The organism is Pseudomonas sp. MF08831 (assembly GCF_059862645.1).
Genome location: NZ_JCBCUX010000018.1, coordinates 57,672 through 115,342 on the forward strand (window position 1 = coordinate 57,672; position 57,671 = coordinate 115,342).

General features: G+C 60.9%; 44 protein-coding genes and 1 pseudogene (2 of these 45 cut by a window edge). 27 read left to right on the forward strand and 18 right to left on the reverse strand.

The window, feature by feature from the left end; translation table 11 throughout:
• The 12 genes from arnC to AC19YS_RS28390 all read left to right on the forward strand — a co-directional run.
• Positions 1-328 carry the end of an undecaprenyl-phosphate 4-deoxy-4-formamido-L-arabinose transferase gene (gene arnC / locus AC19YS_RS28335; RefSeq protein WP_169366720.1) on the forward strand. It extends 713 nt beyond the left edge of the window, so only the last 328 of its 1,041 coding nucleotides appear in the window; the start codon falls outside the window, past its left edge; it ends in the stop codon at positions 326-328.
• A complete protein-coding gene (gene arnA / locus AC19YS_RS28340) occupies positions 325-2,316 on the forward strand; it encodes a bifunctional UDP-4-amino-4-deoxy-L-arabinose formyltransferase/UDP-glucuronic acid oxidase ArnA (RefSeq protein WP_119740370.1) in 1,992 nt (663 codons plus the stop codon). The genes arnC and arnA overlap by 4 nt, the downstream gene beginning before the upstream one ends.
• Positions 2,316-3,200 carry a 4-deoxy-4-formamido-L-arabinose-phosphoundecaprenol deformylase gene (arnD, locus tag AC19YS_RS28345; RefSeq protein WP_500603168.1) on the forward strand — a complete coding sequence of 295 codons (885 nt, stop codon included), beginning with the start codon at positions 2,316-2,318 and terminating at the stop codon, positions 3,198-3,200. The genes arnA and arnD overlap by 1 nt, the downstream gene beginning before the upstream one ends.
• Positions 3,197-4,852, forward strand: coding sequence for a lipid IV(A) 4-amino-4-deoxy-L-arabinosyltransferase (gene arnT, locus AC19YS_RS28350; protein WP_106579204.1), 1,656 nt, complete (start codon positions 3,197-3,199; stop codon positions 4,850-4,852). The genes arnD and arnT overlap by 4 nt, the downstream gene beginning before the upstream one ends.
• Positions 4,849-5,196: a 4-amino-4-deoxy-L-arabinose-phosphoundecaprenol flippase subunit ArnE gene (gene arnE / locus AC19YS_RS28355; RefSeq protein ID WP_106579203.1), complete on the forward strand. Its 348-nt coding sequence runs from the start codon at positions 4,849-4,851 to the stop codon at positions 5,194-5,196. Before arnT ends, arnE begins: the two co-directional genes overlap by 4 nt.
• Positions 5,193-5,606 (forward strand): 4-amino-4-deoxy-L-arabinose-phosphoundecaprenol flippase subunit ArnF, encoded by a 414-nt coding sequence (gene arnF / locus AC19YS_RS28360; RefSeq protein ID WP_169366723.1) that lies wholly within the window; start codon positions 5,193-5,195, stop codon positions 5,604-5,606. The genes arnE and arnF overlap by 4 nt, the downstream gene beginning before the upstream one ends.
• Complete coding sequence (locus AC19YS_RS28365; protein WP_106579201.1) at positions 5,603-6,982, forward strand: UDP-glucose dehydrogenase family protein; 1,380 nt, start codon at positions 5,603-5,605, stop codon at positions 6,980-6,982. The genes arnF and AC19YS_RS28365 overlap by 4 nt, the downstream gene beginning before the upstream one ends.
• Positions 6,983-6,985: 3 nt before the next feature.
• Positions 6,986-8,608 (forward strand): ArnT family glycosyltransferase, encoded by a 1,623-nt coding sequence (locus tag AC19YS_RS28370; protein WP_500603169.1) that lies wholly within the window; start codon positions 6,986-6,988, stop codon positions 8,606-8,608.
• A gap of 331 nt (positions 8,609-8,939) precedes the next feature.
• Entirely contained in the window at positions 8,940-9,116 is a 177-nt protein-coding gene (locus tag AC19YS_RS28375; RefSeq protein ID WP_237266725.1) for a hypothetical protein, read from the forward strand.
• Positions 9,117-9,298: 182 nt separating this feature from the next.
• Positions 9,299-10,009, forward strand: a complete 711-nt coding sequence (locus AC19YS_RS28380; RefSeq protein ID WP_500603170.1) for an HPP family protein — start codon at positions 9,299-9,301, stop codon at positions 10,007-10,009.
• 131 nt (positions 10,010-10,140) lie between these two features.
• Complete coding sequence (locus tag AC19YS_RS28385) at positions 10,141-11,244, forward strand: enoyl-CoA hydratase/isomerase family protein (RefSeq protein WP_500603171.1); 1,104 nt, start codon at positions 10,141-10,143, stop codon at positions 11,242-11,244.
• 3 nt (positions 11,245-11,247) lie between these two features.
• Complete coding sequence (locus AC19YS_RS28390) at positions 11,248-12,399, forward strand: acyl-CoA dehydrogenase family protein (protein WP_500603172.1); 1,152 nt, start codon at positions 11,248-11,250, stop codon at positions 12,397-12,399.
• A 315-nt stretch (positions 12,400-12,714) separates the two neighbouring features.
• Here the strand turns inward: AC19YS_RS28390 and AC19YS_RS28395 are convergent, their stop codons facing one another.
• The 5 genes from AC19YS_RS28395 to AC19YS_RS28415 are packed head-to-tail and all read right to left on the reverse strand — an operon-like array spanning position 12,715 to position 18,272.
• Complete coding sequence (locus tag AC19YS_RS28395; RefSeq protein ID WP_500603173.1) at positions 12,715-13,488, reverse strand: enoyl-CoA hydratase; 774 nt, start codon at positions 13,486-13,488, stop codon at positions 12,715-12,717.
• 11 nt (positions 13,489-13,499) lie between these two features.
• A complete protein-coding gene (locus tag AC19YS_RS28400; protein WP_500603174.1) occupies positions 13,500-14,627 on the reverse strand; it encodes an acyl-CoA dehydrogenase in 1,128 nt (375 codons plus the stop codon).
• A gap of 9 nt (positions 14,628-14,636) precedes the next feature.
• Entirely contained in the window at positions 14,637-15,821 is a 1,185-nt protein-coding gene (locus AC19YS_RS28405) for an acetyl-CoA C-acyltransferase (protein WP_500603175.1), read from the reverse strand.
• Between the two features lie 12 nt (positions 15,822-15,833).
• Complete coding sequence (locus AC19YS_RS28410) at positions 15,834-16,601, reverse strand: SDR family NAD(P)-dependent oxidoreductase (RefSeq protein ID WP_106579192.1); 768 nt, start codon at positions 16,599-16,601, stop codon at positions 15,834-15,836.
• 21 nt (positions 16,602-16,622) lie between these two features.
• Entirely contained in the window at positions 16,623-18,272 is a 1,650-nt protein-coding gene (locus AC19YS_RS28415; RefSeq protein ID WP_500603176.1) for an AMP-binding protein, read from the reverse strand.
• A 226-nt stretch (positions 18,273-18,498) separates the two neighbouring features.
• Between AC19YS_RS28415 and AC19YS_RS28420 the strand changes: the two genes are divergently transcribed.
• From AC19YS_RS28420 to AC19YS_RS28440, 5 genes and pseudogenes are all read left to right on the forward strand, one after another.
• A complete protein-coding gene (locus AC19YS_RS28420; RefSeq protein WP_200625233.1) occupies positions 18,499-19,392 on the forward strand; it encodes a bestrophin family protein in 894 nt (297 codons plus the stop codon).
• Between the two features lie 77 nt (positions 19,393-19,469).
• A complete protein-coding gene (locus AC19YS_RS28425) occupies positions 19,470-20,528 on the forward strand; it encodes a tetratricopeptide repeat protein (protein ID WP_119740345.1) in 1,059 nt (352 codons plus the stop codon).
• A 143-nt stretch (positions 20,529-20,671) separates the two neighbouring features.
• Positions 20,672-22,178 (forward strand): annotated as a pseudogene (locus AC19YS_RS28430) (ATPase domain-containing protein).
• A 44-nt stretch (positions 22,179-22,222) separates the two neighbouring features.
• Positions 22,223-23,845, forward strand: coding sequence for an ATP-binding protein (locus tag AC19YS_RS28435; protein WP_500603213.1), 1,623 nt, complete (start codon positions 22,223-22,225; stop codon positions 23,843-23,845).
• Between the two features lie 138 nt (positions 23,846-23,983).
• Positions 23,984-28,642 (forward strand): Mcf1 protease effector domain-containing protein, encoded by a 4,659-nt coding sequence (locus AC19YS_RS28440; RefSeq protein WP_500603177.1) that lies wholly within the window; start codon positions 23,984-23,986, stop codon positions 28,640-28,642.
• A gap of 52 nt (positions 28,643-28,694) precedes the next feature.
• On the opposite strand, the gene AC19YS_RS28445 is transcribed toward AC19YS_RS28440, so the two are convergent.
• The 5 genes from AC19YS_RS28445 to AC19YS_RS28465 all read right to left on the reverse strand — a co-directional run bounded on the left by AC19YS_RS28445 (position 28,695) and on the right by AC19YS_RS28465 (position 35,262).
• Positions 28,695-29,072, reverse strand: a complete 378-nt coding sequence (locus AC19YS_RS28445) for a response regulator (RefSeq protein ID WP_003217591.1) — start codon at positions 29,070-29,072, stop codon at positions 28,695-28,697.
• A 78-nt stretch (positions 29,073-29,150) separates the two neighbouring features.
• Positions 29,151-30,344 carry a hybrid sensor histidine kinase/response regulator gene (locus AC19YS_RS28450; RefSeq protein WP_106579185.1) on the reverse strand — a complete coding sequence of 398 codons (1,194 nt, stop codon included), beginning with the start codon at positions 30,342-30,344 and terminating at the stop codon, positions 29,151-29,153.
• Positions 30,338-30,937 (reverse strand): chemotaxis protein CheB, encoded by a 600-nt coding sequence (locus AC19YS_RS28455; RefSeq protein ID WP_106579184.1) that lies wholly within the window; start codon positions 30,935-30,937, stop codon positions 30,338-30,340. Before AC19YS_RS28455 ends, AC19YS_RS28450 begins: the two co-directional genes overlap by 7 nt.
• Positions 30,934-31,764: a CheR family methyltransferase gene (locus AC19YS_RS28460; protein ID WP_177410116.1), complete on the reverse strand. Its 831-nt coding sequence runs from the start codon at positions 31,762-31,764 to the stop codon at positions 30,934-30,936. The genes AC19YS_RS28455 and AC19YS_RS28460 overlap by 4 nt, the downstream gene beginning before the upstream one ends.
• Positions 31,765-35,262, reverse strand: a complete 3,498-nt coding sequence (locus AC19YS_RS28465; protein WP_500603178.1) for a response regulator — start codon at positions 35,260-35,262, stop codon at positions 31,765-31,767.
• Between the two features lie 276 nt (positions 35,263-35,538).
• Between AC19YS_RS28465 and AC19YS_RS28470 the strand changes: the two genes are divergently transcribed.
• The 5 genes from AC19YS_RS28470 to AC19YS_RS28490 all read left to right on the forward strand — a co-directional run bounded on the left by AC19YS_RS28470 (position 35,539) and on the right by AC19YS_RS28490 (position 44,717).
• On the forward strand, positions 35,539-39,666 hold the full coding sequence (locus AC19YS_RS28470; RefSeq protein WP_500603179.1) for an Mcf1 protease effector domain-containing protein: 4,128 nt from the start codon (positions 35,539-35,541) through the stop codon (positions 39,664-39,666).
• A 215-nt stretch (positions 39,667-39,881) separates the two neighbouring features.
• Positions 39,882-40,247 (forward strand): response regulator, encoded by a 366-nt coding sequence (locus AC19YS_RS28475; RefSeq protein WP_169366736.1) that lies wholly within the window; start codon positions 39,882-39,884, stop codon positions 40,245-40,247.
• Positions 40,248-40,574: 327 nt separating this feature from the next.
• Entirely contained in the window at positions 40,575-41,975 is a 1,401-nt protein-coding gene (locus AC19YS_RS28480) for a DUF1254 domain-containing protein (RefSeq protein ID WP_500603181.1), read from the forward strand.
• A gap of 178 nt (positions 41,976-42,153) precedes the next feature.
• Positions 42,154-43,722 carry a J domain-containing protein gene (locus AC19YS_RS28485; protein ID WP_500603182.1) on the forward strand — a complete coding sequence of 523 codons (1,569 nt, stop codon included), beginning with the start codon at positions 42,154-42,156 and terminating at the stop codon, positions 43,720-43,722.
• Entirely contained in the window at positions 43,719-44,717 is a 999-nt protein-coding gene (locus AC19YS_RS28490) for a DUF3829 domain-containing protein (protein ID WP_500603184.1), read from the forward strand. Before AC19YS_RS28485 ends, AC19YS_RS28490 begins: the two co-directional genes overlap by 4 nt.
• A 64-nt stretch (positions 44,718-44,781) precedes the next feature.
• On the opposite strand, the gene AC19YS_RS28495 is transcribed toward AC19YS_RS28490, so the two are convergent.
• On the reverse strand, positions 44,782-45,276 hold the full coding sequence (locus tag AC19YS_RS28495; RefSeq protein ID WP_106579177.1) for a hypothetical protein: 495 nt from the start codon (positions 45,274-45,276) through the stop codon (positions 44,782-44,784).
• Between the two features lie 161 nt (positions 45,277-45,437).
• Between AC19YS_RS28495 and AC19YS_RS28500 the strand changes: the two genes are divergently transcribed.
• Positions 45,438-46,130, forward strand: coding sequence for an aspartate/glutamate racemase family protein (locus AC19YS_RS28500; RefSeq protein WP_169366740.1), 693 nt, complete (start codon positions 45,438-45,440; stop codon positions 46,128-46,130).
• Here AC19YS_RS28500 and AC19YS_RS28505 read toward each other — a convergent pair.
• The 4 genes from AC19YS_RS28505 to AC19YS_RS28520 form a co-directional block, all read right to left on the reverse strand.
• On the reverse strand, positions 46,127-46,639 hold the full coding sequence (locus tag AC19YS_RS28505; protein WP_106579175.1) for a GNAT family N-acetyltransferase: 513 nt from the start codon (positions 46,637-46,639) through the stop codon (positions 46,127-46,129). The genes AC19YS_RS28500 and AC19YS_RS28505 overlap by 4 nt on opposite strands.
• Positions 46,640-46,700: 61 nt before the next feature.
• Positions 46,701-47,774 carry a DUF1176 domain-containing protein gene (locus tag AC19YS_RS28510; protein WP_500603185.1) on the reverse strand — a complete coding sequence of 358 codons (1,074 nt, stop codon included), beginning with the start codon at positions 47,772-47,774 and terminating at the stop codon, positions 46,701-46,703.
• Positions 47,775-47,829: 55 nt separating this feature from the next.
• Positions 47,830-48,969: a glycerate kinase gene (locus tag AC19YS_RS28515; protein ID WP_500603186.1), complete on the reverse strand. Its 1,140-nt coding sequence runs from the start codon at positions 48,967-48,969 to the stop codon at positions 47,830-47,832.
• Between the two features lie 91 nt (positions 48,970-49,060).
• Positions 49,061-50,167: a sugar diacid recognition domain-containing protein gene (locus tag AC19YS_RS28520; protein WP_500603187.1), complete on the reverse strand. Its 1,107-nt coding sequence runs from the start codon at positions 50,165-50,167 to the stop codon at positions 49,061-49,063.
• Between the two features lie 161 nt (positions 50,168-50,328).
• On the opposite strand from AC19YS_RS28520, the gene AC19YS_RS28525 reads away from it, so the two are divergent.
• Entirely contained in the window at positions 50,329-51,639 is a 1,311-nt protein-coding gene (locus AC19YS_RS28525; RefSeq protein ID WP_106579171.1) for an MFS transporter, read from the forward strand.
• A gap of 130 nt (positions 51,640-51,769) precedes the next feature.
• Here the strand turns inward: AC19YS_RS28525 and AC19YS_RS28530 are convergent, their stop codons facing one another.
• A complete protein-coding gene (locus AC19YS_RS28530) occupies positions 51,770-52,474 on the reverse strand; it encodes an SDR family oxidoreductase (RefSeq protein WP_169366744.1) in 705 nt (234 codons plus the stop codon).
• Between the two features lie 101 nt (positions 52,475-52,575).
• Between AC19YS_RS28530 and AC19YS_RS28535 the strand changes: the two genes are divergently transcribed.
• The 3 genes from AC19YS_RS28535 (at position 52,576) to rarD (ending at position 55,748) form a co-directional block, all read left to right on the forward strand.
• Complete coding sequence (locus AC19YS_RS28535) at positions 52,576-53,478, forward strand: LysR family transcriptional regulator (RefSeq protein WP_500603188.1); 903 nt, start codon at positions 52,576-52,578, stop codon at positions 53,476-53,478.
• Positions 53,479-53,559: 81 nt separating this feature from the next.
• Complete coding sequence (locus AC19YS_RS28540; protein ID WP_500603189.1) at positions 53,560-54,570, forward strand: aldo/keto reductase; 1,011 nt, start codon at positions 53,560-53,562, stop codon at positions 54,568-54,570.
• Positions 54,571-54,866: 296 nt separating this feature from the next.
• On the forward strand, positions 54,867-55,748 hold the full coding sequence (gene rarD, locus AC19YS_RS28545; RefSeq protein ID WP_106579167.1) for an EamA family transporter RarD: 882 nt from the start codon (positions 54,867-54,869) through the stop codon (positions 55,746-55,748).
• A gap of 55 nt (positions 55,749-55,803) precedes the next feature.
• On the opposite strand, the gene hppD is transcribed toward rarD, so the two are convergent.
• On the reverse strand, positions 55,804-56,880 hold the full coding sequence (gene hppD / locus AC19YS_RS28550; protein ID WP_106579166.1) for a 4-hydroxyphenylpyruvate dioxygenase: 1,077 nt from the start codon (positions 56,878-56,880) through the stop codon (positions 55,804-55,806).
• 245 nt (positions 56,881-57,125) lie between these two features.
• On the reverse strand, positions 57,126-57,671 hold the 3' portion of the coding sequence (locus tag AC19YS_RS28555) for a DMT family transporter (protein WP_500603190.1). Its footprint extends 378 nt past the window's final position; the window shows 546 of its 924 coding nt (coding positions 379-924); its start codon lies beyond the right edge, outside the window; its stop codon occupies positions 57,126-57,128.

Below are 57,671 nucleotides of genomic sequence, written 5' to 3' on the forward strand. Positions count from 1 at the left end.
CGGTTTCAGCCTGGCCGCCCTCGGCGTGCTGTTCGCCTTTGCGCTGGTCATCCTGCGCCTGGCCTTTGGTGCACAGTGGGCTGGCGATGGCATGTTCGTGCTGTTCGCGGTGCTGTTCGTGTTCACCGGTGGCCAGTTCATCGGCATGGGCCTGTTGGGTGAATACCTGGGTCGCATGTACAGCGATGTACGCGCCCGCCCCCGTTTCTTCATTGAAAAAGTGCTGCGCAACCAACCGGCAGCACCGGCTCCAGTGGTCGTTGTTGACGGCCTGGTGTCCTCCCATACCTCCACTTCTACTTCTCCTTCCGATCAGGTTTCGTCATGAATTCAAAAGCTGTTGTCTTCGCTTATCACGATATTGGCTGTGCAGGCATTGAAGCCCTGCTGACCGCCGGCTACGACATTGCTGCCGTGTTCACCCATGCCGACGACCCCAAGGAAAACAATTTCTACGGTTCCGTCGCCCAACTCTGCGCCCGCAACGGCATCCCGGTGCACGCACCGGAAGACGCCAACCACCCGCTGTGGATCGAGCGCATCGCCAAGCTGAACCCGGATTTCATCTTCTCGTTCTATTACCGCAACCTGCTGAGCGAAGCCTTGCTGGCCACCGCCAAAAAAGGCGCGTTCAACCTGCACGGCTCCCTGCTGCCGCAATACCGTGGCCGCGCACCGGCCAACTGGGTGCTGGTCAACGGCGAAACCGAAACCGGCGTGACCCTGCACCGTATGGTCAAGCGCGCCGATGCCGGCCCGATCCTGGCCCAGCAGAAAGTCGTCATCGACCGTACCGACACCGGCCTGACCCTGCACGCCAAGCTGCGTGACGCCGCCACCAGCCTGCTGCGCGACGCACTGCCGCAACTGGCCCAGGGCAAACTGGCTGAAACCGCACAGGACGAAACCAAGGCCACCTACTTTGGCCGCCGCACCGCTGCCGATGGCAAGCTGGACTGGAAAAAGCCGGCTGAAGAGCTGTTCAACCTGGTTCGCGCCGTCACCCAACCGTACCCGGGCGCCTTCTGCGCTGTGGGCGAGCACAAACTGATCGTTTGGCACGCTGAAGTGGTCAAGGGCAACGAAGGCCTGGCCCCAGGCCGCGTAATCAGCGTCAACCCGCTGCGCATTGCCTGCGGCGAAGACTCGCTGGTGGTCAAGTTCGGCCAGCGCAACGAAAACGGCCTGTACCTGGCCGGCCCTTCGCTGGCGGATGAATTGGGCCTGGTGGACGGTTCCGTGCTGCGCGGTGCCGAGTCCGGCCGCAAGCCACGCCGTACCCGCGTACTGATCCTGGGTGTGAACGGCTTTATCGGTAACCACCTGTCCGAGCGCCTGCTGCGTGACGACCGTTACGAAATCTACGGCCTGGACATCGGCTCCGACGCCATCGAGCGCCTGCGCAGCCACCCGAACTTCCATTACGTGGAAGGCGACATCAGCATTCACTCCGAGTGGATCGAGTACCACATCAAGAAGTGCGACGTGGTCCTGCCGCTGGTGGCCATCGCCACGCCAATCGAATACACCCGCAACCCGCTGCGCGTGTTCGAACTGGACTTCGAAGAGAACCTGAAACTGGTTCGCTACTGCGTCAAGTACAACAAGCGCGTGATCTTCCCGTCGACCTCCGAAGTCTATGGCATGTGCCAGGACCAGTATTTCGACGAAGACACCTCCAACCTGGTCGTCGGTCCGGTCAACAAGCAGCGCTGGATCTACTCGGTCTCCAAGCAACTGCTGGACCGCGTGATCTGGGCCTACGGCGACAAAGGCCTGAAGTTCACCCTGTTCCGTCCGTTCAACTGGATGGGCCCGCGCCTTGACCGTCTGGACTCTGCGCGTATCGGCAGCTCCCGCGCCATCACCCAGTTGATCCTGAACCTGGTGGAAGGCACGCCGATCCGTCTGTTCGACGGTGGCGAGCAGAAGCGCTGCTTCACTGACATCGCCGACGGCATCGAAGCCCTGGCGCGCATCATTGATAACGACAATGACAACTGCAACGGTCAGATCATCAACATCGGTAACCCGGAAAACGAAGCCAGCATCCGTCAGTTGGGCGAAGAACTGCTGCGTCAGTTCGAAGCTCACCCGCTGCGCAGCAACTTCCCGCCGTTCGCCGGTTTCCGCGACGTAGAGAGCAAGGCGTTCTACGGCACCGGTTACCAGGACGTGGCACACCGCAAGCCAAGCATCGAAAACGCCAAGCGCCTGCTGAACTGGGAGCCTACCGTTGAGATGAGCGAAACCATCGGCAACACCCTGGACTTCTTCCTCAAGGAAGCCATGCTCGAAATCGCGGACAAGAAGTAATGAAGGCAGGCTTGCGCATTGACGTCGACACCTACCGTGGCACCCGTGAAGGTGTGCCGCGGTTGCTCGAATCCCTGGATGAAGCCGGGGTTAAAGCGACGTTCTTCTTCAGCGTTGGGCCGGACAACATGGGGCGCCACTTGTGGCGCCTGATCCGCCCGCAATTTCTGTGGAAGATGCTGCGTTCCAATGCCGCCGGGCTGTATGGCTGGGATATCTTGCTGGCCGGGACCGCCTGGCCGGGCAAACCGATTGGCCGTGACCTGGGGCACTTGATGCGCCAGGCCAAGGCGGCCGGCCATGAAGTCGGCCTGCACGCGTGGGATCACCACGGCTGGCAGGCCAACACCGGGCGCTGGAGCGAGGCACAGCTCATCGAGCAGATCCGTCGTGGCGTAGACACCCTGAGCGACATTCTGGGTGAACGCATCGACTGTTCAGCGGCCGCCGGTTGGCGTGCCGATGAGCGCGTGGTGCAAGCCAAGCAAACGTTCAACTTTCGCTACAACAGCGATTGCCGGGGCACCAGCCTGTTTCGTCCGACCTTGGCCGATGGCAGTGCGGGCACCCCACAAATTCCGGTAGACCTGCCGACCTTCGACGAAGTGGTCGGGCCGGTAGTGGCTGCCAAAGACTTCAACAGCTTCATTCTTGACCGGTTTAACGCGTCGAAGCTGAACGTCTACACGATCCACGCAGAAGTAGAAGGGATTCTGATGGCTGATGTTTTTCGCCAGTTGCTGGCCCAGGCCGGGCAGCGCGGCATCGACTTTAAACCCCTGGGCGACCTGCTGCCCGCGGATGTGACCACCCTGCCCCAGCAACACCTGGTGCGCGGCGCGTTGAGCGGCCGTGAGGGTTGGCTCGGAGTGCAGCAGGCATGATCCGGCGCTGGGCACTGCCCCTGCTCCTGTTGGCGTTTGGCGTGTTTTACCTGTTACCGCTGGCCAGCCACGGCCTGTGGATTCCCGATGAGACCCGTTACGCGCAGATCAGCCAGGAAATGCTGTTGACCGGCAAATGGGCCTCGCCGCATTTCATGGGCATCCGCTACTTCGAGAAACCCGCTGCCGGCTACTGGATGATCGCGCTGGGCCAGGCGATCTTCGGTCAGAACCTGTTCGGTGTGCGCTTTGCTTCGGCCCTGAGCACCGGGCTGAGCATTCTGCTGGTTTACCTGGTGTCGCGCCGCTTGTGGAATGACCCGCAAAAAAGCCTGGTCAGCACCGTGCTGTACATGAGCTTTGTCAGCGTGGCATTGCTGGGTGGCTACGCCAACCTGGACCCGCAATTCACCTTCTGGGTCAACCTGACCGGCGTTGCGCTGTGGTTCTGCTTTGACAGCAGCACCCGCCAGGGCCGCTTGGGGTCCTGGGCGTTGCTGGGTTTTGCCTGCGGCATGGGTTTCATGACCAAGGGGTTTCTGGCCTGGTTGCTGCCGGTGTTGATCGCCCTGCCCTATGCAATCTGGCAGAAGCGTTTTCGTGAGTTGCTCGGGTACGGCGTGGTTGCCGTGGTCGTGGCCATTATCGTCAGCCTGCCCTGGGCGCTGGCCGTGCACCTGCAAGAGCCGGATTACTGGAACTTCTTCTTCTGGCACGAGCATATCCAGCGCTTTGCCGGTGATGACGCCCAGCACGCCGAGCCGTTCTGGTTCTACCTGCCGCTGATGGTCGCGTTCTCGCTGCCGTGGATTGCGCTGTTGCCGTCCACGCTCAAACAGGCGTGGCTGCAAAAACGCCTACCGCAGACCGCCTTCCTGTTGCTGTGGCTGCTGATGCCCCTGGCATTTTTCAGCCTGGCCAAAGGCAAGCTGCCGTCGTACATCATGCCGTGCCTGCTGCCGTTGGCCTTGTTGATGGGCTCGACCCTGAGCGACAAGCTCGCCCTGGGCCACGGCCGTGCCCTGCGCATCAACGGCTGGTTGAACCTGGCGCTGGGTGTTCTGGCGGTGCTGGCGCTCAGCTGGTTCCAATTGAAAAAGCCTGTGTATGACCACGGCGAAGAAACCCTCAGCCTGGTGCTGCTGTTCACCTTTCTGTTCGGCTGGATCGTGGTCAACCTGCTCCAGGCGGCGCGCCCGCTGAAACTGTGGGCCGCGCCGGTGATCGGCAGCTGGCTGCTGGTGGCATTGGTGCCCGCCGCTTTGCCGCATTCGGTGGTTTACAACAAGACCCCGGACCAGTTCATCATCGATCACCTGGACGAACTGCAACCCACTGCCTCCCTGCTCAGCAATGACCTTGGCGCGGCCTCGGCGCTGTCGTGGCGCATGGGGCGTCCGGACGTCAGCCTCTACAACACGGTCGGCGAAGTGAAATACGGCATCGCCTACCCGGACACCGCGCACCGCAGGATCGATACCCACGAAGTCCAGCAATGGATGAGCGAGGCGCGCAAGAAAGGTTCTGTCGGTGTGGTCATGCGGGTCAAGGGTGACGATGAAGTCGCCGAAGTCAACCTGCTGCCCAAGGACGGTAAACGCTATGAGCAAGGCAACATTGTGATCCTGATTTTCCCACAGGCCGCGCAATGATCACCCTGCTTCTATTGCTGGGCGCATGCCTGCTGACGTGCATGGGCCAGGTCTCGCAAAAGTTTGCCGTGGAAAGCTGGCGCGACCAGCCGGAGGGTTGGGCGCCCAAATTGCGCTCGCCGTGGCTGTGGTCGGCGCTGGTGTGCCTGGGCCTGGGCCTGCTGGTCTGGCTGCTGGTGTTGCAGCGCCTGGAAGTGGGCATCGCCTACCCGATGCTCAGCCTGAATTTTGTACTGGTCACGCTGATGGCGCGCTTTGTTTTTCATGAACACATCGACGGCCGGCACTGGCTGGGCGTGGCGCTGGTGATCGGCGGTGTGGTGTTGCTGGGGCGTCACGTATGAGCCGGGCTCAAGGCTTTGCCCTGGCCCTTGGCAGTGTCGGCCTGGTCAGCGCCGCCCAATTGGGCATGCGCTGGAGCATGACGCGCCTGCCGCTGCCAGCCGACTGGCTGAATGCGTTCAACAGCAATGCCATCGACCTCGGCGCCTTGGGCGTGGTGATCCTGGCGATCATCGCCTATGCGCTGTCGATGCTGTGCTGGCTTGGCGCACTCAAGCATTTGCCGCTGGGTCGCGCCTATTCGCTGCTCAGCATCAGCTACGCGTTGGTCTACCTGCTGGCCGCCAGCCTGCCGGTGTTCCACGAAGCTTTTTCGCTTTCAAAAACCCTGGGGGTGGCGTTGGTCATCCTCGGTGTTCTGGTTATTAACTCTCGTCGTGCTAGCGTTGCAAGCCCCAGGAATGTCCCATGAAAATCAGTGTATTTGGTAGCGGTTACGTCGGTCTGGTGCAGGCCACCGTATTGGCCGAAGTCGGTCACGATGTGATCTGCATGGACGTGGACAAGAGCAAGGTCGAGTCGCTCCAGAAAGGCCATGTGACCATCTTCGAGCCGGGGCTTGCGGCCATGGTCAAGGAAAACCTGGAAAGCGGGCGCCTGCACTTTACCTTCGATGAAAAGCTCGCGGTCGAACACGGTGAAGTACTGTTTATTGCCGTGGGCACGCCGTCGGATGAAGACGGCTCGGCCGACCTCAAATACGTGCTGTCGGTGGGTGATGCCGTGTCCCGCCACCGCGTGGAGCCGGTGATCCTGGTGGAAAAATCCACCGTTCCCGTCGGCACCGGCGACACCCTGCGTGCGCACATCGAAAAGAACCTGCGCACCGCCGGCCGGCAGCTGGAGTTCGATATCGTCTCCAACCCGGAATTTCTCAAGGAAGGCTCGGCCGTCGCCGACTGCCGCCGTCCGGACCGCATCATCATCGGCTGCGAGCGCGAGGAAGTGCGTGAAGTGATGCGCGACCTCTACGCGCCGTTCAACCGCAACCATGACCGCATCATCTTCATGGACCTGCGCAGCGCCGAACTGACCAAGTACGCCGCCAACTGCATGCTGGCGACCAAGATCAGCTTTATCAACCAGATCGCCGAGCTGGCCGAACACCTGGGCGCGGACATCGAAGCCGTGCGCCTGGGCATCGGTGCCGACTCGCGGATCGGTTACCACTTCATCTACCCCGGTTGCGGCTACGGCGGCTCCTGCTTCCCCAAGGACATGCGCGCCTTGATCCACAGCGCCAAGCAAGCCAACTGCTCCAGTGACTTGCTGGAAGCCGTGGAAGCGATCAACCAGCGCCAGAAGAGCAAGCTGTTCGAGCGTATCAACGCTTACTTCAAGGGCAACCTGCAGGGCAAGACTTTTGCCTTGTGGGGCCTGGCGTTCAAGCCCAACACCGATGACATGCGCGATGCACCGAGCCGTGTGCTGATGGAGGCCTTGTGGGCCGCGGGTGCCAATGTCCGTGCATTTGACCCGGAAGCCATGCAGGAAACTCAGCGCATCTACGGCGACGAGTCACGCCTGACGCTGTTGGGCACGCCGGAATCGGCCTTGAGCGGCGCCGATGCGCTGATCGTTTGCACCGAATGGCAGCAGTTCAAGGCACCGGATTTCGACCTGATCCACGCACGCCTGAAAAACCCGGTGATCTTCGACGGTCGCAACCTGTATGACGGCGAACGCCTGGCTCGCAAAGGCTTCAAGTACTTCCCGATGGGCCGTGGCGACTCCTGTGAACTGCCGATCCCTCAGCAAAACTGGGTACAGCAGGTCAAGGAAGCCTGATACGTGAACAAAGCTTATCCGCCCCTGCTCACTGCAACGATCCGTCACCAGTCGCTGGGGCTTGGGCTCCTGGCGCTGGTGCTGTTTATTGCCGGCAACTGGCACCAGGCGATTATCGGGTTTGACTCGCGCTTCGTGGTGTTTGCCCAGGAAATGCTGCGTCATGGGCCGAGCTTTTTCCCCACGACCTACGGGCAGCCCTACGCCGATTACCTGGCCACCTCGACCGTGTTGACGTGGTTGTTCTCGTTGCCCTTGGGCCAGGTCACCAGCTTGACCGCCTGGTTGCCCACGGCCATCGCTTCGGCGCTGATCGTGATGCTGGTGTATCGGCTGACGGCGCCCTACTCCGTGCGCTGGGGCCTGCTGAGTATTGCGATGTTGCTGCTCAGCAGCACTTTCATCAGTGAAACCCGGGCGGTGTCCCTCGACCAGATGCTCGCGGCAGTGGCCTTGGCGGTGTTTTACCTGGGGTATGCGCATGATCACTTCGCCAGCCCGAAACGCCTGCACTGGCTGTTCCTGTTGCTGATCGTCGGCTTCGCCATCCGTGGGCCGATCGGCCTGGTGATTCCAACCGGCGTGCTGTGCAGCTATTACCTGCTCAACCGGCAGTGGCGCCAACTGTTCACCTTCGGCCTGATTGCCCTGGCGTTGCTGGCGGCCTGTGTGGGCCTGTTGCTGCTGCTGGCCAAGCTCAGCGGTGGCGAGGACTTCATGCAGGACGTGATCCGTATGCAGTTCCTGGGGCGCATGGATGGCACCGAAGGTTCCAGCGGCGCGCTGTATTACTTCACCAGCTCGCTGGGCAATTATGCCCTGGCCTATCCACTGGCACTGTTGGTGCTGGTGGCGGTGGCCGTCGGCGGGCGCCGCACGCCAGACCCGGCCTTGCAGCTGGTGCTGTATTGCGCCGCCGCCGGGTTGCTGGTGATGCTGGGCTTGTCGGTGCCTCAGGCAAAAAAGGCGCGCTACATCCTGCCGATGTTGCCGATGGCGGCGATCCTTGCGGCCTACCCGTTCCAGGTCACCCAGGGGCGGCTGTTTGCAGGGCTGCGCGCCTTGATGCTGGGTATCTGGACGCTGATGCCGGCACTGCTGGCCGTCGGGCTGGTGGTGGCGCGCCGACGTTACGCCGAGCAACTGGGCAACCTGGGGGTGATATTCGGCGTACTGGGCGTGCTTCAGGTACTGGCGCTGCTGGCGGTCTTCAACGTGCGGATACGCGCGACGGGGCCAGCCTTCGCTGCGGTACTGGCGCTCTGGACGACTTACATCGTGGTGGTTGAACCCCTGGAGCGCGCGCTCTACGACACCCGCACCTTCACCCTGGCGGTCAAAGATCAGATCACGCAGCAGCCGGCGCCTGTGGTATTGCACGGGTTGGGCAAGGATGCGAAAGCCATCAAGTTCATGGTCAACTTCAACTGCGACAAGGTGCCGTTGTTCACCCATTCCTCCGCAGACCTGGCCCCGCTGCAAGGGCCTGCCTGGCTGGTGATGAGCGCGCAGGATTTCGAAAACCTGCAGGACCCGCGCTTGAAATCGGTTACGCCGACGCTTACCGGGGAGTTTGACAAAGACCCTTATGTGCTGCTGCATATGGGGAAAACCCCGGCGCCCTGATCGCGGTGCTGGCCGTGTGTACAAGACGACGCCCACTTCAACAAGAGTGGGCGTTTTCATTACCGCAACCGAGAAAGCACCTACACAGCTATGCGTAACGGCTGGTGCACTTTGTCTTCCGGCGCCTGGAACCCAAATGTAGACTCGTTTGCCAGGTGCGGTAACCCATTCCGGCCCCAACGTCTGGCTTATCTCACCAGCCCGAGGCTGGCGCACCCTGGATAACAAGAACGCAGTAGGCCTGCCCATACACACGGCGGTTTACGCATACGAGGGCAATGCCGTGGCGCAAGATCCGATGTCAATTCCCGTGCCGAGGCTGGATCGGTTGATGGCACTGCGCGACGCCCTGGTGGCGTTGAAGGGGCCACTGGCCAGCGACCTGACGCTGCAGGAAAACCTGCAAAGACAGCTATTCAATGAAGAGACCGACAGGCGCGTATTGGGCCATGTCAGCCCACCCTTTGCGCAGATGACGCGCCTGATTCCTTTCGGCGAAGTCATTTGAACGCGCTTAAAACAATTTGATTTCAATAAACTTGCACTCAACCCTCATTAATATGCAGTGGAGCCCTTGAGCAAAGATCGGCACACTGTGCAGGTTCCTCCCCCAAACGTTGGAACTTTCAAGGGCTTTTCCGGGCAACCAGACAAGCCTTTTTTTTCGCCCGCAATTTCAGGACCGCTTTAATGCTTACCCGTTGGTTACCTGCTGCAATCAATACCCGCCCTGCTGAATGGAGCCGTGCAGCGATCGGCATGGCCCTGGGCACGCTGTTCAGTGTTTGGGTGTGCGCCCAAGTGTTTGGCATGGAGGTCGCGCTGCACCTGCTCGGCCCGCTCGGTGCCTCGGCTGTGTTGCTGTTTGCGGTGTCTTCCGGCGCGCTGGCCCAACCCTGGTCGATCATCGGCAGCTATTTGTGCGCGGGTGTTGTTGCCCTGCTGGTTGCCCGCGTATTGGGGCGTACGCTGGGCAGCGCATGCCTGGCGGCGGGCATGACCGTTATCCTGATTTGCTGGCTGCGCTGCCTGCACCCGCCGGCCGGTGGCCTGGCAATGACGTTGGTACTGGCAGACCCGGCCTCCGTGGCCCTTGGGTGGCAGGTGCTGGCGCCGGTCATGCTGGGCGCGGGTGCGCTGCTGGCGTGTGCACTGGCGTATAACAACGCCACGCGCACGCGCTATCCCAGGGGTGCGGTCGAGTCACCGGCAGCGGTCATGGGCAATACGGCGTCCGCAACAGACCCGGCCATCACGGCGGCCGACTTGAAACGGGCGCTGGCCGAGATGGAGCAGTTTTACGATGTGCAACCGAGCGAACTCGAACAGTTGATCCATGCCGCAGAAGGCCATGCGCGACGCCGCAGCATCGGCGAAGTACTGGCCCGCCGCGCCGCCTGAGCCTGCGTGCATAAATGCAAAAACGACCTGCAGGATTCCGGGTTGTACTGGGCAAATTTGCACTGGTACGATCGCGAGAAGGTTCGTCCGCGAACATCTTGATAAAGAACAATAAAAGCAGGGAGTTACAGATGACTGCTCAGGTTTCATCCGAAGCAAGCCGCGCCGAAATTCTTCAGGACGAAGTGCTGGCCGACGTTCGCAACCACATCGGCCACCTCACCCTCAATCGTCCCGCTGGCTTGAACGCCATCACCCTGGACATGGTTCGCAGCCTGACGGCGCAGTTACAGGCCTGGGCGGATGACCCGCAGGTCTACGCCGTGGTGCTGCGCGGTGCTGGCGAAAAGGCCTTCTGCGCCGGGGGCGACATCCGTTCGCTGTACGACAGTTTCAAGAACGGCGACAGCCTGCACGCCGACTTTTTTGTCGAGGAGTACGCCCTCGATCTGGCCATCCACCATTACCGCAAACCCGTCCTGGCGCTGATGGACGGGTTCGTTCTCGGCGGCGGCATGGGCCTGGTGCAAGGCGCTGATCTGCGCGTGGTCACCGAGCGCAGCCGCCTGGCGATGCCGGAAACGGCCATTGGTTATTTCCCGGATGTGGGCGGAAGCTACTTCCTGCCGCGCATACCCGGCGAGTTGGGGATTTACCTGGGCGTCACCGGCGTACAGATTCGCGCGGCCGACGCGTTGTATTGCGGGCTGGCGGACTGGTACCTCGAAAGCTCCCGGCTCGCCGACCTGGACCAGAAACTCGACCGCCTGCAATGGCAGGACTCGCCGCTCAAAGACCTGCAAGGCGTACTCGCCAAACTGGCTGTGCAGCAATTGCCCGACGCGCCGCTGGCAGCATTGCGCCCGGCCATCGACCATTTCTTCGCCCTGCCGGACGTGCCAAGCATCGTCGAGCAGTTGCAGCAAGTCACCGTCGCCGACTCCCATGAGTGGGCGCTGAACACCGTCGCGCTGATGCAGACCCGTTCTCCGCTGGCGATGGCCGTCACCCTGCAAATGCTGCGCCTGGGCCGCCGCCTGCCGCTGGAACAGTGCTTCGCGCTGGAATTGCACCTGGATCGCCAGTGGTTCGAGCGCGGCGACCTGATCGAAGGGGTACGCGCGTTGATCATCGACAAGGACAAAACGCCGCGCTGGCGCCCAGCCACGATCCACGACCTGAACGCCACCCATGTGGAGAGCTTCTTCCACGACTTCAAGCAGTTTGGGAGATAAGCCATGCAAGATATTGAATACACTGAAGAACAAGTAATGATTCGTGACATGGCACACGACTTTGCCCGCGGTGAAATCGCGCCCCATGCCCAAGCGTGGGAGAAAGCCGGCTGGATCGATGATGCCCTGGTCGCCAAGATGGGCGAACTGGGCCTGCTGGGGATGGTGGTGCCCGAAGAATGGGGTGGCACCTATGTCGATTACGTCGCCTACGCCCTGGCGGTTGAAGAGATCTCGGCCGGCGACGGCGCCACCGGTGCGCTGATGAGTATCCACAATTCAGTCGGTTGCGGGCCAATCCTCAACTACGGCACACAAGCGCAGAAAGAAGCCTGGCTGCCCGACCTTGCCAGTGGCCAGGCCATCGGCTGTTTTTGCCTGACCGAACCCCAGGCAGGTTCCGAAGCCCATAACCTGCGCACACGTGCCGAACTGCGCGATGGCCAGTGGGTGATCAATGGCGCCAAGCAGTTTGTCAGCAACGGTAAACGCGCCAAGCTGGCCATTGTGTTTGCGGTGACGGATCCGGACTTGGGCAAAAAAGGCATTTCCGCGTTCCTGGTGCCCACCAATACGCCAGGGTTTGTGGTTGACCGCACAGAACACAAGATGGGCATTCGCGCGTCGGATACCTGCGCCGTCACCCTCAACCAATGCACGGTGCCTGAAGCCAATTTGCTCGGTGAGCGTGGCAAAGGCCTGGCTATCGCCCTGTCCAACCTCGAGGGCGGGCGCATCGGCATTGCTGCCCAGGCCCTGGGCATCGCCCGCGCGGCCTTTGAGGCGGCGCTGGCGTATGCGCGCGATCGCGTGCAGTTCAACCAGGCGATTATCGAGCACCAGAGTGTCGCTAACCTGCTGGCCGACATGCAAACCCGCCTGAATGCCGCACGGTTGCTGATCCTGCACGCCGCGCGCTTGCGCAGTGCCGGCAAACCGTGCCTGTCGGAAGCGTCCCAGGCCAAGCTGTTCGCCTCGGAAATGGCCGAGAAGGTCTGCTCCTCAGCGATGCAGATTCACGGTGGGTATGGGTATCTGGAAGATTATCCGGTGGAGCGTTACTACCGGGATGCGCGAATCACGCAGATTTACGAGGGCACGAGCGAGATTCAGCGGATGGTGATCGCGCGCGAGCTGAAGAACTACCAGCTCTAAGCTAAACAGGCTGTGCAGGCGCTCGCTTGCCAGCGATGCAGGCACCTCGGTTCACCTGCTGGACCGAAGTGCAGCTATTGCAGGCAAGCCAGCTCCCACAACTTGATCGGTGATGACGTTGCAATCGGCGAACGTGTTCGCCTGATTGCCAGCGTATTCAAGCGCTGCCCACGCTAACTAATACGCTGCAAAACCAATATGGGAGCGGGCTTGCCCGCGAATACGGCGTATCGGTCAGCGAATGTATCGACTGATCCAGCGCATTCGCGAGCAAGCCCGCTCCCACACGTTGCGTTCCAGCAGTCCTGAAGCCGGTTACTTATCGTTGAAATCGGGCGCACGCTTGGCCACAAACGCCGCCATCCCTTCCTTCTGATCCTGCGTTGCAAACGCCGCATGGAACACCCGGCGCTCAAAGCGCACGCCTTCGGAGAGGCTCACTTCAAACGCGCGGTTCACGCTTTCCTTGACCATCATGCTGATCGGCACGGATTTGCCGGCGATCAGCGTCGCCACCTTCAGTGCCTCTTCCAGCAGCTCATCCGCCGGCACGATACGCGCCACAATCCCGCAACGCTCGGCTTCCACCGCATCGATAAAACGCCCGGTCAGGCACATTTCCATGGCCTTGGCCTTGCCCACCGCGCGGGTCAGGCGCTGGGTGCCGCCCATGCCCGGCAGCACGCCGAGGTTGATTTCCGGCTGGCCGAACTTGGCGCCGTCGCCCGCGAGGATGAAGTCGCACATCAACGCCAGTTCACAGCCGCCGCCCAAGGCAAAGCCGTTGACGGCGGCAATGATCGGCTTGCGCCGGTTGGCTACGCGGTCGCTGTCGCTGAACAGGTCGTCCAGGTAAATCTGAGGGTAGGTCAGCTCGGCCATTTCCTTGATGTCGGCACCGGCGGCGAAGGCTTTTTTCGAGCCGGTCAGCACGATGCAGCCGATATGCGGGTTGGCCTCCAGGCTGTCCAGCGCCTGGTTCAACTCGCTGACCAGTTGCGCATTCAAGGCGTTAAGGGCTTGCGGGCGATTGAGGGTAATCAGCCCGACGCGGCCCTGGACCTCGAGCAAAATGGTTTCGTAACTCATGGAATGGCTCCTTAAAGATTGCGTGAGATGACCATGCGCTGGATATCGCTGGTGCCTTCGTAAATCTGGCAGACCCGCACATCGCGGTAGATCCGCTCCAAGGGAAAGTCGCTCAGGTAACCGTAACCGCCCAAGGTTTGCAAGGCGGCCGAGCAGACTTTTTCGGCCATTTCCGAGGCGAACAGCTTGGCCATCGAAGCCTCGACCAAGGCTGGCTTGCCGCTGTCGCGCAGGGCGGCGGCGTAATGCACCATCTGCCGAGCGACGGCAATTTGCGTGGCCATGTCTGCCAGGCGAAACGCCACGGCCTGGTGTTCGATCAAGGTTTTGCCGAAGCTTTCGCGCTCGCGTGCATAGTCACGTGCGGCTTCAAATGCCGCACGCGCCATGCCCACCGATTGCGAAGCGATGCCGACGCGGCCGCCTTCAAGGTTGGCCAGGGCGATCTTGTAGCCTTCACCCTCCTCGCCCAATCGGTTGGCGACCGGCACCTTCACGTCTTCAAACAGAATCTGGCAGGTGTCGGACGCATGCTGGCCGAGCTTGTCTTCGACCCGTGCGACGGTGTAACCCGGTGAGTCGGTGGGCACGATAAACGCGCTGATCCCGCGCTTGCCGGCGGCCGGGTCGGTGACCGCAAACACAATCACGATCCCGGCGTTTTGCCCGGAGGTGATGAACTGTTTGCAGCCATTGAGCACGTAGTGATCGCCGTCCAGGCGCGCGCGGGTTTTCAGGCTGCTGGCATCGGAACCGGCCTGCGGTTCGGTCAGCGCAAAGGCGCCGAGCATGGCACCGCTGGCCAGCGGCGTGAGGAACTGTTCTTTCTGCTGATCGTTGCCGAATTTCAGAATCGGCACGCAGCCCACCGAGTTGTGCACGCTCATGATGGTCGAGCACGCGCCGTCACCGGCGGCGATTTCCTCCAGGGCCATCGCATAGGCCAGGTAGCCGGTGTCGCAACCGCCCCACTGTTCGGGTACCAGCATGCCGAAAAAGCCCAGTTCGGCCATTTCGCCGATGGCTTGCCTGGGAAAGCGGTGCTCGCGGTCCCACTCGGCAGCGAACGGTTTCAAGCGCTCCTGGGCAAATTGCCGGGCCGCGTCGCTGATTTGCAGTTGTTCGTCATTGGGCAGCATAAAAAGTCCTTAATACACGCATTCGACGGCCATGGCCGTGGCTTCACCGCCGCCGATACAAATGGCCGCAACGCCGCGCTTGAGGCCTTTCTGGCGCAGCGCCGAGAGCAAGGTCACCAGAATGCGCGCGCCCGAAGCGCCGATCGGATGCCCCAGCGCGCAGGCGCCGCCGTGGATGTTGACCTTGCTGTGGGGGATTTCCAGCTTGCTCATGGTCACCAGGCTGACCACCGCAAAGGCTTCGTTGATCTCGAACAAATCCACTTCGCCAAGGTGCCAGCCGGTCTTGCTCATCAGCTTGCGAATCGCCCCCACCGGTGCCACCGGGAACAGCCCCGGCTCGTCGGCGAACGCCGCGTGCCCATGGATGATTGCCAGCGGTTTGAGCCCACGCTTTTGCGCGTCGGACTGACGCATCAGCAGCAGCGCCGCCGCGCCGTCGGAGATCGAACTGGAGTTGGCCGCCGTCACCGTACCGCCTTCGCGGAAAGCCGGTTTCAGGCTGGCGATCTTGTCCAGCTTGGCTTTGGGGGGCTGTTCGTCATGCAGGATGGTTTTTTGCTCTTTACCGACGGTGACCTGCACCGGGACGATTTCGGCGGCGAAGCTGCCGTGGGTGATCGACTCCTGGGCACGGTTCAGCGAGGCAATGGCGAAGGCGTCCTGGGCTTCACGGGTAAAGCCGTTGTGCTCAGCACAGTCTTCGGCAAAGGTGCCCATCAGGCGGCCCTTGTCGTAGGCGTCTTCAAGGCCGTCGAGAAACATGTGGTCGAGGACCTTGCCGTGGCCCATGCGGTAGCCACTGCGCGCGCGGTCCAGCAGGTACGGCGCGTTGGACATGCTCTCCATGCCACCGGCCACCACCACCTCGACACTGCCGGCCAGCAGCGAGTCGTGGGCAAGAATGGTCGCCTCCATGCCCGAACCACACATTTTGTTCAGCGTGGTGCAGCGCGTGGCCTTGTCCAGCCCGGCGCCCAGCGCCGCCTGACGCGCAGGCGCCTGGCCGAGGCCTGCGGGCAATACGCAGCCGAACAGCACTTCATCCACCGCGTCCGGGGCGATGCCGGCGCGTTCGACGGCGGCGCGAATCGCGGCGGCACCCAGTTGCGGCGCAGTCAGGCCCTTGAGGTCGCCCTGGAACCCGCCCATGGGCGTGCGGACGGCGCTGACGATAACAATCGGATCGTGCATGAAAAATTCTCCTTACTTGGCGGCCATGCGCAAGGCGCCGTCGAGACGGATGACCTCGCCATTGAGCATGCTGTTTTCAATGATGTGCCGCACCAGCGCGGCGTACTCGGCCGGTTTGCCCAGGCGTGGCGGGAATGGCACGCCGGCGGCCAGGGAATCGCGCACCTCTGGGGTCATGCCGGCCATCATCGGCGTTTCGAAAATGCCTGGGGCGATGGTCATGACCCGGATGCCAAAGCGCGCCAGTTCGCGGGCAGCCGGCAGCGTCAGGCTGGCGATGGCGCCTTTGGACGCGGCATACGCCGCCTGGCCGATCTGCCCGTCAAAGGCGGCCACCGACGCGGTATTGATGATCACGCCACGCTCGCCGTCGGCATTCGCCTCGGTTTCAGCGATGGCGGCGGCGGCCAGGCGCAGCAGGTTGAAGCTGCCGATCAGGTTGACGTTGATCACTTGGGCAAAGCTTGCCAGCGCATGCGGGCCGTTCTTGCCAAGGATTTTCTCGCCACGCACCACACCGGCGCAGTTCACCAGCCCATGCAAACCGCCGAACGCGGCGACGGTGGCTTGCACGGCCGCTTCGGCAGCGGCTTCCTGGCTGATGTCCGCCACGGCGCTGCGGGCGTTATCGCCCAACTGCCGGGCCTTGGCCGCGACGGCTTCGGCGTTGAGGTCCACCAGCATCACCTTGGCACCGGCGGCTACCAGCATCTCAGCGGTGGCCGCGCCGAGGCCCGAAGCGCCGCCGCTGACCAGGAATACCTTGTTTTCAATCTGCATCTTTAGTTCCTTTGAAAGGGATCACGCCAAGGCTGCTTGAGCCTTGGCGATTTCCTGATTACGCAAAATAAAACGTTGCAGCTTGCCGCTCGGGGTTTTCGGCAAGTCGCTGGCAAATTCGATTTCTCGCGGGTAGGCATGCGCGGCGAGGCGCTTGCGCACGTGCAGGCGCAGCTCTTCGGCCAGTTCAGGCGTAGCGCGGTATTGCTCGTTGAGCACCACAAAGGCTTTCACCAGCTCGGTGCGTTCCGGGCAGGGCTTGCCGACCACCGCGGCTTCGACCACGGCCGGGTGCTCGACCAGGGCACTTTCCACGTCGAAGGGGCCGACGCGGTAGCCAGAGGTGGTGATCACGTCATCACTGCGCCCGACAAAACTGATGCTGCCGTCCGGGTTCAGCTCCACGGTGTCGCCGCTGAGGTAGTACTTGCCGACAAAGGCCTTGGTCTTCACGCCGTCGTAACCAGCGAACCAGCACATCGGCGACTGTTCGCGGTCAATGGCGAGAATGCCCGGCTGACCGGCGGGCAGTTCCTGATGGTTGTCATCGAGCACCACGATGCGGTGCCCCGGCGAGGCAAAGCCGGCTGAGCCAACATGCACCGGATGCGCCAGGCCATGGTGGTTGCACAGCACCATGCCCAGTTCGGTCTGGCCATAGTGGTCGTGGATGGTCACGCCCAGGTTCTCGGCGAACCAGCGGATCACTTCCGGGTTCAGGGGTTCGCCGGCGCTGCTGACAATGCGCAGTTTGCCCTTGATCGCGCGGGCGAACTGCTCACCGCCGGCAATCAGCAGGCGGTACGCGGTCGGTGAGCCCGTCAGGTTGGTGATGCCGTACTTGTTGATCACCCGGCAGGTGCTCTCCAGGGTGAACGGCCCATCGTAAAAGGTGATCGGGTGGCCCATGGACAACGGCCCGGTCACGCCAAAATAGATGCCGTAAGCCCAACCCGGGTCGGCAACGTTCCAGAACGCGTCTTCGGGGCGAAGGTCTACTGCGTCGCGGGTGTAGCGCTCAAAGGCAACGATGGCCTTGAGCGGCACCGACAGGGCTTTCGACGGGCCGGTGGTGCCCGAGGTGAACATCAGCAAAAACGGCGCGTCACCGTCCAGCATCACCGGCTCGCAGGCGTTGGAATAATTCGGCAGTTCGGCCCAGAAGCTGTAGTCGCCGCGCACAATGCCTTCGCCCCTGGCCCCGGCGACAGTGACGATGGTCGGGCAACCTTCCACGTCCGCAAGCTTGGGCCGGTTCACCGCGTCGGTGACCACCAGTGCGGCGCCCGAACTGCTCAAGCGATGTTCAATGGCCTTGGGCCCGAAAGCGGTAAACAGCGGCTGATAGACCGCGCCGATGCGCCACGTGGCGAACACCACCACCAGCAATTCTGCGGTGCGCGGCAGCAGGCCGGCCACCTTGTCGCCGCGTTTGACGCCCTGGGCCAGGAGGAAATTGGCGAAGCGGGCGGCCTGGTCCTGCAAGTCTGTGAAGGTGGACGTGGCGCTGCGCCCGTCCTTGCCTTCCCAGAACAGCGCGATGCGGCCCGGCAGCGCATGCCGATCGCAGCATTCCACGCAGGCATTGAGCGCCTGCAGGTTGCCGGCAAGTGCGGCGTCGACGGTGTGCTGGTAATCAAACTCGGTAGTGGCAGCCAAATACTCACGCATCGTTTCAAATCCTTGTGGTTTTTATTTTCAGGACGCTTTTGAACACGTAAACCGTGGAAATAGTCGCTCTGCAGCGTTACAGCAGCAATGGTCAAAGCCTTCAACTTGGCTGACTGGTTTGGCCAATCATTGAGCGCGCTGATCAGCCGGTCAGTTCAAGTGACTGGACGCCCGCCACGGTTGCTTCTAACCTTGGGGCCTGCGCCACCAAAAAAGCCTCCCTGCAATGATCGTTCGTCCCAAACCCAACCTCCTGGGCATCCTGTTTTCCCTCAAGGGCTCGATTGCCAAGCGCATCGCGCTGCGCAGCCTGCTGGTGACCTTGCTGGCCTCGGTGATCGTGCTGGTTGAAACCTTGCACCCGGCGTATTTTTCCAAGGTCAACGCCACGCCGTTCACCTTGCTGGGCTTGTCGTTGTCGATCTTCATGAGCTTTCGCAACAACGCCTGCTATGACCGCTGGTGGGAAGGCCGCAAGCAGCTGGGGCAAATGATCATCGATGTGCGCTCACTGATCCGCGAAACCCAGGTGCTGACTGATCCGGCTGAGCGCAGTGGGCTACTGCGCGGTTTGTGCGGCTTTGCCCATGGCCTGATTGCGCGCCTGCGCCATGAAGACGAGGCAGGCGCCATCACGCCGTGGATCGGCGTTGATCGCGCGCACCCAAATCTTCCAGACGCTGTGCTGCAACAACTGGGCGCGCGCTTTTCCGGGCTGGCCGAGCAAGGCGTCATCAGCGAATGGCGCTACATCCAGCTGGAAACCCGACTGGTCAGCCTCAGCCAGGTGCAGGCGTCGTGCGAGCGGATCAAGCACACGCCGCTGCCCTTCCCTTACACGCTGCTGTTGCACCGCACCATCTACCTGTTCTGCATTCTGCTGCCGTTTGCCATGGCCGAGCCGCTGGGCTGGCTGACGCCGGTGTTCACCGCCATCGTCAGCTACACCTTCTTTGGCCTGGATGAAATCGGCGGCGACCTGGAAGACCCGTTCGGTTTTGATGAAAATGACCTGCCGTGCAATGCCATCGTGCGCACGTTGGAGCGCGAGATTCTTGCCGCTCTGGGCGAAAGCGACTTGCCGCCGGCCCTGGAACCCATTGAATACGTGCTGAGCTGATGCGGGTTTGACACTCGCCGTGGTCTGACCGAAGCTGATGGCTTTGCACTAGCTGCCACCAGCTTTTGGACGCCTGCATGTCAAAGTCACGCCGTTACTCCATCATCGGCCTGTGCGCCCTGTTGTTGATTGTGTTGCTCACCTGGTTTTTCTCCCGCCCTACCCCGGTGGCCGTGCCGCCGGCGATTGCCCATGGTTACGCCAAAGCCTTGAAGCAGGCGCATAACGGCGAACCCGGCGCCGCGCGCGTGCTGTACCAACAGCTCGGCCGGCCGGACCTGTCGCCTGAACGTCGCGCTGCCTTGCACGCCGAGTTGCCCAACTACCCAAGCCCGCAGGCACTGAAGCTCGCCGACAAAGACCTGGCCAATGATTCGCCAGTGGTGCGTGAGGCGGCGATCCACAGCATTGTCGGCCTGGTGCCCAGCGGTCAACGCGTCTTGTTGCTGGGGCCGGTGCTCGACGATTCCGAACAGGCGGTGCGCTTTGCTGCTGCCAATGCCTTGCTCGGTCTGTCGCCGGACACCCTGGGGCTGTACTTCGGGCCGTTGCAGCAAGTGCTCGATGAGTTCGTGAAGACTCTCAAAAGTGAGCCGGAAACGGCCGAAAGCTGGATTCAACTGGCGCGCCTCTACATCCATAGTGCGCTGCTGCCAGACGCCCAAAATGCCCTCGAACAGGCCATGCGCTTGCAACCGGACAACCTGCAGGCGGTGGTCGCGCAAATCGAACTGCTGGACAAACAAGGCAAGACCGATGAGTCGCGGCAACTGCTGGCACGTCAGTTGGCGGCTCACCCCGACTCGGCTTACCTGCAGCATGCGCTGGGCATGTGGCTGTTGCACCATGGCGAGCGCCCGTACGCCCTGCTCGGCCTGTCCAAAGCGGTAGAGCTTGAACCGGACAATCAGGATTACCGTTACGACCTCGCCACGACCCTGCACGCCCAGGAAGAGTTGGAAGCCGCCCAGCGTCAGCTGGAAGACATCATTCAGCGCCATCCGGCCAACCGCAAGGCGCGGGTGTTGCTGGTCAATTACTGGAAAGAAAGCGGCCAGCTGCAAAACGTGCAGGTATTGCTGGCGCAACTTGAGCAACAGAACCCGGATGACCCGGCGTTGCAGCAAGGCCTGTAGGGCATTGCAAAAAGTTGTAATCCATACCCAGGCTTGTACAATTTTCGCGAAACGTTGAACCGCCACGGGCCTCCACGGTCAAGTGAATATGGCGCGCCCGAGGCGGCGCGCTCCTCTATTTGTACGTGACCTGAGGGCACTTCTTGTCTACATCCAACGAGCTGTTCAGTGAAAAGGCGGCCACCGGCATCGAAGGTCTTGATGACATTCTTTCTTTCCGGGGGGTTATCGCGCAGCCACCTGTTCCTGCTGGAAGGCGAACCCGGCACGGGCAAAACCACCATTGCGCTGCATTTTTTGCAGGCCGGCGCGAAAAACGGTGAACGTTCGCTGTACATCACCCTCTCCGAAACCGAGCGCGAATTGCGCCAGGGCGCCAAGTCCCATGGCTGGGACCTGGATGACAATATCCACATCTTCGAGCTGACCCCGCCAGAGAGCCTGCTCGACGCCAACCATCAGCAAAGCCTGCTGTACTCCTCCGACCTGGAGCTGGGCGAAGCCACACGGCAAATTTTTGAAGTGGTGGAGCGGGTCAAACCGACCCGCGTGGTCATCGACAGCCTTTCGGAGATCCGTCTGCTCGCGCAAAGCTCCCTGCGTTATCGCCGGCAGATCCTGGCAATCAAGCATTACTTCGTGCGCTACGACGCCACCGTGCTGCTGCTGGACGACCTGACCACCGAATCGCTGGATAAAACCGTACACAGCGTGGCCCACGGCGTGATTCGCCTGGAAGAACTGACGCCCAATTACGGCGCCGAACGCCGCCGCGTGCGGGTGGTGAAATACCGCGGGCAAAAATACCGTGGCGGCTTTCATGACTTCACCATCATGGGCGACGGCGTGCATGTGTTCCCGCGGCTGGTCGCCGCCGAGCATCGCGGCGGGTATGTCCGCCAGACCCTGAGCAGCGGCATTGTCGAACTGGACAGGCTGATGGGCGGCGGCGTCGAAACCGGCTCCAGCAGCTTGATTCTTGGCCCTGCGGGCACCGGTAAATCCCTGATTTCCATGATCTTCGCCGCAGCGGCTGTAGCCCGTGGCGAGAAAGCTGCGCTGTTTATCTTCGACGAAGAACTGGGTTTGTTGTTCGAACGCATGAAAAACATGGGCATCGACCTCGCTGCCCTGCAGGACACCGGCAACCTGCTGATCGAACAGGTGGACGCGGCCGAGTTGTCGCCCGGCGAGTTCTCGCACCGAGTGCGCCGTTGTGTTGACGAGCGCGGGATCAAAACCGTGGTCATCGACAGCATCAACGGCTATCAGGCGGCGATGCCGGAAGAAAACGCACTGATCCTGCACATGCATGAGCTGTTGCTGTACCTCAATCGCCGGGGAGCTGCCACGTTCATGACCGTCGCCCAGCACGGGCTGGTCGGTGACATGCAAGCCCCTGTCGACATTACGTACCTGGCCGATACCGTGATTTTGCTGCGTTACTTCGAAGCACTGGGCAAGGTACGCCGGGCCATCTCGATCATCAAAAAGCGCACCGGTTCGCATGAGTCGACCATTCGCGAGTACCGCATTGGCAGCCGTGGCATGACGGTGGGCGAGCCGCTCGACAACTTCCAGGGCGTGCTGCGCGGCATCCCGACTTTCAACGGCAGCGGCTCACCCTTGCTCAAGGAAGAGGGATCGTGATCGGCGTTTCTCCTGCCTCCGAGCGCGCAATTATCCTCGCGCCGATGGGCCGCGACGGCTCATTGGCGCTGATGATGCTGAACGAAGCTGGCTACAGCGGCATTGTTGCCAGCAACCTGGCCGATTTGTGCGAATTGCTCGAAGACGGCGCCGGCTTATTGGTAATTGCGGCGGAGGCGTTGCGCGGGGTTGACCTGGAGCCATTGCTGAAGCATCTGCATCAGCAGCCGGCATGGTCGGACTTGCCGATTGTGCTGATGACTCATCACGGCGGCAGCGAGCAGAATGGTTCGTCGCACTTGAGCGGGCTGCTGGGCAACGTGACCTTCCTCGAACGCCCCTTCCATCCCATCACCTTGATCAGCCTTGTGAGCGCAGCCCTGCGTGGCCGGCGCCGGCAATATGACGCCCGCGACCGCTTGATTGACTTGAGTGAAAGCGAGCTGCGCCTGCAACGCACCATGGAAACCCTCGAGCAGCAAGTCGAGGAGCGCACGGCGCAACTGCGCAGCAATGAAGAAGCCTTGCGCCAATCGCAGAAAATGGAAGCCGTAGGTCAGTTGACCGGCGGCATCGCGCATGACTTCAACAACATGCTCACCGGGATTATCGGCAGCTTGGAGCTGCTGCGACGGCGCATTGCGCGCGGCAAGCTCGATGACCTGGACGGCCTTATCGACCTGGGCGTGACCTCGGCCAACCGCGCGGCCGGCCTGACCCATCGCCTGTTGGCGTTTTCCCGTCGCCAATCGCTGGATTCCAAGCCTGTGGAGATCAACCAACTGGTGACCTCCATGGGTGAGCTGCTGCAACGCAGCATCAATGAAAGCATTGCCCTCGACAAGCGCCTCCACAGTCAGCTCTGGACTGCCGAAGCTGATCCCAATCAGCTCGAAAGCGCCCTGCTCAACCTGGTAATCAACGCGCGGGACGCCATGCCGGGCGGCGGCAAGTTAGTGGTTGAAACCACCAACCGCCACCTGGACAACGTGTTCACTGCGGCCTACGGCACCTTGAAGCCCGGCGACTATGTCGAGCTGAGCGTCAGCGACACCGGCTGCGGCATTCCAGAACACCTGATGGGCCGCGTGTTCGATCCATTTTTTACCACCAAGCCGATTGGCCAGGGCACCGGCCTCGGCTTATCGATGATCTACGGCTTTGCCCGCCAGTCCCATGGCCACGTCACCCTCCACAGCGAAGTGGGCAAAGGCACCACGGTGAGCCTGTTCCTGCCGCGTTTTGTCGGTGAACTGCAGGCGCCAGAACACGTCAATCCCGCTTTGGCGCCCTATGCCAATGCGGGTGAAACGGTATTGATCGTCGAGGATGACCCGGCAGTACGCGTGTTGGTCAGCGCCGTGCTCAACGAGTTGGGCTATGCCTTCGTCGAGGCCGCTGATGCGGACACGGCGCTGCCGATCATCGAATCCGACCAGCGTATCGACTTGCTCATCAGCGACGTGGGCCTGCCGGGCATGAACGGCCGGCAAATGGCGGAAATTGGTCGGCAGATTCGCCCTCAGCTCAAGGTCCTGTTCATCACCGGTTATGCCGAACACGCGGCGGTGCGCGGCGGCTTCCTCGATCCTGGGATGCAGTTGATCACCAAGCCATTCACCTTTGATTTGTTGACGGCGAAGGTGCGGGAAATGATTCAGGCGTGAGGTAGTTGCTGCACGTTACCGCAATATCTGGTGGCTGACAGGCTGGAACCGGCGTTGAGGGATCGGACACGAAGTTTCAAATCGCGACGCATGAAAGGTGCCCGTCGTTAAACTGAAACTTACCTCACGAGTCCCATCATGATCGCTGCCCGCAACCTTATTCCACTGCATCAATGGCCGCTGAATGCTGCACCTGAGCCCCCCACAATACGCCGGCCACGCCTGGCGGATCGGGACGGCAACCCCGCGGGCCCGGACGCGGCTGAGCGTGCGCAAGTCGACGGCGACAGTCAGCTGGCCGGTTATCTGGCGCAAACGCTGCGCGCCGCGGCCAGTAGTGGACGACTGGGCGACATCGACACCATTGCGCCCGCCTCTGCCTTCGGCCAATGGTGGTCACACCTGCACGATTTGATGAAGAGCCCGTACTTTGTCAGTTGGGCAAAGCATCAGCAGATCGATCTGTCAAAGCCCATTGAGATCAATCCCCGAGACAACCTCATCAGCGCCTTCGTCGGCGGTCAGCGCAAACCCTTTTCAGGCTTTGAGCATGGCCACCTCTGGACCTCGATGATGGCGTCCATCATGCAAGCGGCAACAGCCCTGACTTCAAGCGCTGGTTATATTCTGAGCCCCTCCAGCCGCACATCGGCACCCTACCGGGCGGTCGCGGACTTTTATGGCGAAGCCATCACGGGGCAAACGCGGGAATCCGCTGAAGCCCGTGCAGTGCAGCTAGAGGCCGCTAAAGGCTTCGGCCTTCCCCGCCCCCGGCCAGACCGCGCTGCCGAGGTGCTGCAACACGAACGGGCCAAGCTGGCCAGTGCTCATGATCACAGCAACGTGGCCTTGAAACTGATCGCGGTCATTCAGCAGATCGACGATTTGTCCGAACAGTGGCTAGACCGCACCACCAAAGATCCCCTCGACAGCTTGTACCTCTCGCCCTCGTTTGTACAAAGCCGGGTTGAGCAACTTATTCGCGACAAAATGGGCAACACCCGCATCACGTTGCAGGCCGATTCGCCCCACAGGCTGTTGCAAGCGGACCCTACCGTCAGCCTGGACAAATACCTCAGTGACAATGGCTGGGACAGGCCCCGCAGCCGCGACGAGCTGTTAAATCTGGGACGGTTACTGACAACGCCAGCCCTTTCGCAGCTTCCCGACGGCAATCTCGGCGGAGCCTTGTCCTGGCCAACCCCATTGAGTGCTGACGATCGTTACAACCTGAGAAATTCCCTGCGTCAGAACACGCTGGGACTCAAGGGTCTGCAAAATTATCACCAGGCCACCGGTGCACTCGGTTACCTGACGCGCAATCGGCGTTTTGCGCCGTCCGAACTGCACGACCCGCGGCGGTTTATTCAACGCCTGCTCGCTACGCCTGAGGCCCAGGCGCTGGGGCTGGCGCTGCAGGAAAAATTCAATGGCGTCTCGACCCCGCAGAGCGTTAACGATTGGACGCTGGCAGCCCTTGGCGCGACCCTGGATGAAGCCGCAAACACCTCGGCGCCAGCCAGGACCGGCGTCGCTGGTTTTGATAGGGCCCGTCATCAACATTGGAGCCAGCATCCTTCAACGGTGGTCGCGGGGCTGGTGACGCATTTGGTTTCCTCGGGCCGTGTCAGCGCCGAATTGGCACCCGTTGCGGCCCACCTGTTGCTGTCACGCCGAGCCCCCGCTTTTTTGGTCAACGACATTCCCGCCAAGGTGACGTGTGACTCACACACCTGGGTCACCTTCAGCACGGCGGTAGCGCGCCTCGAGAGCCAGGCGCCCGGCTCAACGGCGCGTATGACCTTCGCACAGGTCATGCAACGAGCCGATCTGGCACCTGTCACCGACCAGGACCGGCAGGTAGAAGGCATGGCACAGCGCGATGCGCTCAAAGATTGGGGGGTTGCCCAAGGCTTGCTCCCGCTGAACACGCTGGATGACTACACCGACGAGCAGATGAACCGCGTCTTTGGCGCCTACAGCGCGCGGATTTCAGCATTGGGCCAAGCCTCGCAAGCCTACTCGACCCCAATGCCCGAGCGCCGGGCGATGGCGCTGGAGGAACTCAAGCGTGTGTATGGTGACCTGCCCTTCGAGAAAAAATGCATCACCCCATTTGATCAGAGCCGCGACTTCCCCGGGCCGTACTCGGTGCTGGACCTTTACCTGCACCGGCAACTCAAGGCAACGGCATGGACGTCATCCTCCGGTGACGTCGACACACGCACACTCGCGGGCCATGCAAACAAACTTTCCGACATCAATGCTGTGTTCAACACTGAACTTCAGCGGTACTTCCACGCGGCAGAACAGGCGACGAGCACGCAAATCAAACACCTGATCGCCACACTGCCCCTGGAAGATCGAAAAGCCATTGAGTATGGGAAAGTGACCCTGCTGACCGAGCACAGCATCTCTCATACCGCCTTCAACCAGAACCGTGTTGAAACCAAGGTACCCGATAGCCTGCTGCTGAAAACAGAGCTCGACGGCGTCGTCACTGTTTATCAAGTCAATTTAAGAGACAGCAACATCCGCCAGCGCGAAGAGCTCAAAGACCACCCGATCGGGCGCCAGACTGATGAAGCGGATAAGTGGCGCTACGCGAAAATGCTGCTGGAGGTTAAACCTTCCGGCCGTTATTCAGCGCGCATTGCTGAAGAAAAACCGCGAGCGGGCACACCCGACAGCTTTGCCAGCGAACGGTCCCGCTACATTGCCGACGCCTTGGTCGAAGACCTGAACATCCGGGCGCTGCAGAGTGAGGCGCGGGGTGTGACGACGTTTGATACCGAGGAGCCATTCTACAAAAGAGCCCGCGAATTCATGCTCAACCTGATTCCCCTGCGCTCGGCAATCCAGAACTTTCGAGCCGGCGCCGTGGGCGACGGCATCGTTGACTTGGCGTTCGACGCCTTCGGGTTTGTCGTCGGCGTAGGCTTCGCAGCCAAAGGCGCCAAGGCACTGCAAGCAGGTACCAGCGCGGCGGCCAGGCTGGCCCAGGGCGTGAAGATCGTGGGGCGTGCTGCGCTGAGCGCACTCAACCCGCTGGATGGCGTGGGCAGCCTGATTTCCCGTGCCGCGGGTGGGGTGCAAAAAGGCGGGCTGTATGCCTACAACACACTGCGCGGCAGTGCCGACAGTTACAGCCTGATCAAGGCGAGTCGACATTTTGATGCCAGCGCAGTGGGCACCTTCAGGCTGGGCGGCGCCATCGCCGAAGGGCCGGCAGTGCTTCAACGTGGCAAGTGGTTTGCCTTCGACACACTAAATGGCCAGCCGTATGGCAAGGCTTTGGAGGACTTCCACCCCTCGATCAGAGCCAGCGGGGAATTACACGAGGCTCAGCAGACCGCCGGTGAAAGCGCCTGGACCGCCTGGGTTGAACACCACCAACACGGTGCAAACAGTGTGCAGTTCAACCATGGCTATACCCAGGTCGACCCGTTGACGATCAGCGGCTATCGCGCCGGAATGAAATCCGCTGAAGTGATGGCGCTGGCGCGCACGCCTGGACGCACACCGGCCGAGGTCGGCGCCTTGGTACGCCAGCGCGAGCGTTTGGCGGTGCAGCACAGCTTCAGCGGGGTCAATGCGTTTTACCAGCACATCAGCGGGGGCGGCGGCACGTTCACGCCCGTTCCCCAACTGTTCTATCTCAGCCAGACCACCCCGCTCAGCAAAGGCCAATGCGCAGCAATGTCGCGCGTCATGGCGACGGCCATGGAGCAAGGCAAGCACACCCGTTTCGCCGCCAACTTATTCAGCGCAGCGGCCAACCCCACCGCCGCCGAGTCCAGGCAGTTCGTGGCGAACCTGACGCACATTCAAAAGCAACTGGATACACCCACGCAGTTTCATGCCGGTGCGCCCGTTCGCAAAATGGGCTACGCCCAACTGATGGATGACATTGCTGACGCCAGCGGCCCCAAGACCATGATGATCGGCACCGCCGACCACGCCATGATGATTGGCACGCAGGGCGAAGGCGTCGCCAAGCGGTTTTTTTATTACGACCCCAACTACGGCCTCGCCGAGTTTACGAGCGCTGCCGCCATGAAGAAGAGCCTGGGCAAGCTGTTTACCGACAAACACCTGCCGTTGCCGTACAAAACTGCGGGCGGCGACCCCACCAGGCTGGAGTTCAACGTCAGCACTCACAGTGACGCATGGAAGAAAACCAACGATATTGCCGACGCACATGTTCAGTCGCTGTTCGACGACGCCCTGGGCGCGAAGCCTTCGGTCGCTGATGCGGCTGTGCAGCCACCGCTCATAGCCAACAGCGCCAGTAAGCCCGGCGTGCAAAACGTTGAAGTGTTCGTGGCCGAGGCGAAAACCCTCGATGACCCCACAAGCATCCTCAGCACCCATGGACTCGGTGACTGCTCGGCACTGGTGGTGCTGACCGATCTGCGCAACGGGGTGTACCACAAACGCACCTTGGTGCACTTGAACGGCAGCAATCTGGAGGCGCCTGTGGGTGCTGAGCACAATGCCTTTGCCCTGCTCCAGCAGCTGGACAGCGCATTGGAGAATGGCGGCAAGGTCATTTTTGTCGGCGGCACCGCAACACGCTCATCGCTGATGGTCGGCAGGGTAATAGGCCAAGTCGATAGCAACGGTAACAAACCGTTGTTATCGATCCTGCAAAAGAAAGACGTGTCCGTGACCTACGCCAGCTCCGTCGGGGTAGAAGTCTATCCCGAGGGCAATTTCAAGCTGCGTGATGATGAGGGGGCGGGCGTGTTCGACCGCTCAAAGATCAACGAAATTCTGGACTGGGCGCGCGACTAAGCCGGTGAATGTTGCCAGGGACAGTGATACGCGTCCCTGGCACAGACCGTACTCAAGCCAACAATCGCTGGATATGCTCCTGCAGCGTATCCAGATCAAACGGCTTGGCCAGGATCGGCGCGTTGCGCGTGATCGGGCTGTTGCAGTCGAGGATTTCCTGCGGATAACCGCTGATAAAGATCACTTTCAATTCCGGTCGCAACTTGATCGCCGGTTCAGCGATCTGTACCCCGGAAATTCCGCCCGGCAGGCGGTAGTCCGTGACCATCAGGTCCAGGTGCGGCTTGGTCGCGAGGATTTCGAAGGCTTGCTCCCCATCAATCGCCTTCAGTACTCGATACCCCAGCCCGGCCAGGTATTCACCCAGCACGAACATAATCGATTCGTCGTCCTCGACGATCAGAACAACATCTTGTGCATCTTCACTCATGGGAAGCCTTTGTCCGGTCAATTGCTGCAGTTACGACCATCGGGTCACGCAGAGGTTGCGTCGAGCTGACGATAGATTTCACGCCGGCGTCTCAAGGGGCAGGCACACCCGAAACAAGGCACCCTCGCCTATCTGGCTTTCTACCTCGATGGTGCCACCGTGGGCCGCCACGATCTGCTCGGAAATAAACAGCCCCAGGCCCAGGCCAGCCGCAACATGGCTGGCGGAAACGCGCTCGAACTGCTGAAAAATTCGCTTCTGGTTGTCTGCGCTGATGCCGATCCCGTGATCGCGCACTTCAACCCTTGCCTCACTATGCTCGGTATACACCCGTACTTCCACCGGGCTTTTGGCCCCGTAGCGCAGCGCATTGGTCAGCAGGTTGGAAATCACCTGCTCGATGCGGAACTCATCCCAGTTGCCTTCTACCGGCCCCTGGACCTCCAGGTGCATCGACGACTCGGCGGCGGCCACTTGTGGCGCGAAGTTTTCCACCAGGTTGTGCACCAACTGGGTCAGGTCAAACCGCGCCGGGCGAATCGACAGCTTGCCGGTGCGGATGCGTGACACATCGAGCATGTCCTCGATCAGCCGAATCAGGCTTTTGATCTGCCGCTCATCGCGATCGACCATGGCGTGCATTTTGTCCAGGGTGAACGCGGCGGCGTTGTCCCGGGCCAGGTGCATTTTGCGCAGTTGAGTCTCCAGGATCAGCCCGTTGAGCGGCGTACGCACCTCATGGGCGACGATCGACATGAAATCGTCACGCATGCGCACTGCCTGCTCCAGCTCGGCCTGGGTGGCCTGCAGGCGGGTCAGCAAGAGTTCCTGCTCGCGGCGGCTGCGCTCCAGCGCTTCGACCTGCAGCTTCATCGCCTTGCTCTGGCGGTACAGGTCGACGAACACGTTGACCTTGCTCTTGACCGCATGGATGTCCAGCGGCTTGTGCAGGAAGTCGACGGCGCCGCTTTCATAGCCCTTGAAGGCATAGTTGAGTTCACGGCCGGCAGCGCTGACGAACACAATCGGGATGTTTTTGGTCTTTTCGGTGCCGCGCATCAGTTCGGCCAGCTCGAAACCATTCATGCCGGGCATCTGCACGTCGAGAATCGCCATGGCGAACTCGTGCTCCAGCAACAGTGACAAGGCCTCGTCGGCGCTCAATGCCTTGTAGACCTGGCGATCCTCGCGCTTGATCAGCGCTTCGAGGGCCAGCAGGTTTTCCGGCAGATCGTCGACGATCAGCAGTTTGGCCTGGACAGTACTTAACATGGGGAAGATTCCAGCAAAGCCAGCAACGAGCCAATTTGGCTCAGAGTCAGAATATAGTCAGGTGTTTGCAGGGCCAGGGCCGCCAGCGGCATCACGGCGATGCGTGCATCCTTGGGGTCTTGTACAACGGTGGTCCCGCCTGAGCGCTTGACGTGCGCCAGCCCGCGGGCACCGTCCTGGTTGGCGCCGGTCAACAAAATGGCCAGCAGACTTTTGCCATAGGCATCGGCGGCTGACGCAAACAGATAGTCAATGGAGGGCCGCGAATGGTGTACGCGGTCTTCCTGGCTCAGGGACAGGCTGCGGTCATGCTCCACCGAGAGGTGATAACCGGGCCCGGCGAAATACAGGGTGCCCGCCTCGATCACTTCCTTGTCACGCGCTTCACGCACCGGGATTCGCAGGCGCCGGGCAAAGACCTCGGCCAACTGGCTGCGGCGTTCGTCCGGCAGGTGCAGCACCGCGATGATTGGCAAGCCAAAGCCCTGGGGCAATGCACCAAAAATAGTCAGCAACGCCTCGACGCCGCCAGCAGAAGCGCCGACGACGATGGCTTCAATCCCGACAATCGGGTTGGCTGCAACGTCGTTCATGATTTGCGGTAGATCCGTTCCTGCTTGACCAAGGGTTCGAATTGTTTGCTGTAGGCGGAAAAATCCAGGGTTTCCTTGCTGCCCAGCACCAGGAAGCCGCGATGACACAGCGACTCGTGGAACAATCCAAACGCTCGGTCTTGCAATTTTTTATTGAAATAAATCAGTACGTTACGGCACGAAATTAACTGAGTTTCTGAGAATACACTATCGGTCGCCAGGCTGTGGTCGGCGAAGGTCACATTCTCGCGCAGGGACTTGTCGAAGATCGCGTAATCGTAGGCCGCGGTGTAGTAGTCGGCAAATGAACGCTGTCCGCCGGCCTGCTGATAATTGGCGGTGTAGGCGCGTACGTTCTCCAGGGAAAAAATACCTTGCTTGGCTTTGTCCAGCGACGCCGGGTTGATGTCCGTGGCGTAAATGATCGTACGCTCCAGCAACCCTTCCTCACGCAGCAGGATCGCCATGGAGTACACCTCCTCGCCCGTGCTGCAGCCGGCAATCCAGACCTTGATCGACGGGTAGGTTTTGAGCAGCGGCACCACTTCCCGACGGATCGCCAGGAAGTGCGACGGGTCGCGAAACATCTCGCTCACCGGGATCGTCAGGAACTGCAGCAACTGCATGAACGCGGACGGGTCGTGCAGCACGCGCTCCTGCAATGCCGAGATCGTGGCGCAATCGAACTGGCGCAAGGCATGGGCCACGCGTCGTTTGACCGACGCACCGGAATAGTCGCGAAAGTCGTAGCTGTACTTGAGGTAAATCGCCTCAATCAACAGGCGCAGCTCAATATCGCTGCTTTTATCCAAAAAACGTTGCTCCACTTAAATACGTTCCATCTTCGGTAGCCAGACGCGAATCAGCGAGAACAGGCGGTCCAGGTCAATCGGCTTGGCCAGGTAATCGTTGGAGCCCGCCGCGAGGCAGCGTTCCTGATCGTCCTTCATGGCCTTGGCCGTCACCGCAATGATCGGCAGCTTTTTCCAGCGCGGATCCTGGCGAATCAAGGCGGTTGCCTCGTAACCGTCCATCTCCGGCATCATCACGTCCATCAGCACCAGGTCGATGTCGTCAACTTCATTGAGTTTGTCGATGGCTTCACGGCCATTACGCCCGATCACCACCACCGCACCTTTGTGCTCCAGGGCGCTGGTCAGGGCGAAGATATTACGCACATCGTCGTCCACCAACAGGATCTTGCGGCCCTCGAAGACCTTGTCGCGGCTGCGGGCGGTCTTGAGCATCTTCTGGCGATCATGGGACAGCTGGGATTCGACTTTGTGCAGAAAGAGTGTCACTTCATCCAATAGGCGCTCGGGTGAGCGCGCGCCCTTGATGATGATCGAGCGCGAATACTTGCGCAGCTCGGCTTCTTCATCGCGGGTCAGGTTGCGCCCGGTGTAGACAATCACCGGCGGGAACGAGCAGATATCCTCGGTAGCCATGCGCTTGAGCAGCTCGTTGCCGAGCATGTCCGGCAGCTTGAGGTCGATGATCATGCAGTCGTAGACATGGGTGCGCAGCAGGTCCAGGGCGGCCTGAGCATAGCCGACGTCGGTGATCTCAATGTCATCATCGCCGATCAGGCGGGCAATGCTGTCACGCTGCAAGTCATCGTCTTCCACCAGCAGCACGCGCTTGACCTTTTGTGTCAGCTTGGCTTCCAGGCGCGCAAACACATCCTTGAGCTCTTCGCGGGTGGTGGGCTTGACGGCATAACCGATTGCGCCCATGTGCATGGCGGCTTCGACGCGGTCTTCGACGGATATCACGTGCACCGGGATGTGGCGGGTGCTGGCGTGTTCTTTCAGACGTTGCAGCACGGTCAGCCCGGAATGGTCGGGCAGGCGCATGTCGAGCAGGATCGCGTCGGGAATGAACTCTTCGGCCAGGCTGTAGCCTTCGTCCGCACCGTGCGCCACCAGGCAGTTGTAGCCCAGCTCATGGGCCAGGTCGAACAGGATACGCGCGAAATTCGGTTCGTCTTCCACCACCAGAATGCATCGGGTGGTGAACGGCGCTTTGTCACGGTCATCGGCAAACCGCGGGATCTGTTGAACGTCGGCCACCGGCAGGGGTGAGACCGCCACGGGCTTGGGCGCAGGGGCCGTTACGGCTTGGCGCGGCTGCTCGACAGGTGCGGCGCCCTCCTCGCGTTCGACGTACTGCTCTGGCAATACCAGCGTGAACACACTGCCTTTGCCCGGCTCACTGCTCACGCTGATATAGCCGCCGAGCAATGTCGCCAGGTCGCGAGAGATCGACAAGCCCAGGCCGGTGCCGCCGTAACGGCGGTTGGTGGTGCCATCGGCCTGGCGGAACGCTTCGAAAATGCTTTCCTGCTGGTCCGGGGCAATGCCGATGCCGGAGTCGCGCACCGTAAAGGCAATGCCCTCGCCCGGCGCCCTGGACACCGACAGGCTGACTTCGCCCTGCTCGGTGAACTTGACCGCGTTGGACAGCAGGTTCTTGAGGATCTGCTCCAAACGCTGGCGGTCGGTGAACATCAGCGTCGGCGCATCGGCCTGAACCTCCACCTGGAAACCCAGCTTGCGGTCGGCGGCCAGCGGTTCGAACATGCCACGCAGGCCGTCCACCAGGCGTACAACGCTGGAGTTTTCCGGGCGCACTTCGAGTTTGCCGGCTTCCACCTTGGAAATATCCAGAATGTCGTTGATCAGGTTGAGCAAGTCATTGCCTGCCGAATAGATCGACTCGGCAAACTTGACCTGCTCGGCGCTGAGGTTGTCCTGAGGGTTTTCCGCCAGCAGCTTGGCTAGGATCAATGAGCTGTTCAGCGGCGTGCGCAGCTCGTGGGACATGTTGGCCAGGAACTCTGACTTGTACTTGCTGGAGCGCTGCAGTTCGTCGGCGCGGTCTTCGAGTTGAAGCTGGGCCTGGTTCAGCTCGACGTTCTTGCGGTCCATGGCGTCGCGCTGCTCGGCCAGGGTCTGGGTCTGCTCGGCCAACTGTTCGTTGGTCTGCTCAAGTTCGGCCTGCTGGGTTTCCAGGTGAGCCTGGGATTCCTTGAGGATGCGCGACTGTTCTTCGAGTTCTTCGTTGGCGGTCTTGAGCTCTTCTTGCTGCACTTGCAGCTCTTCGTTGAGCTGCTGGGTTTCGGCCAGCACTTCCTGCAGGCGCTGGCGATAGCGCGCAGCTTCGATGGAGGTGCCGATATTGCCGGCAATCAGCTCCACCAGTTCGACGTCACGCTCGTCCAGTGGGCGCAGGAAACCCAGTTCGATCACGCCGTTGACACGGTCGTCGTCGCTGGTCGGCATCACCAGTACGCTGCGGGTAGCGCCTTCGCCCAAACCGGAGCTGACCTTGAAGTAGTCCACCGGTACATCGTCCAGGCGAATCAGGCGATCGAGCTGGGCCGCCTGGCCGACAATGCCTTCGTCACTGTAGATCGCCTGCTCGCGTTGCTCCTGTTCGCGGGAGAAACCATACGTGGCCACACGCCTGAGACCGCCGTGTTCTTCACGCACATACAGCGCAGCGACCGCCGAGCCCATGTACTGGGCAAAGAACTGCAGGATGTTACGGCCCAGCATGTTCAGGCTGAGTTGCCCCAGCACTTGTTCGGCCAATTCGGTCTGGCCGTTGCGCAGCCAGGCTTGCTGTTCGAGGCGACGCGCAATCTTTTGTTGCGACGCGAGGTTTGCGCTGTAACTGTCTGATAGAGCGATTAAATTTTTGCGACCCACATAGGCAAGAAAGCCGCTCAGACCGAGCACAAAGACCAGATACAGCGTGACGCTGACCACCGTCGTACGGGTAACGTCCTGGTTACGGGTCACACGGAACTGCTGCTCCATGCCCACCGCGTCCGCGTATTCCTGGCGAATCGCGTCGGTCAGGCTCTTGCCCCGGCCGGCCTTGACCGCTGCGCGGTAGTCACCGCTCTGGCGTTGCAGGTCAATCATCGATTGGGCGTATTTGTTCCATTCGGCCTGCATGGCCTCAAGACGCTTGAGGCGGTCCACCTGTTGCGGGTTATCCGCTACCAGCTCCTGCAAATTGTGCAAATCGCCAATGATGCGCGGCTTTGCCACTTCGTACGGGTCCAGGAAATGCTCGTCGCCGGTGATCAGGAAGCCGCGCAGCCCGGTTTCCAGGTCCACCGTCAGCTTCGAAGACTCATTGAGGTTATTGATGACCCGGTCGGTGTGCTCTACCCACTGGATCACCGACAACAGGTAAGTGATCAGCACGACGAAAAACGCCGCACTGAGCACGCCCACACCCAAAGGGAGGGCCACGTTACGGCTCAGGAGTTTACGAAAGCTCTTTTCATCGACAGACGACGCGGGAGTCATGGGCATGCCTTGGCCAGGTATGGAAAAGCTGGGAGTTTGCCCGAATATCGACGGCCAAGGCTATGTTTCTGCATTGATTTGAGGTGACTTCCTACGCTCTAAACGTGAATTCCCAAAGGATTCTGTCCGAATTCATCAATTCATTTACACAAATAAATACAGGTACGTGGCGCCGTGCTGGAACGAAATTTCCTCGTTTCAGCACTCAGGTGTGCGCCTCGGGAACACGGAAGATCTTTTGGGAAGGCGTCTTTTTAACCCAGCAAGGTAAACCAGATGACCAACACGAATGCAGTACAGCAAACCTTCAGGCTACAGTTGGCGCCGATGGCCAAAGCGCCAACACCGGCTGCACTGAACGCCGCGACCGGCGCCGCCAACGATGACGTAACGTTGCTCGCCGAATATATCGCTGCCCTGCAGAACAAGTTGAAAGGCGTCGATGAAAAGATCGAGGTGCCAAAAAACACGCTACTGGGTCAGTGGTTGACCCTCTATCACGCTCAGCTTGAGCGTCCGGTTGTACAGCAGTGGATGCGCCAGCAGCACATCGATCCTGCCACCGTCAGCATCGTTGCCAGCACCGGCGTGTTGCATGCCACGGTTGATGGCGTAGCCAGAAGATTTACCCTGAGCGATACCCCAGGCTGGAAGGCTATCGCCGAGCCAATACTGGCAGCGGCGCGCGTCATCACGCCCACGCCGGACACCCCGTTGCACCTGTCGTTCGAGAATGGCGTCCTGAAGGTGCCTCTGGCGGTTGTGGGCGATTTTTATGGCCAACCGCGCATCGACGGTGACGAGGTTCAGGTAGAACGCGAAATCCAGATATTGATCGCCACCAAGCGCTTGCGCCCTATCTCGGCAGGCGACCCGTTGCGACCTGCCGCGACCCGCTCTGTGCTGGCAATTGCAGATCAACGGTTAAGTGCTGAAACGTTCTATGCCGCCAAGCCCCAGGACGGTAGCGCCACAGGCACGGCGGTGCTGACCAAAACGGTAAAACACCTCATAGCAGACAAGGCAGATCTTTACGACTTGGCCGTCAAGCTCCGGTACGCAGCCACCCAGGGTGATGGTCAGCCTGCTACCGCTGCCCAGATCGCATACAGTTTGAACAATGAACGGTTAGTCCCTTTCGTCGGTTCGACATACGCCATGGCGCAAGGCCCGGCGCCCACATTGGCAGTAGCGCTGAACGACCTCGGCCTGGCACTTCCGCGCACCATGGAAGAGCTCACTGCGTTGGCGACCACGTTGGAGCAGCAGTCGCAATTGAGCCCTCTGGGCAATCTGGGTGGCGCACTTTCCTGGCCAATCCCGATGTCGCAAGCCGATCAACAAAAAATGTTGGATTTCCTCTACAGCGCCGAGCCCGGTGCGCCAGGCGGGGCATTGTCACCTGACAGCCAGGCGACGCTCGGTTACTTGATCAGAGGCAGTGCATTGACGGCAAGCGACCTGCAGGACCCAGAAAAGGCCCTGCAAAAACTGCTCGACACCCCCAGGGCCCAAGCGTTGGGTAAAACCCTGCAAACGCAGATGAACGGCGCTTCCTCGGACAGCAGTATCTACGACTATCTATTGACCGCGCTCAACCTTGGAATGGATCCAAAGTCCTACCTTTCGCGTGAACGCAACGTGGTGGGCGAATTTGACCTGGCGGACCCGCAGCATTGGGGTCATTCACCCTCCTCGGTCATTGAAAGCCTTGGCCAGCATCTTGTCGCCACCCAAAAAGCCACGGTAGATACCGCCAAGCTCGCCACTCACCTGTTGTTAGGCCATACGGCCCCGCAGTTTCTGATTAAAGATATTCCCGGCAACCTGACCGTCGGCAGCCAGGCGTGGGCTTTCCTGTCGATTGCAGCGGCAACTATAGAAGCCGAGCGACCTGGCGCTGTGAGGCACATGACGTACGCCGAGGTCATGCTGGAGTACAATGCCTCCAAAGGCCGATCACCCGCTACCGAATACGCCCAAAGTACCGCGCTGGTTGATTGGGCTGTCGCCAACGGCGTCATTGCAAAAAATGCTGACGACACCTATACGCCCGCACAACTCGACAGCATAAAAAACAGCTTCAACCAACAACTGGAAGAGCGGCTCTCGGCTTCCAAAATGCTCTACGGAGCAATACCGACGCGAAAAGAAATTGCCCTGGCTACATTAAAGGAACGCTTTGGGGATCTGGGCCCGGTATTTGAAAAGAAAGTATTGGGCACTGATAGCTATCGCGGCACCGAGGACCAAACCGGGTTGGTCGGCCGACATTCGATGTTGGATATCGCCATGATGGACATGCCGAATCCGCGTCCTTGGAGGTCAGACGACCCCAGCATCCCATTGGAGCAGCTCAATGCAGCCCCGATAGTGGGTGTACAGAAAGCCTTCGATCAGCAGTTCACCCAAGCGATCTGGGATAAAAAGACCGGCACTAACGCCACGGTCAGGCATATGATCGCGCAGCTTCCACTCGAAGACAGACAAAACTTTGAGTTTGGAAAAGTCACTGTCTTTGAAGAGAGTTCACATCGGCTGGGCATGGGCTTTTTACCGAATAACACTGACCACCAAAAAGAACCCGGGCTGATATTCCGAACCGAACTGAATGGTCAGTCTCAAGCCTACGAAATCAATTTAAATGAAAGCACGATCAAACAGATCAATCTGAGCCGGGCACAAACCAAGGTGTCGAGAGTAGCCAACCAGGTGCATGAGACCAAGGAAATCACGTTCAACCATCACGTGCATGACTTGGGCACAGAACGTGGCGTGCTGGCGTTACCTATGGATAGCTTTAACAGCATTCGATCCAACTTGATTGCCAGCGCATTTGTCGATCACCTCGAACTTGATGACCCCAGCATAAAAGAAGACGCCCGCGGGCAAACCACCCTGGATGCGTTACAAGGCGGCCCCAAGCCACTTGACGATTTTTTGTTGAATCTGATCCCGTTCAGATCAGCCATTGTCAATTTTAATAGCGGCAACTACGGTGAAGCAGCCCAAGACCTCACCATGGATATATTCGGCTTTCTCACTGCCGGCGCTGCAGTCGCAGGCAAGCTGATCAAGATCGGCCGCTCAGCGCTCTCCATTGGCTCCAAGGTACTGAGCGGCACCCGCGTCATCGGCGCCGAAGCCATTTCCCTACTTAACCCTCTCAGTGGCTTGAATGAAATGGCGGCGCAGGGGGGCAAACTGCTGCTCAAAGGCGGGCGCTACGCACTGAACAAAAGTCTTGAAGCCGTTAACAAACTCAAAGGGGCTACCGGTAGCTATGACCTGCTTAAAGCCGCGAGTAAAAGTCAGGGCATAACAGCAACGGGCACCTACAAGTTTTTGGAGCAACGAGTGGACGTGGGCGCGACCCTACAGAACAATAAATGGTATGCCCTTGACCCCCTCAGCCAGAAACCCTTTGGGCAGCCGCTGCTCGACTTCAAACCTGTCACTGTTGCTGGGAATGGTGAGATAAACCACAACTTCATTAACTGGTTGTCCACGTGGGTGGCGCCAACCCCCCGGACCCCTAATCTTGGCGAAGTGTTTAAGAAGGCAATAGATGACGTCAAGCTCAAGGATATCGCTGGTTACAATCGTGGCTACGCTAACCCAAGGGGCCAAACCATAGACGGCTACTACCCCACCATGAACGTGCTCGAACTTAAAGAGCTAGCCATCCTCCCCCGCCGAACCCCCGAAGAGACAGGGGCACTGGCCAAACTGATAGAAAATCTCCAGACCAAAAACAGTCTTGAGTACTCCAGGATGTTTAGCGAAGAAATTGCAAAGGCAGGCGGTAAAGCGATCGGCATGCCGCAAACCTTCTACCTGGCTTCAAACGACGTTACTTCATCAGGAGAATGTGCTGCGTTGGCTAACACCATGGCGTTGGCTATTCAGCATGGTAAAGAGCGTGTACTGATCGATAACTTCTTCAAAGCCAGCTTAAATTCCATCGACCCCACCATTACTGGCTTCCGCCGACAACTGAACAGCATGCACCAAGCGCTTCGCGTGAACTTTCACGGCACCAATCCGGTTTCCCGGCAAGCGTACACCGACATTATTAATGACCTCAGTAATAGAACCACATCAACCACCCTCAAGATCAGCACCCAAAATCACGGGCTTCTGGCGGGCGTCATTGTCAATAACAACCAGAAAGAATGGTTTTTCTTTGATCCTAACTTCGGCCTGGCGAAGTTCCCGGACGAAGCTTCAATGCGCCGGGGGCTGGACGCTACCTTGAATAGCGGCTGGAGCGCCGGCACGCTTAAACCGGTTGCCATTAACCACGGCATTCCGGAGTACGACGTCAGCACCTTCAATGACTTGGACTTTCTGGCGACGGTTCCTTACAACAACCCGTACGCACTGTTCAATACCGCGCTCTGATCCACAGGTGACTCACTGGCGTGAATGGCACTTTTGGACGGTGTCATTCACGCAACGCGTCATCCCCCTAGCCGCGGACTTGCACGCGACATTTGCGCCCATTCCCTTCACAATGCCTGCGCCAACGGAACTTGCCGAGATTGACGCGACTCATTAGAGAATGGTCTTTCAACCGCTAAAGACCTGCCCACTTCATTTTTTCGGGAATTTTGATTATGTCCGCCACCCCCTCCACCCTCCTTGTAGTCGAAGACGACGCCATCGTGCGCATGCTAATCGTCGATGTACTCGAAGAATTGGAGTTCACAGTGATAGAAGCGGCGGACGCTGAAGAAGCTTTGAAAGTGGTCGAAAACACCTCACAGGTGATCGACCTGATGATGACCGATGTTGGCCTGCCTGATATGGACGGTAAAGAACTGGCCGCCAAGGTGCGTGAGCTACGCCCTGCCCTGCCAATCCTGTTTGCCAGCGGCTATGCCGAAAGCATCGACGTGCCGGCCGGCATGCAAGTAATTGGCAAACCCTTCTCGATCGATCAATTGCGCGACAAAGTCAAATCCATGCTGCCCCACGCATAGTCCCTCATTTGCCGCAGGCCGCCGGATACGGGGGCATTCCCGACCTCAGCGTATTTCGCCATTCCCAATGGCGCTGCGCGCTCATTTGACTGAGCCGCTCGCGCGTCAGGGATTTGCTGCTAGCTTGAATCGATATCATCCGTGAATGCCCAAGCGCGTCATCGTCAACACCTGCGTCAAACCGCAACAGACAGGGGCGCGCCAAGGCGATGATTTACCTCAGTTGGCCTGGTTTGCAGGGATTAACGTGACGTTCGCGAAATAAAACTGGAAACTCGTCGCCTTCAACTCCCGTCAGTCAAAAGAACTCTGGAAGGACGCAACAACATGATTGGAAAACCGACGCGCCTGCTGTTGGCGAGCCTCTCGATATTCATGAGCACCGGTGCCTGGGCTGACTTCACGGCAACCCCCGCCGAAGCACGGGCGATTGCCAAGGAAGCCTACCTGTATGGCTACCCGGTCGTAGCGATGTACAAGACGCTCTACACCCAGGCCGTCGATAAAGGCGGGCCCAACTTCAAGGCGCCGTTCAACCATATCGGCAATACCGCGCAGGTGTTCACCCCCAAGGACACTGCGTTCGCCACACCGAATTCGGACACGCCCTACTCCTTCGTATGGATGGACCTGCGCAAAGAGCCGTTGGTGTTGACCCTGCCCAAGATCGAAGACAACCGTTACTACTCGGTGCAGCTGATCGACCTCTACACGCAGAACATCGCTTACCTGGGCACCCGCAGCACCGGCAACAACGGCGGCCACTACATGATCGCCGGCCCGGACTGGAAAGGTCAGCAGCCGGTTGACGTGGACCGCGTGGTGTACAGCGAAAGCAATATCGCCTACGCCCTGTACCGCACGCAGCTGTTTGATGAAAAGGACCTGAACAAGGTCAAGCAGATCCAGAACGGCTACAAAGTGCAGCCCCTGAGCAGCTACGTAAAACAGCCTGCGCCGGCCGCGGTGCCGAAAATTGAATGGCCCAAGCCGATGGCCACCATGACCGAAGGGCCGCAGCTGTTTCGATACCTGAACTTCATGTTGGCCTTCGCCGCCCCTCAGGACAGCGAAAAGGACCTGCTGGCGCGCTTTGCCAAGATTGGCATCGCCCCGGGCGCGCCGTTCAAGGTCAAGGACTTGACCGCAGAGCAGCGCAAAGCCCTGGAAGACGGGATTGCCGACGGCCGAGCCGAATTCGCCGCGTTCAAGAAAGACAAAATCGACACCAACCAAGTGGCCAGCGGCGACCTGTTCGGCAGCCGCGACCGCCTGAAAAACAACTACCTGTACCGCTACGCCGGGGCGGACCTGGGAATTTTCGGCAACTCCCCCGATGAGGCCATTTACCTGAACTACTTCGTCGACAGCGAGGGTAAACCGGCCAACGGCGCACGGCACAGCTACACCGTGCACTTTGACAAGGATCAACTGCCGCCCGCTGAAGCGTTCTGGTCGCTGACCATGTACGACGCCAAGACCAAGCTGCTGGCGCCCAACCTCAAGAAGCGCTACCTGATCAATTCGCGGATGTTGCCCAACCTCAAACTGGACGCCGACGGCGGGCTGACCCTGGCATTGCAGCACCACGAGCCACCGAAGGCCGAACAGAGCAACTGGCTGCCGGCACCGCCCGGCCCGTTCTACGCAGTACTGCGCATCTACTTGCCCAAGCCTGAAGCAAGTAACGGCCAATGGAAGTTGCCACCGCTGACGCCGCTCAAATAATCCTCGGCTCAGCCGCGTGCCCGTTCGCCACCGGTTTGCGACCGGGCACGCACCCTGCGGATCGTCGAAGCGGGTGCGCCAAGTACGCCAGCAAGACCGCGCCCTCCCTCACTCCCACTGGTTCAGCGGACACTAAACCGGGTAAGGTGCGCGCGTTATTTATGGAGTTGTACCGCACATGACTTGCTGGGATCTCCTCGGCCTATCCCCGAATGCCGATAGCCGCACGATCAAACGCCAATACGCCACCTTGCTGAAGAAAACCCGACCGGATGATGATCCGGAAGGTTTTCAACGCCTGCGTGAAGCGTACGAACACGCCTTGAATTGGCAACAATGGGCGCAGGAAGACGACGGTGCTGAGCTGGCAGTGGCCACGGTGCCGACGGCCTTGGCTGCCCAGACCTTGCAGGAGCACTACACGCTGGCGATGGCCGCGGGTGCCGGGCTGGAATTTGAAGTGGGGCTGCTTAAACGCTGCCTCTGGGACGAGGAGCTCAACGAAGAGGATCGGCGTTGGGCGTTTGACACTTTCCAGTGGCTTAGCGCCTGGCAACGCCTGGAGTTGCCGCAAGCGCTGATCGAAGCCTTGGCCGAACAGCGCAGGCAAGCCTTCCAACACACGCTGAGCTTGGCCATGGCCGAGCGTGACGAAGCGGCTTTTCTCGCAGCTTATGCCGCGCGCGTTGATCAGCCCTGGCTCCAGCAACCGGCGCATGCCCAGTGGGTTCACCGCATGCTGGCGACGCTGTTGACCGAAAGCCAGTTCTGGTCCCCCGCCGTGTTTGAGGCCGTGCGCACCGGCCAGGGATGGCAGGGCAGCGACCACGCATGCCCCGCAGACGAATGGCAACACTTGATACGGCGCCAGCAAGGCCCGGTATTCATGGCCCACCAGTACGCGTTGGCAGCCACAGCGCCCAATACCCCACAGCAACGCGCCGCGCGCTTATTGCTGGCGCCGATGTCTCTGGGCCAGCGGCGTGCTTTCGCACAGCGCCTGAGTGAACAAGACTGGGAGGCGTGCCGAACCTTGGCCGCGACCCTTAAAGCCGACCATCCCGACATAGCACAGGCGATGCCAGGCGGCACGCCGTATTTCTGGCAGGATTGGGAAACTGCTTTTGACACCTTGCCGCTGCTGCTCGCGATTGTGCTGGGCTGCCTTGTCGGAGCGCTGTTCCAGTCGCCCTGGCAAGCGGGCGCGTTAGTGGACACTGCGGGGGACGCGTTGGCCTGGTCGATGGCCTACATGGCCGTTGGCGCACTGGCCTGGCAGGTGTGGCGCCCGTTGGCGCATTGGCTGCGCGTGCTGGATGAACGTCTCGGTGCAACACTGCCGCGCTGGATGAGCCCCACCCGCCTGCCGTTGTTGCCGGTACGCGACCTGATCCCGGGTGCGGCCATGGGCATTGCCATCAGCGCTCATTTCGGGCCCGTCGCCGGCCTGACACTGGTGGCGGTCCTGGCTGCCGTCGGCGCGGGCAAGCGCCGGGCACGCATGAACGTGAAGGAGTGGGCCGCCCATTTTCCGCGCCGGGCCTTGGGCGCCATCGGCCTGGGCGCCCTCGCCTTCGCCCTGGTGTTTGCCGGGTTTAAATACCTCGACAGCCGCCATCAAGTCGGTCGCCACCAAGGTCTGCAGCAATGGACCGAACGCGTGTGCAGCCGCATGCCGCAAACCGCTGAAGACTGTCAGGCCCCGGCCACACACGCGCAATGGTATGGCCAGGAGGCCGAGCAATGAACCCAGCCTTGTTACTCCCCATTGGCCTCGTGTTTACGCTGATGCTGGTCGGCCTGGCCGGCGCGGGCAAACACACCCAAGTGCTCGAGTTGTGGCTGGATAGGCTCGACGGCCCGCAAACCGCGGCCGCCAGTGCGCTGGCGCCGATCATCGACTGCATGAACCGCGTTGACCGAGACACGCGGCTGGCCTACCAGCGTTTGGTGCACCCGCCAATGGCCGAGTCAGCGCCTGAAGCGCAAACCTCTTTGCCGGCAGGTCGCTACGCCAGGTCACGCGAAGAGTTCGGCGACAACAGCGAGCCGCAGGCGCGTGTGATCCAGAACGACGTGTGCGCGCCCACCCTCACTACCAAGCTGGCGCATCAGCACCCCGCCAGCCCCTTGATCGGGATGACCGCTGAGTACCTCGCGAGCCTGCAGAAAATCTCCTCTACGCTGGGCACCTCGAACCAGCGGCGGCTGTTCGGCGACGTCTTGCAGCAACGCATTCAAGACGAACTCAGCAGAAATGGCGAAGCCTACGCGACGGTGTCCAGCCAGCTGCGCCGCGGCCTGGCGGTGCAAGATCAGCGTCTGCGCGTTGAGCAACGGGCTGTGCTGGAAGCGCGTCTGGGCCAGGACCTGCACTGGCACCTGCTCAATTACATGATCAGCGCACGCGCGGCGGTGGACCAGATCGACGACGGCGTGCGCACTGCCAGCCTGACGCCCCAGGCGCTGGCGAAGCTGACGGCGGCGGTGCAGCGCGCCAACGAAAACAGCGCAACCTTCGTGGACCACATCCCGAATAAAAACCTTAATGATGAAGCCCTGCACCTTTGGTACGTCCTCAGGCAGCCCGCCGATGCCTACCTCATCGCGCTGCACAATCTGCTTCAAGACTGGCTGGACCACGCCCCGCCGCAACAGCTGAGTGACGATTACTACCTCGTGACTCGCCGCTACGACGCGCTGCTCAGTTATTACAACCGCCCGGCAAGAAATGCGTTCTAGCCCTGAGTGCGTGCGGCGCCCAGCTCAGGACTGCGCCGGGGCACCCGGCGCCGGGCGAGCCCGCTCAAACGCGATCGCGCGGGATCAGGCTCTGCAACTGCGACGCCAGAAAATTTGCGTCGAAGGCAAACGTGTCCGGGTCCTTCAGGCCGTTGGTTTTTTTCCATAGCCAATCGTTTTTATCAGCCGGCAGCACCAGTGATACGCTGCCGTGCCGTGCGGCGGTCAAGCCCATCACCGACACGGCAATCGAGCCGCCCGCCCCCATCACGTCCGGCACGAACTCCACCGTCTTGCCGGTGATGTGCACCGTCAGTTTTTCGGTTTTGAAGGTCGACGTCTCAACCGGCAGGCTCGGGCCGCTGGCGACATAGGCCTCACGGTGGACTTCCAGCAGGCCAGTGGTCTTGACGGGTTCCAGCCACTGCTCGATCTGCCCGAACAGCTCGCCGAGCTTTTGCGCCCAGCGTGCGGACTGCACGTCGAACTGCTGTTTTTTGTGCGCTTCACTGTCGGCGTAATGACGAAGCATCTCGCCCAATTGCTGTACATCGTCCATTGCGGATTTCCTTGGGTGGGCCAGGTTGCGAACGCTGATCATGGCAGATGCGGCGGTTCAGCGTGCGGCTTAACTGCACCGGTCATTTGACCGGCAACTGCGTATGACTATTGCGCAGCCGATGGGTATGGTGAGGCGACATCCCCTGTCAGGAGCATCGCATGCGCACCATCGGCCTTATCGGCGGCATGAGCTGGGAGTCCAGCGCCGAGTATTACCGCATCATCAACCAGCGCGTGCGTGACCAGCTGGGCCCGCTGCGCTCGGCGCAACTGTTGATGTACAGCGTGGATTTCGGCCCGGTCGAGCAGGCGCAGCATGCCGGCCGTTGGGATGACGCCGCGCTGATCCTCGAGGATGCGGCGCGCCGCTTGCAGGCTGGCGGTGCGGATTGCGTGGTGCTGTGTACCAACACCATGCATCGGGTGGCAGCGCGGATCGAGGCGGCCGTGTCGATTCCGTTCCTGCATATTGCCGATGCCGCCGGTGCCGCTGCGGTAGAAGCCGGTACGCTGACAGTCGGTTTGCTGGGCACGGCATTCACCATGGAGCAGGACTTTCTCACCGCACGCCTGACCGCCCAAGGCTTGACCGTGTTGGTGCCCGACGCTGACGAGCGCCAGGCCGTGCACCGAATCATCTATGAGGAGTTGTGTGTCGGCGTGCTCAGCGCTGCCTCGCGCCAGGTCTATCAGCGGGTAATCGAGTCGCTGGCCGCACGGGGCGCCCAGGCAATCATTCTTGGGTGCACGGAAATCGGCCTGCTGATCAAACCGCAGCACAGCAACCTGCCATTGCTGGACACCACCGAGCTGCATGCACAGGCTGCGGTGGCGTTTGCTCTGGGGGATTAAGCCGTCTGGCGCAGGCGCGCCATGCTCAGGGTGTCGACGAAGACGCCGTCACGCAGGGCGTAATCGCGCATCCGGCCTTCGACCTCGAAGCCGAACTTGCGGTAGAGGTTATGCGCGGCTTCGTTGTCGGCGTACACCGTCAGTTCGACGCGGCGCAAATTCATCCAGTTGTCGGCCACGTCCAGCGCGGCCGTCAACAGCCTGGAGCCGACGCCCTTGCCTTGCCAGGCCGTGGCGACGCCCATGCCGAACGAACCGACATGGCTGCGGCGCACCCGCAGGGTTTGCTCCAGGCCAAGCTGGCCGATCACTTCCCCTGCATGCATCGCCACCAGCTGTAGCCGCCGCTCGTTATCCAGCGCCAGCTTGTTACGCCACGCCTGCACCGACTGAAAAGGCATTTGCAGCACCTGACGGCACACAGCCGGTTCGTTGTAGAGCGCAGCGACGCCTTCAAGGTGGGCCTCGGTGAAGCGCTGGATCACGATAGGAGATTCAGGTGTGCGCATTGCGTTTCTTCCTTGGAAAAACAAGTGGCCGCCCAGTGTAGAGGCCAAGCCGCCACGCTGGCTAGGGTGCTGGCACTGTCGTCCACAACGTCGGCCAATCGCCGTAACCCACCCCATTGCAGCGCGGCATCTGATGCAACTCGCGCAGTTGGAAAGCCTTGCCGTCAAACACCCAGACACCGCCCTCGCCGCAATCACCAACGCCACGCAGTTTGTAGAAATAGCTCAAGGTGCCGGTGGTCGGGTCGTAGCCGACCGAGCCTTGCAAGGCAGCGCCGTCCACAGGTAGCGGTTGAATGCTCAACGTGGTTTCGGCGTACGGCGCCTTGCGCTCACGGCTGCTGACTTCGTACTCGCAGGTGTAGGCCGCGCAGTCATAGCGCACCACTGTCAGGGCTTGAACTTCGCTCAATGCGCCAACTTCGGCCTCGGGTTTCATCGCGGTGTCGGTGGTGGTGATCGCCTTCACCGCAGCGGCGGCCAGCGCGGCGTATTCCTGGTCGTTGAGCGCCGGCGCCGACGTGAAGGGGCGCAGCACCGGTGGCGGCAAGCGTGCCGGCACGTCGCTGGCCGCCCCCTTGCCAGGCCGCGCAAGTGCGGTGACGTTATCCACCCGCCCTTGCACCGCGTCCATTAACAGCAGCGAGGCACTCAGCCCGCTCAGGGACACATGCGCGGTGTCGTCGCCCGGTAACTGCAAACGCTGGCCGTTGCGCAAGCGCTGCAGCCAGAGCCGCGCCGGCGCGTCCTCGATCACGCCGTAGGATTGCAGGTGGGGATCAACACCCTGATCGTCCAACTGCACCTCCAGGCTGCGCGTCAGTGCCTGGCCCAGGGGCTTTCCGTCCAATTGCAGAGTAGACAGGTCCAGCGCCTCACCGCGATGATCAACGCGTAAGCGCAGGTACCCTTCCGGGCCGGCTTGATGCCAGATATGCAAGGTCAGGGAGCTGGCATCTTCCTCATCCACGCCACTGGGCGCGCTGAGGGCGTGACAATTGCGCAGGTTGTCGCAGCCGGTGACCCAATTCTTGATTTCCCGCAGCAGCGGGACGGTTTCAGTCGCGGGTTGAGCGAGGGCCGGGGCGCTGATGCCGGTCAGCAACAGGGCCAGCAAAGCGGTGGTGCGCAGCATGGGGACTCTCCGTGTCGAAAAACGGCGCGGATTGTCCCACGTTCACGGTGTTGCGTCAGCGCTCGGTCGCTGTGCGCCACAGTCGCGCAATATCTGCCGCGCGCGCGCGCAGCAGGCGCGGCGCGTCGCTGCACGCCTGTTCAAGGCTCATCGGCCCGGACGGCAAGGCGAATGCGGCGCTCACGCCGTGGCTATACATATGCTCGTAGCCGTCGCCCAGGGTGCCGGCGATCACGATGACGGGCACGTTGTGGTGCTGGGCGATGCGCGCCACGCCAAAGGGGGTTTTGCCGCGCAGGGTCTGGGCGTCGAAACGGCCTTCGCCTGTGACCACCAGGTCAGCCCCCTGCACCGCTGCATCCAGGCCGACCAGGTCGGCCACCACCTCAACACCCGCGCGAAATTGCGCGCCAAGGAACGCTTTGGCGGCAAAGCCCAGGCCACCGGCGGCGCCGCTGCCGGGTTCATCGCGCACGTCTTTGGGCAGGACCTTGGTGCAATGATCGGCAAAGTGACCCAGGGCTGCGTCCAGTTGTTCGACCTGCTGCGCGCTGGCACCTTTTTGCGGGCCGAAAATGGCAGACGCGCCGTGCGGACCGCACAGCGGGTTATTCACATCGGCGGCAATTTCAAAACGCACCTGAGCCAAACGTGGGTCCAGTTGTTCAAGGCTGATCCGCGCAAGCCGCGCCAGCGCCAGGCCACCCGGGGCAAGTGCCTGATCTTGCGCATCAAACAGTTGCACACCCAGCGCCTGCATCGCCCCGGCACCGGCATCGTTGGTCGCACTGCCGCCAATCGCCAGAATGATGCGCTGGGCACCGGCGTCCAGGGCTGCACGGATCAGTTCGCCCGTGCCGTAGGTGCTGCTCGAACAGGCGTCGCGTTTGCCCGGCGCCAGCAGTTGCAAACCACTGGCTTCGGCCATTTCGATAATGGCGGTATGGCTGTCGGCCAACCAGCCCCAGCGTGCTTCAACCGACGCGCCCAAGGGGCCTCGAACGGTTTGGCTGCGCAACTCGCCCTTGCAGGCAGCAAGGACCGAATCCACCGTGCCTTCACCACCGTCCGCCATCGGGCACTGGACCAGATGTGCCTGCGGCCAGACCTCGGCCAAGCCTTCGGCGATGGCCTGGGCGACGCCTTCGGCGCTCAGGCTGTCCTTGAACGAGTCGGGGGCGATGATGATTTTCATGGGCGTTCTCCGGTTTTTATAACGCCCATGCTGCCAGTTGGCTGCGGCAATGACGCCGGTCCGATGCACAAGTGTGGCGCAGGTTTGTTGTTCATTCCGACAAAGCCTGGGGCAAAAGCTGTACGCCAAGGTACAGGGCCAGCATGCCATCGAGGGTCAATGGGTCGACGCCGCTGAGCTCGGCAATGCGTTCCATGCGGTAGCGCAAGCTGTTGCGGTGGATGCCCAGCGCGTCGGCGCAGGCCTGGCTCTGGCCGTCGTGGTCGCACCAACTGCGCAGCGTGGCAAGCAGCTGGCCGTTGGTGTCCTTGGCCAGCACTTTGCGCAACGGGTTCAGCAGTTCATCCAGCGCATCGTCGTTGCGGTGGCGCCAGAGCATCACCGGCAGGCGATAGCGGTTGAGCGTCAACAAACGTGACTGGGGCAAGATGTCACGACCGTAGGCCAGCAGATCGCCGACCCGGCGATAACACCGGCGCAGGCCCGCCAGGCCATCTGCTTGCCCACCGACGGCAACCCGCAGGATGTTCCAGCCCAGGCCCTGAAGTTTTTCCAGCAGCCGTGGGTTGTCCACCTGCAACGCCGCCGGCCGGCACCACAACAGGGAAAACTGCGCAGAGCTGACACACCAACTGTCCGGGTAACGGCTGGTCAGCCAGGCGCTCAGTGCTTCGGCCGACTGACCCACACCCAGCTCAAACAGGTACGGCGTGCGCGGCATGTGCGGCTTGAGCCCCAGTTGCTGGGCCTCGTCCACCAGGCGCGGCGAGTCACCGCGTTCGGCCAGCAATAACGCAAGCAGGTCGTCGCACCGCTGGCGTCGCCATTGCTGCTCGGCTTGCTGATGACGGTGGCTGACCAACATCTCGGCGGTCATGCGCACCAGTTCAGCGTAGGTGCGCAACAGCTCGGGTTCACCGGTAATGCCCAAAACGCCGATCAGGCGTTGGTCGTGCATCAAGGGCAGGTTGATACCCGGCTGCACGCCTTTGAGGTGCTTGGCAGTCTGGCCGTCGATCTCGACTACCCGGCCGTTGGCCAGCACCAGCTGCGCACCCTCATGGCGGGTATTGATGCGCTCAGGCTCGCCGCTGCCCAGAATCAGGCCCTGGCTGTCCATGACGTTGACGTTATAGGGCAGGATCGCCATGGTGCGATTGACGATATCCTGCGCCAGGTCATGATCCAGCTCGAACATGGGGCTAAGTTCCTGAAAAAAGCGAGTTGGTCATAGGCACAGCGCAAAGCGTGCCTGACTGTGCGCAAGCACAAAGACAGCACCCCGCAAGGTGGCCGAGACTCATTGAGCGATCAACGTTACCTTCGCATCGCGAAAAATCATAATAAAGAGAGACTGACATGTCACAGAGCGCCGCTGCCACACTGGCCACCGATGACGATAAAAACGCCATCTACAAGCGCATCACCCTGCGCCTGATCCCCTTCATTTTCATCTGCTACCTGTTTAATTACCTTGACCGGGTAAACGTTGGTTTTGCCAAGTTGCAGATGCTCGATGCGTTGAAATTCAGTGAAACGGTCTACGGCCTGGGGGCCGGGATTTTCTTTATCGGTTATGTACTGTGCGGCGTGCCGAGCAACCTGGCGCTGACCCGGTTCGGCCCGCGGCGCTGGATTGCGCTGATGATGATCGTGTGGGGCACGCTCTCCACGTGCTTGCTGTTCGTGACCACGCCGACACACTTCTATGGCCTGCGCCTGTTGACCGGTGCCGCTGAAGCCGGGTTCTTCCCAGGCGTGGTGCTGTACCTCTCGCAGTGGTTTCCGACCTTCCGCCGTGGGCGGATCATGGCGTTGTTCATGTCGGCAATCCCGGTGTCCGGCCTGCTTGGCAGCCCGTTTTCCGGCTGGATCCTCAACCACTTTGCCGCCGGCCAGGGTGGCCTCGCCGGCTGGCAGTGGATGTTCCTGTTGCAAGGCATCCCGACGGTGATTCTGGGCGCGCTCGCTTATTTCCTGCTCAGCGACAGCTTCGCCAATGCCAAGTGGCTTACGCCGCATGAGCGTGCAGTGCTGGAGGCCGACCAGGCGACGGATCTGGCGAACAAACCGAAAACCACCACAGATTCGCTCGGCGAGGTGTTCAAGAACCCGGCCATCTGGGCGTTCGGCCTGATCTACTTCTGCATCCAGAGCGGCGTGTACGCGATCAACTTCTGGCTGCCGTCGATCATCAAGAGCCTGGGCTTCAGCGATAACCTGGTGATTGGCTGGCTCAGCGCGATTCCGTACCTGCTGGCCGCGGTGTTCATGTTGCTGGTGGGCCGCTCCGCCGACTTGCGCAAGGAGCGTCGCTGGCACTTGGTGGTGCCGATGTTGATGGGCGCTATCGGTTTGGTGATCGCCGTTAATTTCGCCACCACTCCGGCGATTGCGATTCTTGGCCTGACCATCGCCACCATGGGCGCCCTCACCGGCCTGCCGATGTTCTGGCCGGTGCCGACCGCTCTGCTCAGTGCCGGCGCAGCGGCCGGTGGTTTGGCCCTGATCAACTCCATGGGCCAGATGGCCGGCTTCCTCAGCCCGTATATCGTAGGGTTTGTGAAGGATGCCACCGGGTCCACGGATGTGGCGTTGTACTTGCTGGCGGCGGTGATCGTTGCCGGTAGCGTGTTGGCGCTGCGCATGACGCGCACGTTGAAGGTATAACGCGCGCCCAGCAGCAATGAGTTCAATGTGGGAGCGGGCTTGCTCGCGAATGCGGTGGTTCAGTCGATACATTCAGTGACTGACACTCTGCTTTCGCAAGCAAGCCCGCTCCCACTTTTGGTTGCCGGGTTTACAACAGGCCGCCGCCGTCGATGTCGATCACGGCGCCGGTGACAAAGCCATTTTCCATGGCCAGCACGTACCCCGCCGCCACTTCTTCAGCCTGCCCCACGCGCCCAACCGGCAAGGCCCCGCCGGCCTTGGCAAACATCGTCTGGCGCTGTTCTTCTGGCAAGCCCGCATAAGCAGGCGTGTCGATCACCCCCGGGCTGATCACATTGACCCGACGTGGTGCCAGCTCCTTCGCCAGTTGTTTGCCCAGCGCCTCGGTCGCGGCGTTGATGCCGGTCTTGATGAACTGGCCGGGCGCCAATTTACGGCCCAGTTGGCCAGAGGTCAGCGTGATGCTGCCGTGCTCGTCGAGAAATGGCAGCGCTTGTTGAATCGCGCGCAGCGAGCCCCAGAGCTTCACGTTGAAATTGTCCTGGGCTTCATCCAGGTCAGTGTCGAGCAAGGGTTTGGCCCGCACCGACGGCCCAGAGGTGTAGACCAGATGGTCAAAGCGCCCCACCGCCTCGAACAAGCGTTGCAAGGACGCAGTGTCGGTCACATCGACCGGCTCGCTGCGTACGCCGTTGTCGACACCGGAGGTCAACCGGCGCCCGGCCAGCACCACCTGTGCGCCTCGTGCCGTGGCTGCCTTGGCCACGGCGGCGCCGATACCGCTGCTGCCGCCGATGACGATGACGGTTTTACCGCTGAGGGAAGATGTCATGGGTTAACTACCTGACTAAGAAAGTGAGCGTTGATCTTCTCAGCTTGGCAATCAGCGAAAAATCCCGGTAAAACGACAAGATCTTTAAAGGATTTTTACAAATGAGCTCAACCCTCGACCTTGAAGTGTTCGTGCGCACCGCCGACACCGGCAGCCTGTCAGCGGCTGCGCGCAACCTCAACCTCACACCGGCTGCGGCGAGCATTGCGCTCAAGCGGCTGGAAACCCGGCTGGGCATCCGCCTGCTGGCCCGCTCTACGCGCAGCATGCGCCTGACCGAAGAAGGCCGGCGCTACCTGGACAGCGTGCGGGTTGCGCTGGAAGCCTTGTCGGAAGGCGAGCAGGCGATCAAGCAACAAGGCCAGAGCCTCAGCGGTTTATTGCAATTGGCGGCGCCCTCGGATTTTGGCCGCAATGTGCTGCTGGGCTGGCTGGATGAATTCAAGCGCGAACACCCGAACATCCGTTTGCAGTTGTTGCTCAACGACAGCAACGCCGACTTATTCCGCGACACCGTCGACATTGCCCTGCGCTTTGGTGTGCCACGCGACTCCAGCCTGGTCGCGCTGCCGGTGGTGCCGGGCCACCACCGTATTCCCTGCGCCAGCCCCGACTACCTGGCGCGCCATGGCACACCGCGCACGCCGGCAGACCTGGCGCAGCACAGCACGCTGCGCTACATGCGCCGTGGGCAGGCCAACAACACCTGGTACTTTCGTCAGGGCGCACTGCTGCAGGAAGTCGAGGTGACGGGCGATTACCTCAGCGACGACGGCGAAATCGTGCGGCGCTGGGCGCTGGCAGGCCATGGTATTGCCTACAAGGCCAACCTGGACATCGCCAGCGATATCAAGGCCGGGCGCCTGGTGCGGTTGTTGCCTGACTGGCAAGGCGAACCCACGCCGTTCAACCTGATGTGCCCGCACCGCCTGCAAGTGTCGGAACGGGTGAAAGTGCTGCACCGATTTCTGCAGACACGCTGTCAGGCCTTGCTCAGTGCATGAAGAAACGCGCGCCGGGCTTGTTCCAGAGCCCTCGAGTCTGGTATTGCAGGGTTCACGTTTCCCTGCCATGAGGAGCTTTGCATGATTTACCGCACATTGGGCCAGTCCGGGTTGAAGGTCAGCGCACTGACACTGGGCACCATGATGTTTGGCGAACAGACCAACACCGAAGACTCGCTGCGCATCATCGACAAGGCCTGGGACCAGGGCATCAATTTTATCGACACTGCTGACGTCTACACCGGCGGGCGTTCCGAAGAAATCGTCGGCGAGGCCATCGTTCGTCATCGCCAGGACTGGGTGGTGGCGTCCAAGGTCGGCATCGGCCCGGCGGACGGCGCGCCGAACCGCAGCGGCTTGAGCCGCAAGCGCATTTTCAACGCGCTGGAAGCCAGCTTGACGCGCCTGGATACCGACTACCTGGACATCTATTACCTGCACCGCGAAGACCATGACACGCCGCTGGAAGTCACAGTGTCGGCAATTGGCGACCTGATCCGCCAGGGCAAGATCCGCTATTGGGGCCTGTCCAACTACCGGGGCTGGCGCATCGCCGAAGTGATTCGCGTGGCCGAGCGTTTGGGCGTGGACCAGCCGATCATCAGCCAGCCGCTGTACAACATCGTCAATCGCCAGGCCGAGGTCGAGCAGCTTACCGCCGCAGCCGCCTACGGCCTGGGCGTGGTGCCTTACAGCCCGTTGGCGCGCGGCGTGCTCAGCGGCAAGTACGCACCCGACGTCGCTCCTCAAGCGGGCAGCCGTGCAGCGCGTCAGGACAAGCGCATTCTGGAAACCGAATGGCGCGTGGAGTCACTGCGCATCGCCCAACAGATTCAGCAGTACACCCAAGGGCGCGGCGTCGGCATTGTCGAGTTTGCGATTGCCTGGGTGCTGAACAACTCGGCCGTGAGCTCGGCAATTGTCGGGCCGCGCACCGAAGCGCAGTGGGATGCCTACACCGGCGCGCTGGAGGTGAAGATCAGCGCTGAAGATGAGGCCTTTATTGATTCACTGGTAACGCCGGGGCATTCGTCCACGCCGGGCTTCAATGATGTGGGGCATTTTGTTTCGGGCCGCGTGGCACGCGCGTAGCGCCTGCAACGTGCAGGTGTGTATGGCGAGCGGGCTTGCCCGCGTTGGGCTGCGAAGCGGCACCATCGAGGACACCGTGTTGTGTCAGGCACAGCGCGGGGTCTGGTTTTGGGTCTGCTTTGCAGCCCAGCGCGGGGCAAGCCCGCTCGTCACAGGCGCTTGCATGAACCTGGTGTGGTGAGAAAATTTCCTGCAAAACGCCCCAAAACAGCGCAACCGTCTTGCGCCAAAAGCACCATAATCCCCTCCTGAAAATATCCCCCCAATTTATAGCTATTCGTTTTCGCGAGGACAGTGTGTCTAAAGGTGTTGTGTTGTCGGTATTGGCCTCGGTGTTGTTTGCCGTGATGTATTACTTCACCTCGCTGCTCACGCCATTGAGCGGCCTGGAAATTTTCGGCTGGCGCATGTTGCTGACCGTGCCGTGCATGACCGTGTTCATGATCATCAGCGGCGAATGGCGGCGGGTCTGGGAGCTGGTGCGAATGCTGGCGGCCAGGCCGCGGCTGATCGGCGGCGTGCTGCTGTCGTCGGCCTTGCTCGGCGTGCAACTGTGGCTATTTATGTGGGCACCGCTCAATGGGCGCAGCCTGGATGTGTCGGTCGGCTACTTCCTGCTGCCGCTGACCATGGTGCTGACCGGGCGCCTGGTGTACGGCGAACGCTTGTCGCGCCTGCAGCAGATCGCGGTATTTTTTGCCGCGCTCGGCGTGCTGAACGAGTTGTATCAGGCCGGTGGTTTTTCCTGGGCAACCCTGGTGGTGATCATTGGTTACCCGATCTATTTTGTGGTGCGCAAATACCTGACCACTGATCACCTGGGCGGGTTGTGGCTGGACATGGCGCTGATGCTGCCCGTGGCCTGGTGGTTTGTGCAGCACGGTGAACAAGGTTTTGCCGTGATGGACATTCATCCAAAGCTGTATGCATTGATTCCGATGCTGGGCGTGATCAGTGCCTCGGCGCTGGTCAGCTATATCGTGGCCAGCCGGCTGTTGCCTTTCAGCCTGTTCGGGCTGCTCAGCTATGTGGAACCGGTGTTGCTGCTGGCGGTGGCGTTGATATTGGGCGAAGGCATCAAGGGCGGCCAGTGGCTGACCTATATCCCGATCTGGCTGGCGGTGATGGTGCTGGTGTACGAGGGCTTCAAGCACTTGGTGCGTCAGCGCAAAGCGTGATGCGCAGGCCATAAAAAGCCCGTCCGAGGGTTACCTCGGCCGGGCTTTTTTACGCTTAGTCGGCGGTCAATACACCACGACGCACCTGGTCACGCTCGATCGACTCGAACAGTGCCTTGAAGTTGCCCTCGCCAAACCCATCATCGCCCTTGCGCTGGATGAATTCGAAGAACACCGGGCCCATCAGGGTTTCCGAGAAGATTTGCAGCAGCAGGCGCTTGTCGCCGGCAATCGACGAACCGTCGAGCAGAATGCCACGCGCTTGCAGTTGGTCCACCGGCTCGCCGTGGTTAGGCAGGCGGCCTTCGAGCATTTCGTAGTAGGTGTCTGGCGGCGCGGTCATGAAGCGCATGCCGATCTTCTTCAGCGCGTCCCAGGTCTTCACCAGGTCGTCGGTGAGGAACGCCACGTGCTGGATGCCTTCGCCGTTGAACTGCATCAGGAACTCTTCGATCTGGCCCGCGCCCTTGGACGATTCTTCGTTCAGCGGGATGCGGATCATGCCGTCCGGAGCGCTCATGGCCTTGGACGTCAGGCCGGTGTATTCGCCCTTGATATCGAAGTAGCGCGCCTCACGGAAGTTGAACAGCTTCTCGTAGAAGTTGGCCCAATAGACCATGCGCCCGCGATACACGTTGTGGGTCAGGTGGTCGATGACCTTGAGGCCGGCGCCCACCGGGTTGCGGTCCACACCTTCGAGGTACACGAAGTCGATGTCATAGATCGAGTTGCCTTCGCCGAAGCGGTCGATCAGGTACAGCGGCGCGCCGCCGATGCCCTTGATGGCTGGCAGGTTAAGCTCCATCGGGCCGGTTTCGATGTGGATCGGCTGTGCGCCGAGTTCGAGCGCGCGATTGTACGCCTGCTGCGAATCCTTGACGCGGAACGCCATGCCGCACACCGACGGGCCGTGTTCGGCCGCAAAGTACGAGGCCAGGCTGTCGGGCTGGTTGTTGAGGATCAGGTTGATTTCGCCCTGGCGATACAGGTGCACGTTCTTGGAACGGTGGGAGGCGACTTTGGTGAAGCCCATGATCTCGAAGATCGGCTCCAGAGTGCCCGGCGTTGGCGATGCGAATTCGATGAATTCAAAGCCCATCAGGCCCATTGGGTTTTCGTATTGGTCTGCCATGGTGGCACCTCATCATTCTTGTCATTAACACGGGGTTATTTGCGAGCAAGGATGAGGTTGCAGGGTGGCGCACAGGACAGGCCTCGCACACTGCGCGCGAGGAAATCACCAAAGATGAGGGGGGAGCCGAGTAGCTTCATGGTTACATCAATCTCTGACGGCCGAGGCTTGCGTGAGCGCAAGTCCATATTCTTGTATGCGTAAATCGATTCTACACAGCGTAACAGCGTTTGTCCGCACTCTTATCAAATCCCCAATGGCTTGGGCTGCGCAAGGGGTTTGTTGCACAGATGGATGCCCAGCAGGATCACCGCCCCGCCCATCAGCATCGGCGCGCTCAGGTGCTCATCCAGCAGCATGGCGCCGCAGATCACTGCCGTCAGCGGGTTGAGCGCGATGAACACGCCGGCGCGGGTCGCTCCGATACGCCGAATGCCGTCATACCAGGCGATGTAAGCCAGCGCCGAGCCGAACACCCCCAGGTACAGCAGGCTGAGCATTTGCGGTAAGTGGATCGCGCTCAGGGCTTGTAATGTGAGCTTGCCACCGACCAGTGTGGTGACCGTCAACATCGCCGTGCCCAGCAAGATCGACCAGGTCACCGTTTGCAATGGCCCCAGGCTCTGGTTGAGGCTGCGGGAAAACAGCGAGTAGGCGCCCCATCCCAACACACAGCCAAAAATCAGCAGATCGCCCAGCCAGGCGTTGGCCGTACCCTGCAGCACTTGGGGATTGCGGCTGATGATGACCGCACCCGCGCCGCCCAGGCACAAGGCAATGCCCAGGCATCT

Excerpts from the sequence above, each read along its gene's own strand:
- AC19YS_RS28470 (WP_500603179.1), top strand. The coding sequence starts at position 35,539 with ATGACCAACACGAATGCAGTACAGCAAACCTTCAGGCTACAGTTGGCG.
- AC19YS_RS28525 (WP_106579171.1), top strand. The coding sequence starts at position 50,329 with ATGTCACAGAGCGCCGCTGCCACACTGGCCACCGATGACGATAAAAAC.
- AC19YS_RS28365 (WP_106579201.1), top strand. The coding sequence starts at position 5,603 with ATGAAAATCAGTGTATTTGGTAGCGGTTACGTCGGTCTGGTGCAGGCC.
- AC19YS_RS28500 (WP_169366740.1), top strand. The coding sequence starts at position 45,438 with ATGCGCACCATCGGCCTTATCGGCGGCATGAGCTGGGAGTCCAGCGCC.
- arnA (WP_119740370.1), top strand. The coding sequence starts at position 325 with ATGAATTCAAAAGCTGTTGTCTTCGCTTATCACGATATTGGCTGTGCA.
- AC19YS_RS28390 (WP_500603172.1), top strand. The coding sequence starts at position 11,248 with ATGCAAGATATTGAATACACTGAAGAACAAGTAATGATTCGTGACATG.
- AC19YS_RS28445 (WP_003217591.1), bottom strand. The coding sequence starts at position 29,072 with ATGAGTGAAGATGCACAAGATGTTGTTCTGATCGTCGAGGACGACGAA.
- AC19YS_RS28410 (WP_106579192.1), bottom strand. The coding sequence starts at position 16,601 with ATGCAGATTGAAAACAAGGTATTCCTGGTCAGCGGCGGCGCTTCGGGC.
- AC19YS_RS28435 (WP_500603213.1), top strand. The coding sequence starts at position 22,223 with ATGGGCCGCGACGGCTCATTGGCGCTGATGATGCTGAACGAAGCTGGC.
- arnT (WP_106579204.1), top strand. The coding sequence starts at position 3,197 with ATGATCCGGCGCTGGGCACTGCCCCTGCTCCTGTTGGCGTTTGGCGTG.
- arnD (WP_500603168.1), top strand. The coding sequence starts at position 2,316 with ATGAAGGCAGGCTTGCGCATTGACGTCGACACCTACCGTGGCACCCGT.
- AC19YS_RS28385 (WP_500603171.1), top strand. The coding sequence starts at position 10,141 with ATGACTGCTCAGGTTTCATCCGAAGCAAGCCGCGCCGAAATTCTTCAG.
- AC19YS_RS28480 (WP_500603181.1), top strand. The coding sequence starts at position 40,575 with ATGATTGGAAAACCGACGCGCCTGCTGTTGGCGAGCCTCTCGATATTC.
- arnF (WP_169366723.1), top strand. The coding sequence starts at position 5,193 with ATGAGCCGGGCTCAAGGCTTTGCCCTGGCCCTTGGCAGTGTCGGCCTG.
- AC19YS_RS28405 (WP_500603175.1), bottom strand. The coding sequence starts at position 15,821 with ATGCACGATCCGATTGTTATCGTCAGCGCCGTCCGCACGCCCATGGGC.
- AC19YS_RS28465 (WP_500603178.1), bottom strand. The coding sequence starts at position 35,262 with ATGACTCCCGCGTCGTCTGTCGATGAAAAGAGCTTTCGTAAACTCCTG.
- AC19YS_RS28375 (WP_237266725.1), top strand. The coding sequence starts at position 8,940 with ATGGCACTGCGCGACGCCCTGGTGGCGTTGAAGGGGCCACTGGCCAGC.
- AC19YS_RS28515 (WP_500603186.1), bottom strand. The coding sequence starts at position 48,969 with ATGAAAATCATCATCGCCCCCGACTCGTTCAAGGACAGCCTGAGCGCC.
- AC19YS_RS28520 (WP_500603187.1), bottom strand. The coding sequence starts at position 50,167 with ATGTTCGAGCTGGATCATGACCTGGCGCAGGATATCGTCAATCGCACC.
- AC19YS_RS28395 (WP_500603173.1), bottom strand. The coding sequence starts at position 13,488 with ATGAGTTACGAAACCATTTTGCTCGAGGTCCAGGGCCGCGTCGGGCTG.
- AC19YS_RS28495 (WP_106579177.1), bottom strand. The coding sequence starts at position 45,276 with ATGGACGATGTACAGCAATTGGGCGAGATGCTTCGTCATTACGCCGAC.
- AC19YS_RS28400 (WP_500603174.1), bottom strand. The coding sequence starts at position 14,627 with ATGCTGCCCAATGACGAACAACTGCAAATCAGCGACGCGGCCCGGCAA.
- AC19YS_RS28455 (WP_106579184.1), bottom strand. The coding sequence starts at position 30,937 with ATGAACGACGTTGCAGCCAACCCGATTGTCGGGATTGAAGCCATCGTC.
- AC19YS_RS28490 (WP_500603184.1), top strand. The coding sequence starts at position 43,719 with ATGAACCCAGCCTTGTTACTCCCCATTGGCCTCGTGTTTACGCTGATG.
- AC19YS_RS28485 (WP_500603182.1), top strand. The coding sequence starts at position 42,154 with ATGACTTGCTGGGATCTCCTCGGCCTATCCCCGAATGCCGATAGCCGC.
- AC19YS_RS28540 (WP_500603189.1), top strand. The coding sequence starts at position 53,560 with ATGATTTACCGCACATTGGGCCAGTCCGGGTTGAAGGTCAGCGCACTG.
- AC19YS_RS28530 (WP_169366744.1), bottom strand. The coding sequence starts at position 52,474 with ATGACATCTTCCCTCAGCGGTAAAACCGTCATCGTCATCGGCGGCAGC.
- hppD (WP_106579166.1), bottom strand. The coding sequence starts at position 56,880 with ATGGCAGACCAATACGAAAACCCAATGGGCCTGATGGGCTTTGAATTC.
- AC19YS_RS28420 (WP_200625233.1), top strand. The coding sequence starts at position 18,499 with ATGATCGTTCGTCCCAAACCCAACCTCCTGGGCATCCTGTTTTCCCTC.
- arnE (WP_106579203.1), top strand. The coding sequence starts at position 4,849 with ATGATCACCCTGCTTCTATTGCTGGGCGCATGCCTGCTGACGTGCATG.
- AC19YS_RS28475 (WP_169366736.1), top strand. The coding sequence starts at position 39,882 with ATGTCCGCCACCCCCTCCACCCTCCTTGTAGTCGAAGACGACGCCATC.
- AC19YS_RS28415 (WP_500603176.1), bottom strand. The coding sequence starts at position 18,272 with ATGCGTGAGTATTTGGCTGCCACTACCGAGTTTGATTACCAGCACACC.
- AC19YS_RS28535 (WP_500603188.1), top strand. The coding sequence starts at position 52,576 with ATGAGCTCAACCCTCGACCTTGAAGTGTTCGTGCGCACCGCCGACACC.
- AC19YS_RS28380 (WP_500603170.1), top strand. The coding sequence starts at position 9,299 with ATGCTTACCCGTTGGTTACCTGCTGCAATCAATACCCGCCCTGCTGAA.
- AC19YS_RS28505 (WP_106579175.1), bottom strand. The coding sequence starts at position 46,639 with ATGCGCACACCTGAATCTCCTATCGTGATCCAGCGCTTCACCGAGGCC.
- AC19YS_RS28450 (WP_106579185.1), bottom strand. The coding sequence starts at position 30,344 with ATGTTAAGTACTGTCCAGGCCAAACTGCTGATCGTCGACGATCTGCCG.
- AC19YS_RS28425 (WP_119740345.1), top strand. The coding sequence starts at position 19,470 with ATGTCAAAGTCACGCCGTTACTCCATCATCGGCCTGTGCGCCCTGTTG.
- AC19YS_RS28440 (WP_500603177.1), top strand. The coding sequence starts at position 23,984 with ATGATCGCTGCCCGCAACCTTATTCCACTGCATCAATGGCCGCTGAAT.
- AC19YS_RS28510 (WP_500603185.1), bottom strand. The coding sequence starts at position 47,774 with ATGCTGCGCACCACCGCTTTGCTGGCCCTGTTGCTGACCGGCATCAGC.